Source organism: Deltaproteobacteria bacterium IMCC39524, from assembly GCA_029667085.1.
Classification (GTDB): Bacteria; Desulfobacterota; Desulfuromonadia; order Desulfuromonadales; family BM103; genus M0040.
Genome location: JARUHJ010000004.1, coordinates 228161 through 285831, shown reverse-complemented (window position 1 = coordinate 285831; position 57671 = coordinate 228161). Strand labels below are relative to the sequence as shown.

The 57671-nt window shown below is 52.4% G+C and carries 36 protein-coding genes (1 of these 36 cut by a window edge); 21 read left to right on the top strand and 15 right to left on the bottom strand.

Features of this window, described 5'->3' with window-relative positions:
• Positions 1-49 precede the first annotated feature (49 nt).
• Positions 50-736 (top strand): YkgJ family cysteine cluster protein, encoded by a 687-nt coding sequence (locus P9J64_11715; GenBank protein ID MDG5468987.1) that lies wholly within the window; start codon positions 50-52, stop codon positions 734-736.
• Here the strand turns inward: P9J64_11715 and P9J64_11710 are convergent.
• On the bottom strand, positions 733-2697 hold the full coding sequence (locus P9J64_11710) for an EAL domain-containing protein (protein ID MDG5468986.1): 1965 nt from the start codon (positions 2695-2697) through the stop codon (positions 733-735). The genes P9J64_11715 and P9J64_11710 overlap by 4 nt on opposite strands.
• 262 nt (positions 2698-2959) lie before the next feature.
• Here P9J64_11710 and P9J64_11705 point away from each other — a divergent pair, with 262 nt between their 5' ends.
• From P9J64_11705 to aat, 3 genes are all read left to right on the top strand, one after another.
• On the top strand, positions 2960-3274 hold the full coding sequence (locus P9J64_11705) for an ATP-dependent Clp protease adaptor ClpS (protein ID MDG5468985.1): 315 nt from the start codon (positions 2960-2962) through the stop codon (positions 3272-3274).
• 77 nt (positions 3275-3351) lie between these two features.
• A complete protein-coding gene (gene clpA / locus P9J64_11700; GenBank protein MDG5468984.1) occupies positions 3352-5598 on the top strand; it encodes an ATP-dependent Clp protease ATP-binding subunit ClpA in 2247 nt (748 codons plus the stop codon).
• Between the two features lie 102 nt (positions 5599-5700).
• Entirely contained in the window at positions 5701-6396 is a 696-nt protein-coding gene (gene aat, locus P9J64_11695) for a leucyl/phenylalanyl-tRNA--protein transferase (GenBank protein ID MDG5468983.1), read from the top strand.
• A 362-nt stretch (positions 6397-6758) separates the two neighbouring features.
• On the opposite strand, the gene rpsU is transcribed toward aat, so the two are convergent.
• Together rpsU and P9J64_11685 are read right to left on the bottom strand one after the other, a co-directional pair.
• A complete protein-coding gene (gene rpsU, locus P9J64_11690) occupies positions 6759-6953 on the bottom strand; it encodes a 30S ribosomal protein S21 (GenBank protein MDG5468982.1) in 195 nt (64 codons plus the stop codon).
• Between the two features lie 113 nt (positions 6954-7066).
• Positions 7067-8188: a class I SAM-dependent RNA methyltransferase gene (locus P9J64_11685; protein ID MDG5468981.1), complete on the bottom strand. Its 1122-nt coding sequence runs from the start codon at positions 8186-8188 to the stop codon at positions 7067-7069.
• A 239-nt stretch (positions 8189-8427) separates the two neighbouring features.
• Here P9J64_11685 and P9J64_11680 point away from each other — a divergent pair, with 239 nt between their 5' ends.
• Positions 8428-11283, top strand: coding sequence for a cytochrome c3 family protein (locus P9J64_11680; protein ID MDG5468980.1), 2856 nt, complete (start codon positions 8428-8430; stop codon positions 11281-11283).
• 667 nt (positions 11284-11950) lie between these two features.
• Here the strand turns inward: P9J64_11680 and nikR are convergent.
• Complete coding sequence (nikR, locus tag P9J64_11675) at positions 11951-12364, bottom strand: nickel-responsive transcriptional regulator NikR (protein MDG5468979.1); 414 nt, start codon at positions 12362-12364, stop codon at positions 11951-11953.
• Between the two features lie 288 nt (positions 12365-12652).
• Here nikR and P9J64_11670 point away from each other — a divergent pair, with 288 nt between their 5' ends.
• From P9J64_11670 to P9J64_11660, 3 genes are all read left to right on the top strand, one after another.
• A complete protein-coding gene (locus P9J64_11670) occupies positions 12653-14641 on the top strand; it encodes a ribonucleoside triphosphate reductase (protein ID MDG5468978.1) in 1989 nt (662 codons plus the stop codon).
• 251 nt (positions 14642-14892) lie between these two features.
• Complete coding sequence (nrdD, locus tag P9J64_11665; GenBank protein MDG5468977.1) at positions 14893-15033, top strand: anaerobic ribonucleoside-triphosphate reductase; 141 nt, start codon at positions 14893-14895, stop codon at positions 15031-15033.
• A 97-nt stretch (positions 15034-15130) separates the two neighbouring features.
• Entirely contained in the window at positions 15131-15826 is a 696-nt protein-coding gene (locus P9J64_11660; protein MDG5468976.1) for an anaerobic ribonucleoside-triphosphate reductase activating protein, read from the top strand.
• Positions 15827-16321: 495 nt separating this feature from the next.
• Here P9J64_11660 and P9J64_11655 read toward each other — a convergent pair whose 3' ends face one another.
• The 3 genes from P9J64_11655 to P9J64_11645 all read right to left on the bottom strand — a co-directional run bounded on the left by P9J64_11655 (position 16322) and on the right by P9J64_11645 (position 17567).
• Positions 16322-16450 (bottom strand): hypothetical protein, encoded by a 129-nt coding sequence (locus P9J64_11655; GenBank protein ID MDG5468975.1) that lies wholly within the window; start codon positions 16448-16450, stop codon positions 16322-16324.
• 292 nt (positions 16451-16742) lie between these two features.
• Positions 16743-17012 carry a cytochrome c gene (locus P9J64_11650; GenBank protein MDG5468974.1) on the bottom strand — a complete coding sequence of 90 codons (270 nt, stop codon included), beginning with the start codon at positions 17010-17012 and terminating at the stop codon, positions 16743-16745.
• 219 nt (positions 17013-17231) lie between these two features.
• On the bottom strand, positions 17232-17567 hold the full coding sequence (locus P9J64_11645; protein ID MDG5468973.1) for a hypothetical protein: 336 nt from the start codon (positions 17565-17567) through the stop codon (positions 17232-17234).
• A 153-nt stretch (positions 17568-17720) separates the two neighbouring features.
• Between P9J64_11645 and murI the strand changes: the two genes are divergently transcribed.
• From murI to P9J64_11595, 10 genes are all read left to right on the top strand, one after another.
• Positions 17721-18536, top strand: a complete 816-nt coding sequence (gene murI / locus P9J64_11640; protein MDG5468972.1) for a glutamate racemase — start codon at positions 17721-17723, stop codon at positions 18534-18536.
• A gap of 43 nt (positions 18537-18579) precedes the next feature.
• Complete coding sequence (locus P9J64_11635; GenBank protein ID MDG5468971.1) at positions 18580-19227, top strand: GerMN domain-containing protein; 648 nt, start codon at positions 18580-18582, stop codon at positions 19225-19227.
• Positions 19224-21629, top strand: coding sequence for a homocysteine S-methyltransferase family protein (locus P9J64_11630; protein MDG5468970.1), 2406 nt, complete (start codon positions 19224-19226; stop codon positions 21627-21629). Before P9J64_11635 ends, P9J64_11630 begins: the two co-directional genes overlap by 4 nt.
• A 244-nt stretch (positions 21630-21873) precedes the next feature.
• Positions 21874-22422: a hypothetical protein gene (locus P9J64_11625; GenBank protein ID MDG5468969.1), complete on the top strand. Its 549-nt coding sequence runs from the start codon at positions 21874-21876 to the stop codon at positions 22420-22422.
• Between the two features lie 53 nt (positions 22423-22475).
• Positions 22476-23021, top strand: a complete 546-nt coding sequence (locus tag P9J64_11620; GenBank protein MDG5468968.1) for a type II secretion system protein — start codon at positions 22476-22478, stop codon at positions 23019-23021.
• 25 nt (positions 23022-23046) lie between these two features.
• Entirely contained in the window at positions 23047-24537 is a 1491-nt protein-coding gene (locus tag P9J64_11615) for an ATP-binding protein (GenBank protein ID MDG5468967.1), read from the top strand.
• A gap of 2 nt (positions 24538-24539) precedes the next feature.
• Entirely contained in the window at positions 24540-25913 is a 1374-nt protein-coding gene (locus P9J64_11610; GenBank protein ID MDG5468966.1) for a sigma-54 dependent transcriptional regulator, read from the top strand.
• 246 nt (positions 25914-26159) lie between these two features.
• Positions 26160-29045, top strand: a complete 2886-nt coding sequence (locus P9J64_11605) for an FG-GAP-like repeat-containing protein (protein MDG5468965.1) — start codon at positions 26160-26162, stop codon at positions 29043-29045.
• 31 nt (positions 29046-29076) lie between these two features.
• Positions 29077-29853, top strand: a complete 777-nt coding sequence (locus tag P9J64_11600) for a cytochrome c3 family protein (protein MDG5468964.1) — start codon at positions 29077-29079, stop codon at positions 29851-29853.
• 882 nt (positions 29854-30735) lie between these two features.
• Positions 30736-42447, top strand: coding sequence for a cytochrome c3 family protein (locus tag P9J64_11595; GenBank protein MDG5468963.1), 11712 nt, complete (start codon positions 30736-30738; stop codon positions 42445-42447).
• 654 nt (positions 42448-43101) lie between these two features.
• Here the strand turns inward: P9J64_11595 and P9J64_11590 are convergent.
• From P9J64_11590 to P9J64_11560, 7 genes are all read right to left on the bottom strand, one after another.
• The gene (locus tag P9J64_11590; GenBank protein ID MDG5468962.1) at positions 43102-44487 is read right to left on the bottom strand and encodes a tetratricopeptide repeat protein; all 1386 of its coding nucleotides are present in this window, start codon (positions 44485-44487) and stop codon (positions 43102-43104) included.
• Between the two features lie 75 nt (positions 44488-44562).
• Positions 44563-46089, bottom strand: coding sequence for a hypothetical protein (locus P9J64_11585; GenBank protein MDG5468961.1), 1527 nt, complete (start codon positions 46087-46089; stop codon positions 44563-44565).
• On the bottom strand, positions 46086-47663 hold the full coding sequence (locus P9J64_11580) for an amino acid adenylation domain-containing protein (protein MDG5468960.1): 1578 nt from the start codon (positions 47661-47663) through the stop codon (positions 46086-46088). The genes P9J64_11585 and P9J64_11580 overlap by 4 nt, the downstream gene beginning before the upstream one ends.
• Positions 47660-49264, bottom strand: coding sequence for an AMP-binding protein (locus tag P9J64_11575; protein ID MDG5468959.1), 1605 nt, complete (start codon positions 49262-49264; stop codon positions 47660-47662). The genes P9J64_11580 and P9J64_11575 overlap by 4 nt, the downstream gene beginning before the upstream one ends.
• Complete coding sequence (locus P9J64_11570) at positions 49255-50484, bottom strand: DNA methyltransferase (protein MDG5468958.1); 1230 nt, start codon at positions 50482-50484, stop codon at positions 49255-49257. The genes P9J64_11575 and P9J64_11570 overlap by 10 nt, the downstream gene beginning before the upstream one ends.
• A gap of 4 nt (positions 50485-50488) precedes the next feature.
• Positions 50489-50737 (bottom strand): acyl carrier protein, encoded by a 249-nt coding sequence (locus P9J64_11565; protein ID MDG5468957.1) that lies wholly within the window; start codon positions 50735-50737, stop codon positions 50489-50491.
• A 211-nt stretch (positions 50738-50948) separates the two neighbouring features.
• Positions 50949-51560 carry a hypothetical protein gene (locus P9J64_11560; protein ID MDG5468956.1) on the bottom strand — a complete coding sequence of 204 codons (612 nt, stop codon included), beginning with the start codon at positions 51558-51560 and terminating at the stop codon, positions 50949-50951.
• 423 nt (positions 51561-51983) lie between these two features.
• On the opposite strand from P9J64_11560, the gene P9J64_11555 reads away from it, so the two are divergent.
• Positions 51984-52289 (top strand): hypothetical protein, encoded by a 306-nt coding sequence (locus P9J64_11555; GenBank protein MDG5468955.1) that lies wholly within the window; start codon positions 51984-51986, stop codon positions 52287-52289.
• Between the two features lie 194 nt (positions 52290-52483).
• Here the strand turns inward: P9J64_11555 and P9J64_11550 are convergent, their stop codons facing one another.
• On the bottom strand, positions 52484-55045 hold the full coding sequence (locus tag P9J64_11550) for a fused MFS/spermidine synthase (protein ID MDG5468954.1): 2562 nt from the start codon (positions 55043-55045) through the stop codon (positions 52484-52486).
• Between the two features lie 494 nt (positions 55046-55539).
• Here P9J64_11550 and P9J64_11545 point away from each other — a divergent pair, with 494 nt between their 5' ends.
• Both P9J64_11545 and P9J64_11540 read left to right on the top strand, forming a co-directional pair.
• Entirely contained in the window at positions 55540-55800 is a 261-nt protein-coding gene (locus tag P9J64_11545) for a hypothetical protein (protein MDG5468953.1), read from the top strand.
• Positions 55790-57671 carry the 5' portion of a CxxxxCH/CxxCH domain-containing protein gene (locus P9J64_11540; GenBank protein MDG5468952.1) on the top strand. 9668 nt of this gene lie beyond the right edge of the window, so 1882 of the gene's 11550 nt are visible here — the first part of the coding sequence; it begins with the start codon at positions 55790-55792; its stop codon lies off the right edge, out of view. Before P9J64_11545 ends, P9J64_11540 begins: the two co-directional genes overlap by 11 nt.

Here is a 57671-nt window from a genome sequence, read left to right as displayed (position 1 = left end):
CAACTCTTCACTGCAATGATGTGCTCTTTCGTTGTCCCAGGGAGACGGCATGCAGGAATCGTTTGATTTTTCTGGTTACGCAATGCAGGTCCGCAAGGTTTCCAAAGCGTTGCTGTGCTCCGGTGGCGGGTCTGCAGAAATCTCCGGGCGGATGCATTTGCTGGCCGTGGCTACGGAGAGAGACCTGACCCGCTTCGGTGACTCAGCAGAAAGGGCACAGGTCGCCTGCGGCCCTGGGTGTGGGGCCTGCTGTGTGTTGAATGTTACTGTTCTCTTCCCTGAAGCAATCACGATCGCTTGGTTTTTAAGGCGGCGTTTCTCAGACCAACAGCTCGACAGCCTGCGTGCCCGGTTAAAGGACCTCCTCACTCGAACGCGCTGGCTGGATGATGAAGAACGTCTTTTTGTACGTGTCCCCTGTGCCTTCCTGGATGCGAAAGGGGGTTGTATGATTCACTCCGTGCGGCCACTCTTGTGCCGTTCAATCACCTCTACAGACCCTGAAGTTTGTCATGATGCCGTCGCCATGGCACCCCTGGATGGTGCGCCGTGCGTGGAAATGAATCTCTTCCAGAAACAATTGATCGATACGGTTTATACGGAATTGGGCGGTGCACTGGAGGAGCTGGGGCTCGATCATCGGCCCAGGCGATTAAGCGCTGCCGTTCTGGCTCTGCTTGCCGAGCCGGGTCTGGTGGAAACCTTTCGTTCGGGCGGGATGGTTCCGATCGACTAGTGGATTCTCTTGGAGCCCTCTGTTTTTATCTTGTCGAATCCTGTCTTCCTGCCGAAGGTTTTGGGTAAAAGGTTTGCCTCTTTCAGGAAGGCAGTCATCTCTTCCGCATTCATGGCAGAACCGAACAGCTTGCCTTGAACCTCATCACAGCTTCTTTCACGCAAGAACTCCAACTGTTTGGGGTCTTCAACTCCGACGGCCGTCACCGATATGTTCAGGCTGTTCGCCATCAGTAAAATGGCCTCAGCAATCGCCGCGTAATCAGGGTTGTGAATAATGTCGCGAACAAATTCCTGGGCAATTTTGATACGGTGAATCGGGAAGTGTTTGAGATACAGGAGTGACGAGTAACCTGTACCAAAGTCGTCAATCGCAAGGCTGATGCCTCGAATTTTAAGGTCTGTCAGGGCCATGATGCTGTCGTTGACATGGCCCATAACCGAGTTCTCGGTCATCTCTATCTCGAGAGCGTTGAATGCGATGCCGGTGTCCTTCAGAATCTCTTCGATGTGATCAATGAAGTTTGCTTGACGGATGTGATATCCTGAGAGGTTCACAGCCATGCGCAGTGGTGGCAGGCCGGCCTCCTGCCAGGTCCTGGACTGAGCACAGGCCGTGCGCAATACCCATTCTCCCAGGGGGAAAATCAGCCCGCTTTCTTCTGCAACACTGATGATCTTTCCGGGGGGGATCAGGTTGCCTTCCAGATCGTACCAGCGCAGGAGGGCCTCGACGCCGCTCACCTTGCCTGTGGCTAGATCAATCTGAGGTTGGTAGTGCTGCTGTAATTCACCGCTGCTCAGCGCCTGACGCAGGCGACTCTCAAGATTGGTTTTGGCGACCGCGGCTGCGTTCATGTCATCTGAAAAAAACTGGATGTTGTTACGGCCACGACTTTTGGCCACATACATGGCGGTGTCAGCGCTTTTCAGCAGCGTTTGCGGATCATCGCCGTCAACCGGGTAGATTGCGACACCGATGCTGGCCGTCGTGAAAAACTCCCGGCTGTCGATTTGGAAGGGCAGTCCCAGAGTTTCCAGAATACGTCGCCCCATGGTGGTGAAGTTGGGGTCATGATTCGGGTCGGCTTGAATGATAACGAATTCATCTCCGCCGAGTCGGGCAAAGGTGTCACCTTCGCGAATAAATTTTTTCAGGCGCTGTGCGACAGACCGCAACACCATGTCACCGACGGCGTGACCCTGGGTGTCGTTGATCAGTTTGAAACGGTCAAGATCGAAGAAGAAGACGCCGACCTGGCGATTGTCACGTCGTGCCAGGGCCACTGATTGCAGAATGCGATCGTTCATAAGGGCACGGTTGGGCAGGCCGGTCAGGGTGTCATAGTAGGCCAGTTTTTCAATGCGTTCCTCAGCAGCGCGATGATTGGTCAGATCATTGAGGACCGCCAGGCTTTCAGTCAGTTGACCGTCGGCATCCCGTTGAGCCACCTCGGAGATGGCGACTGCAATGCTTGATCCGTCTTTCTGGCGCAAGAGGTAGTTTCTGTCCCGGATCTCGCCAAGGGTCTTCAGCCGGTTAAAATGTTCTGTGCGAAGTTTGTCAATAGTGTCATCGACGACAAGTTCGAAGAAATCTTTACCGATGACGTCTTCGCGTTCGTAGCCGAGAGCGTCAAGCCATGATTGGCTGACGTAGAGGAGACGGCCTTCTCTGTCCATGGAATGAAGCATGGCCGGAGTCTTCTGGTAGAATTGAAAAAAGCGCTTTTCGCTGTTTTCGAGGCGATGGCTCATGACACGCATGCGGATGTCAGAACGACCGAAGAGGACGCCGATGAGCCCTCCGAAGATAATCGGCAACCATAGCTGGCCAAGCTCTATCGGTAGATCGTGAAAGCTGCGTTCCAGGGCTGTGACCGAAGCAACGATGAGCGCTCCGGCGAAGAAACAGCAATACAAAAACAAGAGTGGTTTTTTTCTCAGTTCAGGTTTGGGCATAAAGGGCCCTCAATAATGACTTGAATTGCCTGCAAGCAACATGGTATCGGGCTGAAGAGTGGGATCAGTCCGCAAAGTATTTACCATCTCATTTTATATATGTTTCCGTTTAAGTCAAGTCGGCTTGCGGGTGGCGATGACAGCCCCCGATTGCTTGTGCTACTATAGAATTCTTTTAATGGGTCTGGTCTTGTGGAGTTGTTGCCAGGGCCAGTCGACAGCTTTTCGATTTGTAGTGTGTTGAATGGATGCAGGTGAAAAGATGGCAAAGCCGACTGCTGAAAATCAGACCCGATCAGAGGATAAAAGTCGTGCCAGTATCAAACGGCCGCCGTTGTTTACTGTTCTGATGCACAACGATGATTACACGACCATGGAGTTCGTGGTCGAGGCCTTGATTGCTGTGTTTCACAAATCGCCAACCGAGGCGAATAGGATCATGTTGCATATCCATTTTAAGGGGGCGGGTATGTGCGGAGTTTACCCTTTCGAAGTTGCTGAAACCAAGGTGAGCAAGGTGCATGATATGGCTCGCAGGGAAGGTTTTCCTTTGCGGTGTTCTCTGGAGCAAGCTTAATTTCTGCTAGAATGTAATAAAGGAAACGTTAACCGCAAACCAGGGTTGTCTTTACCTGGGTGGAGTTACTGAAATAGATGTTTAATCAAGATGTTCAAATAACCTTTTCCCTTGCAGTTCGCGAGGCTCAGCGTCGTCGCCATGAGTTCTTGACGACTGAGCATGTTCTCTATGCCATGCTTTTTGACGAGCATGGCCAGGAAATCCTGCAGGCCTGTGGTGGCGATGTTGATCTGCTGCGCACGGACCTGGAGCTTTATTTCGAACAGCATCTTGAATCGCTGGAGCACCTTGACGAAGAGATGCCCGAGCAAACGATCGGCTTACAGAATGTTTTGCAGCGGACAGTGTCCCATATGCAGGCGTCCGGCGGCGATGAGATCGGTGTTGGTGATATCCTGGCGGCGCTCTTGGAGCAGGAAGATTGTTTGGCTGCACAGATTCTCAAGGCTGAAGGCTTATCCCGGCTCGATATCCTGAATTACGTTTCTCATGGCATCAGCAAGGTTCCACTGCAAGACGTCGAGCCTGAGCAACGCGAGTCTGAAGAACAACCACGCAAATCACAAGAGGGCAAACCGGCCAAAAAGGTTGACCCGCTGGAAGCTTTTACGGTCAACCTGCTTGAACGGGCCGCCAAGGGTAAGATAGACCCCCTGGTTGGCAGGGCCGCGGAGTTGGAGCGTACGGTGCAGATCCTTTGCCGTCGTCGCAAGAACAACCCGGTTCTGGTCGGTGAACCCGGAGTTGGAAAGACCGCCATCGCCGAGGGTCTGGCACTGCGGATTCTCGAGCAGGATGTCCCGGAGCTCTTGCATGATGCTGAACTCTTTGCGCTCGATATGGGTGCTCTGCTGGCGGGAACCAAGTACCGTGGAGATTTTGAAGAGCGACTCAAAGCGGTGGTGAAAGCCTTGTCTAAAAGGCCGCGGGCGATTCTGGTGGTTGATGAGATTCATACGATCGTCGGCGCCGGTGCGACCAGCGGTGGTTCGCTGGATGCTGCCAATATCCTCAAGCCGGGGCTGGGCTCAGGCGAACTCCGCTGCATCGGGTCCACCACTTACGAGGAATACAAGAACCTCTTTGAGAAAGATCGGGCTTTGTCTCGGCGTTTCCAGAAGATCGACGTGCTGGAGCCGACTGTCGAAGAAACCGTTGAGATTCTGCAAGGCCTCAAAAATGCCTACGAAGAACACCACGGAGTGAAATATACAACGGCGGCCCTTGAAGCGGCAGCCAATCTTTCTGCAAGACACGTTAACTTCCGTCGCCTGCCGGATAAGGCGATCGATGTGATTGACGAGGCCGGGGCCCGGTTGCGGATCTATCCTCGCAAGCGGGCAAGGATCGGCGTTCCCGATATCGAGGCCGTGATCGCCGGAATGGCTCGTATCCCGGCACGCAAACTGGCCCAGACGGATCGACGTAAACTGAAGGATCTCGACCGCTCTGTCAAACGCCAGGTGTTTGGCCAGGATGCGGCCATTACCCAGATCTGCCAGGCGATTCGTCGTGCCCGTGCCGGTCTCGGCCAACCCGAGAAGCCGACCGGCTCATTCCTCTTTACCGGGCCGACCGGTGTCGGGAAAACCGAAGTGGCCAGACAACTCGCGGCGCAGATGGGCATAGAGTTTCTGCGCTTCGATATGAGCGAGTACATGGAGAAGCATGCCGTGTCTCGTCTGATCGGTTCACCTCCGGGTTATGTCGGCTTTGAACAGGGCGGTTTGCTGACCGATGCCGTGATTCGCAATCCGCATGCCGTGTTGCTGCTCGATGAGATCGAAAAGGCCCATGAGGACATCTACAATATCCTCTTGCAGGTAATGGATCATGGCGCGTTGACGGACAACAACGGTCGCCAGGCCAATTTCCATAACGTGATCCTGATTATGACCAGCAACGTCGGTGCCCGGGAGATGAGCAGTGCGCCGATCGGTTTTGGTGATCGTCTCCCTGGTGAGGCGCGTCAGGCGGTAGAGAAAACCTTCTCGCCAGAGTTCCGTAACCGTCTGGATGCGATTATCTCCTTCCGTTCCCTCGACGAAGACGTGATGGCCCGCGTTGTCGATAAGTTTATTCGTCAATTGCAGGCTTCGCTGCAGGAGCGCAAAGTGACCCTGCGTCTGACCGACGGTGCACGGCGAGATCTGGCGCAGCGTGGCTACGACCCGGTCTTCGGGGCGCGACCGCTCGGACGTCTGATCGAGAGTGAAATCGGTAATGTGTTGGCGGATGAAATCCTCTTCGGTCGCTTGGCCGGTGGAGGTAAGGTCCGTATCTCCTGTAAAGCGGGTAAACTTAATTTCAGCTATAGCTGACATTCGGGACGCGGAAGGTGGTACGGGGAACGCGAACACCATGAAATCCTATGCTTTTGATTCTCTCGTCCCTCGTTCCGCGTCCCGCGTCCCTCTCTTCTGATGCCTGTCTACCGACTCTCCAATGAATTGATTTTCCCCGATCCGAAGAGGGCGACCCGGGAAGGTCTCCTGGCTGTTGGTGGTGATCTCACCCCGGAAAGGCTGGTTCTCTCTTACCAGCTCGGCATCTTTCCCTGGTACGGTGAAAATGAACCGGTTTTGTGGTGGTCGCCTGACCCGCGTTGCGTACTGATACCTCGCCATGTCTACATCTCCCGTCGACTCGAGAGGGTCATCAGGCAAGGTCATTTTCAGCTGACCTGCAATCGTGCTTTCTCACGTGTGATCGCCGCCTGCGCAGACGTGCGGCTCGAGGTTGGTGAGGAGACCTGGTTGATTAAGGATATGCAGGCTGCTTACCAACGCTTGCACGAGTTCGGCTTTGCCCATTCCATAGAGGCATGGTGTGCTGATGAACTGGTCGGCGGCCTGTACGGAGTGGCTCTCGGCAAGTTTTTCTTTGGCGAGTCGATGTTTCACACCCAGAACAATGCTTCCAAGGTGGTTCTGGCACAGTTGGCACGTTACCTGGCGCAAGAAGGCTTTGTTCTGCTCGATTGCCAGGTTCCAAATCCCCATCTTTTCAGCATGGGTGCCTGCCAGATCTCTCGGGCTGATTTTCTTGAGTGCTTAGAGGAAGGTGGGTTGGGTCCGGAGGGTGTTGCTGAGAAGGTTGTGTTTCCCGAGGTCCTTTAGCTTTTGACCTTTCCTCTCCTGTTATGGGGACTGTCCCGGTTCATAATGGGGCTTTAGATTGTTATGTTAAGAAATAAGTCTGAACCGGCGGTTCGCGTACCGCCAAACGCCATACTTTTGCCCGGCAGCAAAAGTATGCAAAAGTGCCTTCTCCTGGCGGAGGGCATATTCTTTCGCCTGGTTTCAGTGGCTTCTATGGTCTGAAGAGGATGGAATCCGGCCCGTTTTAGGGGGCCTCTCGGAATTGCTTTTAAGCAGCAAAAAGACAAACACCTCCCCCTAAATAATGCTCAAGCCAGAACAAAAAAAAGCCGAACCCTTTATGGGGTTCGGCCTTTTCTATAATCAACGAAACGCGATGATTAGTCTTTGCGCATCATGCGCATTTTCTTACGCAGGCGTCGTTGGGCTTCTTTCTCTTTGCGCTTACGCTTAACGCTAGGCTTTTCGTAGAACTTGCGCTGCTTCATTTCACGGAAAAGGCCTTCTTGTTGCAATTTGCGCTTGAGAACCCGTATGGCTTTCTCGACATTGTTGTCGACGACATGGATCTCCACCTGCAATCACCTCGCTTTCTTAGACAATTATTCTCCCCGGAGGAAGAAGAATGCGGACTATAACTGACTTTTTAATCGAGTGCAAGCAAGAACATGCAAACTTTTGCGAGTCGTTATTGGCCTGGTTCGGTTGCAAAGAGTCCGACCTTAAGCCCGCCGTTGTCCAGGCTGGCAATTTGTTTGAGAGGTAGCCCGGTTGCTTTGATGAGCGCCTGGCTTGGACAGACCATTGCAATCTGTCGGCCTGGGTAAGCCCTTTGCAACTGCTGACCGAGCTCGCTGTAGTAGCCCTCGGGGTTTTCTCCAAGGTCGAGGCGTTTGCCGTAGGGAGGATTGCAGATGACCAGGCCCGGTCCTTCAAGGACTGCTTGCTCGGCAAGGGCACACTGCTCAATCTTGATCTGCTCGGCAAAGCCGTTTCTTTGGCAATTATCTTTTGCTGCGGTGACAGCCCTGATGCTTTCATCTCTGCCACTGATGGTCAGGGGCACTTTCTTGGTGGCTCGTTTCGCCTCACCAGAAAGGAGGGTCCATAAGCCTTCGCGGAAGCCGGGCCAATTCATAAAGGCAAAAGAGCGATTCAGCCCCGGCGCATGATTCTGTGCGAGGAGGGCCCCTTCCAAAAGAAAACTGCCGGAACCGCACATCGGGTCTGTCAATGGCGAAGTCCCTTGCCAGCCCAGCAACATCAGAATCCCGGCCGCCAAAGTTTCTCGCAATGGCGCGGCTGTTACGGATTGACGATAACCCCGACGATGCAAAAGCTCACCGGAGCTGTCGATCGAGATTGTGACCTTGTCATCGACAACCCTGACCATCACCATTTGCGGGTCTTTGCCGACAGGGTTTGTCGAGCGTCCCAACGCCTGGTTGGCTGCTGATTCAAGTGTCTCAGCAATTCGCACGGTGTGGTTAAGTCGCGAGGTATGACAGGTGACGCGAAAGGCAATGGACGTCTCCGGTTTAATGAAGCGACCCCATGGAAGGCGATGCGCCCGATGATAAAGATCAGGAAAATCGCGACTTTTAAACTCGGCGAAGCGAACCAGAATTCGGCTGGCGGTTCTGAGCCAAAGGTTGGCCAGGTAGACATCGCGTAATTTTCCGGAAAAAACGACTCCGCCAGCAATGACTTCTTGAGGAGGCAGGCCAAGGGCGGTCATTTCGTCTGCACAAACGGCTTCGAGTCCGGGTGAAACGACTGCAAAAAGGTTCTCTGTACTGCGATGGTCCATTTTTTCTCTCTTTAAAATCAGAAAGTTGGGATTTGTCCTCTGCAGCTTTCTGCGAAATCATTCGTTTCTTTAACTTTAAGTGTGAAACTCTGCAATAGGCCTCTTCTGTGGCATGAAAGTTGCTTTTTAAACCACGACGTTATGCAGACGTTTGCCGTTTGGTGATGTTAAATTAAAAGGTTGGTCGGACAGGTAAAATCAGTATAATGTTGCCCAAACTTGCTGATGGAGGAAGATTTATGACACGGCGTTGGATGATACTCGCAGTTCTTATGATGGTGGCTCTCCCTTCCGTTTTGTACGGTCGTTGGATCAAAGATAAAGTCTACCTGCAAACTGACTCTGTAGGCAAGGTAGAGTTTAGCCACTTTGCCCATATGGAGATGGAGTCTATCGGCAAGAATTGCCCGACCTGTCACAATGAAGCCTTTCACATTGTCACCAAGAAGAATCCTGCTTTCACCATGGCGGAGATGGAAAGCGGTAAATCCTGCGGTTTTTGTCATAATGACACCAAAGCTTTCGGCGTTGGTGAAGACTGTACCACCTGCCACGCCGGTGATGTGGAAATTAACTACGGTATTGCCGAGAAAGTCATGTTCAGTCACGACGTTCACGCCGACATGTTTGGCTGCGATGAATGTCACTCCGACCTGTTTGTGCCAGAACGCAACAGTAACCGGGTTGGTATGAAAAAAATGGAAGAGGGCGAGTCGTGTGGCGCCTGCCATGACGGAGACAGTGCCTTTAGCGTCAAAAGTGACTGCAGTAATTGTCATACGAGTGCCGGGGCGATCGCCATGCAGAGCCCGGTCGGCGAAATCCTCTTCAGTCATGATGTGCACACCGATGCCTTCGGCTGCGATGAGTGCCATTCGGATATCTTCAAAGCCAAGGCTAACAGTAACCAGGTCGGCATGAAGAAGATGGAAGACGGAGAGTCCTGCGGGGCCTGCCATGACGGCGATAGCGCCTTCAGCGTCAGCGGCGACTGTGTGACCTGTCACAGCAATGCTGCTGATATGGCCATACAGGCCAAAGATGTCAACGCTGTTCCCTTCAGCCATACAATTCACACCGAAATGTTAGGTTGTGCAGAATGTCACCCGGATATTTTTGTCGCCAAAGCCAATAGCAACCAGGTGGGTATGCAGCGTATGGAAGCCGGTGAGTCGTGTGGTGCCTGTCACGATGGTGACACCGCTTTTGGTGTTGGCGAAGATTGCACCACCTGCCATCTTGGTGAATTTACCTACACGAAAGATATCCCGATACAGAGTACGGTGGGTGGGATAGTCTTCAGCCATGTCGTCCACACCGAAATGTTCGGTTGCGACGAATGTCATCCGGAGACCTTCAGGGCCAAGGCTAACAGCACCCAGGTCGGCATGAAAAAGATGGAAAGCGGAGAGTCCTGCGGTGCCTGCCATGATGGCGATAATGCCTTCAGTGTCAAAGCCGATTGCATAAGTTGTCATCAGGGCGCAGAGGATATCCCCATCCAGAGTACGGTGGGAGCAATTGTTTTCAGCCACGATGCACATATCGAGATGTTCGGTTGTGACGAATGTCATCCGGACACCTTTAAAGCCAAAGCCAACAGCAACCCGGTCGGTATGAAAAAGATGGAAACCGGAGAATCCTGCGGCACCTGCCATGATGGCGATACCGCGTTTGGTGTCGCAGGTGACTGTGTGACCTGTCACAGCAACGCCGCTGACGTGGCGATTCAGGCCCAAGATGTCGGCGCTGTTCCTTTCAGTCATGACGTCCACACGGAGATGTTCGGCTGTGGAGAATGTCATCCGGATCTTTTTGTCGCCCAGGCCAACAGCAACCAGGTCGGCATGACCAGGATGGAGGATGGCGAATCCTGCGGTGCCTGCCATGATGGCGACTCGGCTTTCGGTGTCGGTGAGGCTTGCACCACCTGTCATACCGGCGCGCTGACCTACACGAAGAATGTCGCTATCAAGAGTGGCGTCTGGTCCATTCTTTTCAGCCATAAAAATCACACCGAAAACTTCTCTTGTGGCGAATGCCACCCCGATGTGTTCAGGGCCAAAGCCAACAGCAACCAGGTCGGGATGAAAAAAATGGAAGACGGCGCGTCCTGCGGGGCCTGTCACAACGGAGAAGACGCTTTCAGCGTCACTGGCGATTGTGCCGAATGCCATGCCAGTTCCGTAGATGTGGCAATTCAGACAAAAAATGTCGGGACCATCCCCTTCAGTCACGCGGAGCACGGCAGAATGTTCGCCTGCGACGAATGTCATCCGGACATCTTTAAGGCCCAGGCCAACAGTAACCAGGTCGGCATGAAGAAGATGGAGGACGGTGCGTCCTGCGGGGCCTGTCATGATGGAAGGACAGCGTTTGGTGTCAAGGGCGATTGCAGCAGTTGTCATAGCGGGGCGGTGGATGTTGCCATGCAAAGTACGGTGGGCGAGATTGTCTTTAGCCACGGTGTGCATACCGAAGACTTCGGCTGTGATGAATGCCACCCGGATATTTTCGAGGCCAAAGCCAACAGCACCCAGGTTGGCATGAAGAAGATGGAGAGTGGAGAGTCTTGCGGCTCATGTCATGATGGCAGTACGGCTTTCGGTGTTGCAGGGGATTGCATCACTTGCCACCAAAAGGCAGTTGACGTGGCGATACAAACGAAGAATGTTGGCGTCGCTCCTTTCAGCCATAGTATTCACACGGAGATGTTCGGCTGCAGTGAATGTCATCCCGATCTGTTCAGGGCTAAAGCGAATAGCAACCAGGTGGGGATGCAGGCGATGGAATCCGGTGCCTCGTGCGGGGCCTGCCATAACGGGGGGGATGCATTCAGCGTCAAGGAAGATTGCACCAGTTGCCATTCCGGCGATGTTGCTTACCAAGCCTTTGGCAAGACGATCTTTTCGCACGCGATCCATCTTGACAATTTCGGCTGTGACGATTGTCACCCTCGCCTGTTCCAGGCACGCCGCGGCGCAAACAAGGTGGCCACCATGGATGACATGGAAATTGGACAATCCTGTGGCGCCTGCCACAACGGAGGGAAGGCCTTCGGGGTTGAAAATTGCGATCCCTGTCATATTAAGTGATTCTTTGTCGAGGGTGCAGACGAAACAGGGCGACAGGTTTATGACCTGTCGCCCTTCAGTTTGCTGGCAAGGTTTAGTCTTGTTTTTGTAGTTGGAAATGAAGATAGGGTAACAGATCGTTAATCTGTTGCTCTCCTTGTTGAACTTTTGGCTTCAGAGACAAAAGCAAGATCGTCGGGGTTGCCCGACAGCAACGTCATTTTCTTTGTAGCGGCAAAGAAAACGAAGCACAAGAAAGCTTGGCGCTGCGCTGGGCAAGTTTTACTCGATTCATTCTGGTGGCAAATATTATTAGAATAAATCTTTGGCAGTCTACGCATCCCCCGCTAGCTCCGAGGCCCTTTAGAACCTCTATGACTCTGGTTCATGTTACTCAAAGGGGTGTTTTTGTCTTTTGCTGCAAAAGAACACGAGCTGGAAGGCCCTCGCCCAGGGCCGGATTCTTTATTTGTGCCGCATCTTAAAGGCTATGAAATCAGGCAAAGGAGTTGCCCTCCGCAAGGAGTAAGGCCTTTTTTGCATCCTTTTTGTGGCCGCTTGGACAAAAAGGATGGCGTCTGGCGGCACGCGAGCCGCCGGTTATGCTTTGATCTTAAAAGTAAAGAGCAACAGATTAACGCTTTTTTGCCCTGAGACTACCGAAAAAAACGGTTCTATAACCCTTGCTTCACCCTCCAGCAGTCGTCAAAACCAACTTCCCGTGTTTCACACCCTTGGTACCGATCAGCTCATCAGCCAATCTTTTGACCTGGGCGGCTGTACCGCGCACCACGATGACTTCCAGGCAATGGTGGGTGTCGAGGTGAACATGCAGCGCTGAGATGATGGCATCGTGGTGTGAATGCTGATGCTCGGTCAACTTGTCGGACAGGTCACGGGTATGATGATCGTAAACCAGGGTAACCGTGCCGACCGTTGCTGTGGTGTCGGCATTTTCGATCTGGTCTTCAACCAGTGCACTACGAATCATGTCGCGGATTGCCTCGGAGCGATTGACGTAACCCTTGGAGGTGATCAGCTGGTCGAAGCTGTCGAGCAGGCTTGGGTTTATTGATATTCCGAAACGGGCAAGTTCTGTCATCTCGTCCTCACGTATGTGTCTTTAGAATACAAAGGGTAATTTAATGTCTTTGCTTCTGCACAGGTTGATATTTTCTGCGAATCTTTACATGGGAGTTTTGCAAGGGTCAAGAATCTTGCCTGCTTAGCGATTCTTATGAACTTCTCATCCACAGGCTGTCCACGGGTTTTTGCACAATATATAGTGCGGTGCGGAGATTTTTTTAACTATATCTAGTGTTTTACTCTTGCCATTTTCAAGCGGTGTGTTACTTTTCAAGAGGGTTTATTTTGCTTGGGGGAGGATGCTGTGTTGGAATTTATTCGTAAGAGAGACGGTCGGCTTGTAGCCTTTGAAGAACAAAATATTATCTCTGCCATTCAGAAGACGGTTAAGGCCGTCGGTGGTTCGGATATGCAACAGGTCTCCGACATCGGCCGCCAGGTTGTCGGCATCCTTGAAGTCATCTACAAGGATGGGCGGATTCCGACTGTTGAGAATGTTCAGGATCTGGTCGAAAAGATCCTCATCGAAAATGGTCATGCAAAGACCGCCAAGGCCTACATCCTCTATCGCCAACAACACGCTTCCCTGCGTGAAACCAAGGCCATTATCAAGGAATCGATCGAATCGATGGATTCCTATCTTACCCAGGAGGACTGGCGGGTTAATGAGAACGCCAATATGGGTTACTCTCTGCAGGGCCTGAACAACCATATCGCTTCCAACGTTACCAGCAACTACTGGCTGAACAAGATTTACCCCCACTATGTTGCCGACGCTCATCGCGCCGGCGACTTCCATATCCACGATCTTGGCATGCTCTCGGTCTATTGCTGCGGTTGGGATCTTAAAGACCTCCTCCTCAAGGGCTTCAGCGGCGCTTACGGCAAGGTCCAGAGCGCACCTCCCAAGCACTTCCGTACCGCTCTCGGTCAGGTCGTCAACTTCTTTTATACCTTGCAGGGCGAAGCTGCCGGTGCCCAGGCCTTTGCCAATTTTGACACGCTGCTCGCACCCTTCATCCGTTACGACGGACTTTCGTATAAGGAAGTCCGCCAGTCGATGCAGGAATTCATCTTTAATATGAATGTGCCGACCCGGGTCGGTTTCCAGACACCTTTTACCAATATCACCCTGGATCTTGCTCCCCCGCGTGATGTCGGCAAGGAAGCCATTGTTATTGGCGGCCAGTTGATGGATGCGACTTACGGAGACTTCCAGGAAGAGATGGATCTTTTCAATCGGGCTTTCTGCGAGGTGATGATGGAAGGCGATGCTTCCGGTCGCATCTTCTCCTTCCCGATTCCGACGGTTAATATTACCAGTGAACTCGATTGGGACAGCCCTCGCTTCAAGCCCGTCTGGGAGATGACGGCCAAGTACGGTATTCCTTATTTCAGCAACTTCATCAATTCCGACATGGACCCCGAAGATGCCCGCTCCATGTGCTGTCGATTGCGACTCGATAACCGCGAGCTGCGGAGACGGGGCGGCGGTCTGTTTGGATCCAACCCTCTGACCGGGTCGATCGGAGTGGTGACTCTTAACCTGCCCCGGGCGGCATACCAGGCTGAGGACATCGAAGGCTTCTTCGCCAGGATCTCCGACCTGATGCGCATCGCTTACGAATCTTTCGAGATCAAGCGCAAGCAGTTGGAGCGTTTGACAGAAGAAGGGCTCTACCCCTACAGCCGTTTCTACCTGCAGGGGATTCGCGAGCGCAGTGGTCGTTTTTGGGACAACCACTTTTCCACCATTGGCCTGCTGGGTATGAATGAGGCTATGCTCAACCTGGTCGGCAAGGGCATTGATACGACAGAAGGTAAGAGTCTCTCCGTGCGTACCTTGCAGTTCATGCGCAGCCAGTTGGAAAACTATCAGGAAGAAACCGGTCATCTCTACAACCTTGAGGCAACTCCGGCAGAAGGAACCAGCTTCCGCCTGGCTCGTGCGGATAAGACCCGTTACCCTGATATTATTACTGCCGGAGATGCCGAGCCTTACTACACAAACTCGACACAGCTCCCCGTCGGTACCACGGATGATATTTTCCAGGCGCTCACTCACCAGGATTCACTGCAGACTCTCTATACTGGCGGCACTGTGTTCCATGGTTTTTTGGGCGAAAGGCTGGAAGACTGGCAGAGTGCCCGGCTCATGGTGAGGCGGATTGCCGAGAATTTTCATCTACCCTATTTTACGCTCAGTCCGACTTTTACCATCTGCCCGGAGCATGGTTACATCTCCGGTGAACACTTCGCCTGTCCGCATGTGCATGAAGGGCAGGCTGCTTAGAGTCTGATTCCGAAGGTGGCCGACCTCAGGTTTGTTCTTCACGGAATCGACGAGGGAAAGACCACTAGAATCAAAGACTTATTAACTGGGATGTGCAGGATAGGCAGGATGGTAGGCAGACAAACCAAAGCTTTTGAGATTTTTGCTTTTGAGGCTTTATCCTGTTCATCCTGCTTATCCCTGTAAATTAAAGATTGTGTTGTTCTGATTATCAGTCTGGCGTAGAAAGTAAAAAGTCAAAGGAGAAAGATATGTCAACCAAGTGCGCAGCTAAAACTGAAGTCTACTCCCGTGTTTGCGGTTTTTTTCGCCCCGTTCAGCAGTGGAACAAGGGTAAGAAAGCCGAGTTTGAGGATCGCCAGGAGTATGTTGTTGAAGAAGATCGTCGCTAAAACAATATAATGAACAGAGTCCTTCTCTGTGCAGGGAGAGGGTTCCTAGCAGCCAGTTCATGGTTAGTCTGACAGGCTGCGAGTAGAGTAACAACTTATGGCTATCAAAGGTTTTCAAGGAACAAGTCTTCTCGATTTTCCAGGAAGAATTGCTTCTTTGGTCTTCTGGGGTGGGTGCAATTTGACCTGCCCTTTTTGTCATAATCCAGCCCTGGTGCTTGACCCGGATACTTACCCGAGTCTGTGTCCTGACGATCTCCTGGCCGACTTGGCGGAGCGAAAGTCCTTTATCGATGGTGTTGTTGTCTCCGGTGGTGAGCCTACGCTGGGACAGGACCTTGTCCCCTTTCTTGAGGCGGTCAAGGCGTTGAGCTTGTCTGTCAAGCTTGATAGTAACGGCCTCGCACCCAAGGTAATCACGGAATTGCTGCGCAAAGGGTTGGTTGACTACCTGGCCATAGACCTGAAGACTTTGCCACAGCGTTATCCGGAGTTGCACAGCGGGCCCGTTGCCTACGAGACGCTAATTGAGACAGTTTCTCTCTGTCGCGAGGCTTCAGTAGAACTGGAATATCGAACCACTTGTGTACCGGGCTGGGTTGACGAGGATGTGATCGCCGGGTTGGGTAAATTGATCGATGGCGCCCCGCTCTGGGCCATACAGCAGTATCACCCTGAGCATGCTCTTTGTGGAGACGCCCGGGAAGTTGAAGCCTTCTCGCCGGAAAAGATACAGTCTTTTGCTGATATCGCCAGTCGTTATGCGCAGCGGGTGATTGTGCGGGGCGTGTGAGCAGGAAGGTGTTTTGTGTAATACGTCTTTACACCGAAACAGTAAGAGCTGAAACCAAAAGCCTAACGCAAAGACGCTAAGAAAAACCAGGAAAGACGCTAAGGGTGACTACTGTCACTTTTGCGTTATCGGGTTATCTTCTTTGCTCTACCAGTAACCATAGGGTCTTAAACTTTTTTTGAACAGGGATATACAGGATGTACAGGATAAAACCATAGGAACCAAATATTAGTGATTTATCCAAGCCTCGAAGATTTTGACTTTATCCTGCCTATCCCTGTTATTAATATTTCTTTTGACCTTAAAGCCTCTTGATTTGTGTGGATAAAATAGTTTTCTGCTAATCTCGATAAGTTAGTTGAGTGAAGTGGGTAACCACATTACGTTAACTCCTTACAGCCCTTGTTTGGCTTACAAGTCCCACTAAATAGGCAGAAAATAAAAAACCCGGCCAATCAGCCGGGTTTTGATTTTTGATATGAAAGTGTAGTGTCATTAAAAGCGCAGCCAAAGCAGGAAGGAGATGCTGATTATCAGCATGGCGCTGCCGGCCAACAGGTATAGAAATAGATCCATCAGGTTGATCTGTGACCAGAATTTTTTGCTGTCCATCATTTTAGGCATAATCAGCTCCGTCCATTTGTCTTTATCAAGCCTCTTTGTCTTTATGCTGAGGACTGAAAGCTAATGCAATGCATGCGCCAAGAAGGGTTAGTTGCTGGTTTTTTATGGGTAAGCTACTGAAATAACTGGAGAGAGGCCATGGCTTTGATACTCTGGCGCGGTGTCTCCTGGTCGCAGGGATTGCGTAAAAAAACTAAATGACGGCGTTCTCTACCGAAATTTGACCATATGACCTGTTGCACTTATCAGCGTTACCTTAAATGAGGCAACAGCTGACTTGGATGTGGCGGTACTAGGGATTTCCCATCTTGTGACAGAAAAGACACCGGGCCTTGGGAGGGTGCCCTTCAGGAAAAGCGATATCCTCATCGTTGTGGCAGTCTTCACAAAACTTTTCAGCGGCTTTTTTGCCTTCAGCTTTGACCAGGTCATGAAACTGGCGGTGGTCGTCGTCGTAGGGGACGCGACTGGTCGACTCGGGTGGTGCTTGCCAGAGAAAGGCGAGGATGACGATAGCGACGCCGATCAGGAGGAAATCACGTTTTTTAAGGGAAAGAGCCATTGAGGACCTCGGTTTGTTTATTACGGTATCAGTTTATTGCAGTATTGTTCCGCTTCAGAAATAGCTGGCAAGAATCTTTAGACCTGCACAGCCGGGTCAGGATAACATCACTTCACGATCACTGCAACCGGATGCGGTTGTACTCAACGCACCATGATCGCCGAGACCGGCGTTGCCTTATGGCTTGGGTGCGGAGTTTTTTCGGGTGAGTCGCTGTGGCTAATCGTTGCGAATGAATAATAGATAGATTGAAAGAAAGACAATGAAAGCCCCTCCGCCAATCAGGACCACGAGAGATTCCGTCGGCATGCCGCCTTTCAGCGAAGTATCTTGGGCGAGGGTGTATCCGAGCAGGTAAATGAATCCGGTGATAGACATAACCGTGACCAGCAGCAGACGCCAGCGCATGAAGTAGGCGATAACTGCCAGAAGCCCAATGCCGGCCAAGAAGTAGGGGTGCTCCATGACCGTTTTCACGTCCATGGTTTGCAGAAAATCCATGACCTTCTTGGTTTCAAAGTGTTTCAGGAATTCGATAACTGCGGTAAAATCCATTTAAAGCCCCCCGGCATTTGTTGCTGTTTGATCAAAGTGACATAAAAGCATACTAACATTTTTTGAAAAGTGGGCAAAGGCTAAAAACCCTCCATAAATCTTGACTTTTAAGGGTGCGCTCACTAGAGTAGCGGCCTGCTTTAAACCTAAGAAATGAGGGTTGAAACGGTGCCGGAAAGAGCGATTGGTGTCTTTGATTCAGGAGTGGGCGGGCTAACTGTTCTCAAGGAACTGCGCCGCCAGGTTCCAGGTGAAAAACTCATTTACCTGGGAGATACGGCCCGTGTCCCTTACGGTACGAAGAGCGCGACCACTGTTTTGCGCTACGCCCACGAGGCGGCACGTTTCCTCCTGGAGCAGAAAGTCAAACTTCTGGTCGTAGCATGTAATACGGCTTCGGCGGTCGCTCTTGAAGGCCTGGCGGAAGCCTACCAGGTTCCGGTGGTCGGAGTTATCGAGCCGGGCGCACGGCGTGCGATTGAAGTCAGCGTTAATGGCCGGATAGGTGTGGTCGGCACGGAAGGGACGATTCGCAGCGGCGCCTACGAACGGGCTCTGCGTCGCGAACGGGCTGATGTTGTGGTGCACACTGCCGCTTGTCCTCTCTTTGTCCCCCTGGCTGAAGAAGGCTGGGCCGGACACGAGGTTGCCCGCTTGACTGCGCGCGAATATCTTGCCCCGCTGCTCGCTGAGGGGATTGACACCCTGGTTCTGGGTTGTACACACTACCCTCTTATCAAGCCGATGTTGCAGGAGGTTGTTGGCCCACAGGTGCGACTCGTCGACTCGGCGCAGGAAACGGCCAAGGCCGTTGCGGCACAACTCAACACACATCGATTGCAAGGGCAGGGACAGCCAGCTTCAACCCCACGTTATTTTGTTACCGATATTCCGGACCGTTTTGAGCGGGTGGGCGGGGCCTTCCTGGGAGAGCCTCTACAAGGTGTGACAACGGTCAGCCTCGATTAAATCCAGTTGCTAATCAGTTTCTCTATAACCTTCAGGTTAAACGATGCCGAAATCTAATTACGAACCAAACAATTCGAAAAAGCGATCATACCGTAAGCACCTCATCCTATGGGGAGCCCTTGCTGTACTGGTCTTTGTCGTCGGACTGGTTGTGGGTTATCTCAAAACAGCTGAGGCTCCGCAAGCCCCGCCGTCGGAGTTGGAGACCTCGTTGGTGACGACCAGGGAAGTGATCCTTTATTTCGCTTCTGTTGATGGCCAGGCCCTGGTCGCCGAAACACGAGATATTGCTGAATGCCAGCAAGATGAAGATTGTCTGAGAAGCACGGTCAGGGCCCTGATCGCGGGTTCTCAAGGCGAGTTCGCCGCAATTTTGCCGGCTCAGGTTGTGCTCAATGATGTCTCGGTCGAGGGTAGCCTGGTGAACGTCGATTTCAGCCAGGAGCTGATCTCTGCGCATCCCGGTGGAACCCAGAGCGAACTGCTGACGATCTACGGTTTGGCCGATACACTCGCCGTTAATTTCCCCCACCTCCGACAGGTGAGGGTTCTGGTCGACGGCGCGCCGATAGCAACACTGAAGGGCCATGTTGATTTACGTCAACCAATCAATCCTGATTTCAGCCTGGTGGAAGAGGGGATGGCCCCTGTCGGAGGAATCCTCAGCTTGCCTGCCGGAGGGAACGAATGAGAGATTTTAGAAAAGCACTCGCTGATCGGGTTCTGGTCCTCGATGGAGCCATGGGCACCCTCTTGCAGGAGCGCGGCCTGCCGCCGGGAGGTTGTCCGGAAGAGATGAACCGGATCGCACCAGAGGCCGTAGTCGGAGTCCATGCCGAGTATGCTGCGGCCGGTGCCGATATCCTGGTGGCCAACAGTTTTGGCGGCAATCGCGCCAAGCTGGGTCACTATGGTCTGGAATCGGCCGTTGACGAGTTGAATCGCAGGGCTGTCGAGTTGGCTCGCAAGGCGGGAGGTGACAAGATCTTTGTCGGCGGTTCCGTCGGTCCGACCGGACGCTTTGTTGAACCGGTCGGTGACGCCGGCTTTGATGAGATGGTTGATATCTTTGCCGAACAGATCTCTGCTCTGGCCGGGGCCGGAGCCGATCTGATTTCTTTCGAAACTTTTCTCGATATCCGCGAACTGCGGGCCGGGGTTATCGCCTGCCGCGACGTTTGTGATCTGCCGATTATCGCTCAAATGACCTTTGATGATGCTGGGCGAACCGTGCTCGGCACACCACCGGAGGCCGCCGCGGTCACCCTTGACGGTCTGCAGGTTGATGTCATCGGTTCCAACTGCGGGCTTGGTATTGATGGTATTTATGATGTTCTCGCCCGCATGCGGCAGGTCACCAACAGGCCTTTGATTGCCCAGGCTAACGCCGGGCTGCCGATTCTCAAAGACGGCCAGACCATCTTTCCCGGGACACCGGAGGAAATGACCGCCTACCATGAGGGTCTGATCGCTCTTGGTGTCAGGGTTGTCGGTGGCTGTTGTGGTACCACGCCAAACCATATTCGGGTGATGCGGTCCGCTCTGGGAGACTACGCACAAGATTGGACGCCACCACCCCGGCGAGGATTCCTGTCCAGCCGGAGCGCCGTTGCGGAGTTTGGTGGAGACACTGCCTGCGCCCTGATCGGCGAACGCATCAATCCCACCGGCAAGAAAGCTTTTACCGCAGAGCTGCTTGCCGGCAAGACGGCTTATATCCGTCGCGAAGCGACCGGCCAGCTTGCTGCCGGAGCTCATCTCCTCGATGTTAACTGCGGTGCTCCCGGTGTTGATGAGGCGGCCTCCCTGGAGAGAGCCGTCTATGCCGTCACCGGGGTTTGTCCCGCTCCGCTGGTCATTGATACCTCAGATCTGGAGGCGCTGGAGCGGGGGCTCAAGGCCGCCGATGGCAAAGTCCTGATCAACTCGGTCAATGGTGAAGCGAAAAGTCTGGAAAAAGTTCTGCCTCTTGCGCGTCGCTATGGCGCCGCTGTGATTGGCCTTACCCTCGATGAAACGGGAATCCCTGAAACGGCTGAGGGTCGCGTTGAAATCGCCCGCCGCATTCTTGACTCCGCTTTGATCCTTGGTCTGCCAAAACAGGACCTGGTGATCGATTGTCTGACCCTGACCGTTTCTGCGGAGCAGAAGCGCGCCCTTGAAACCCTGCGTGCCTTACGGCAGGTTCGTGATGAACTGGGCCTGGCCACAGCCCTTGGGGTGAGCAATATTTCCTTTGGTCTGCCCTCACGTCCGGTTCTCTCGTCCGTCTTTTTTGCCATGGCGCTCGAGGCGGGGCTGAAGGTGGCGATCATCAATCCCAGGGATGAACGGATGATGGATGCCTACCGTTCAGCGCTGGTCCTGCTTTGCCAGGATGTGCGAGCCGAAGTTTATATCGGTCACTATGCTGAACAGGCTTCAGCAGCCCCTGCTGTAGCGCAGGGTGATACTCCTCTGGATGTTCGTCAACGTCTTGCCGCAGCGATCGTTAGCGGCGACAGTGAAGGAGTCGTTTCCCTGGTCAAGGATGCCATGCAGGAAGGGCTGGATGTTATGGCGGTCAGTAACGAGGGGTTGCTGCCCGGGCTCGAAGAGGTGGGGCGCCGTTTTGCTGATAATCGAGTCTTTCTCCCCCAGGTTATGCGGTCCGCCGAGACGATGCAGACAGCCTTTGCTTATATCAAGGAAAACTTTGCTGGTGAGAGTGGCCCTTCTCTGGGCCGCATCCTGATGGCTACAGTTGAGGGTGATATCCATGATATCGGTAAGAATATCGTTTGCACCTTGCTGGAAAACCACGGCTTCGAAGTGATCGACCTGGGCAAGAACGTGTCTGCCGCGAGAATTCTCGAGGTCGCGCAGAAGGAGGAGATCGATGCCGTAGGCCTCTCAGCATTGATGACAACAACATTGCAGCAGATGGATGTGACCTTAGGTAAGTTAAGGGACGCCGGGATTAAAGTTTTTACCATGGTCGGTGGAGCAGTGGTCACTCAAGAGTACGCTGATAGCATCGGTGCCGACATCTACGCCAAGGATGCACTCGAAGCTGTTGACAAGGTCAAGCGGTTGCTGGGGGCCGGGGACTAGGGGCTGGAGGCTAGGCTTGCACTGGCTTTTTGCTTGTGTCACAATATCTCGGTTAAAGGTTAAAAACCTAAAGGCATTCAACGCGGAGACGCAGAGACGCGGAGAAAATCAAAAAGCATCAGAGCTAAATACAAGAATCTATGGATTCCTCAGCGTCTCGAGTGGGCGCAGCGAGTGGGCGTTGATATGTTTTGAGAGCCAACACCGTAGCAGACTATAAAAGAATTGCGGAGAACTTCAGCAGATGGTCGTCGGTTTTAATCATAATTTTCGCTACAAGGGCGAGGTCTACCACATACAGACCGAAGATAGTGGGGTGAAGAGTCCCAATATCGTGACCCTTTTGTACCAGGGCGGAACGATCCTCGGATCGAAGAAAACCTCCTACGCTGATATCGCCAAAGTCGACAACCTGGAACAGGTCGTCGAAGAGTTGATGAAGGAACAGCATAAGGGTATGCTGCGCAGTCTCAAGACCGGTGAGTATGATGAGGTCATTGATCGTTTCCAGGCCGGCAAAAAGGTCGTTCCAAAAGAGGTGAAAGTCACAGCCCCAGAGGTTGTTGCTCCGCCGGCTTCGAGGCCTCTCGAGCCTGTTCGGCCAGCAGCCTCTGCAGCGCCCTCGCCACTAAAACCAGCGCCTGTTGTACCAGAACCTGCCCCCGTAACACCTGTGGTAGTACCTGCTGTGCCTGCGGCGACACCTGTCGCTGTTGACAAGAAACATGCGTCTCCAGCGGTTGAAACCAGTCTGGATGAGGTTATCCTCTCTTACTTGATGGGGGATGATTGAACGCAAACTGTGAGCCGAAGGCTGGGTGCTGGAGGCTGGGGCTTCGGGGATAGATGATCTTTAAATCTTCACAGGGAGGGCAGCGCGGCGCGATTCTGATCATGCTCCTGGTCATGGTTGTAATCCTCGGCCTTACCGCCGGTATGGCTGGCCAATCCTGGCGCAGCACCGTCCAGCGAGCCCGTGAGGCCGAACTACTCTGGCGCGGCCAGCAGTACCAGCAGGCGATCGCCAGCTACTCTTCTGTCAAGCATGGTTCGCAACAGATGTTGCCGGCCACGCTTGAACATTTACTGCGTGACCCGCGTTTTCCGGGTGTGGTCAGGCATCTGCGTAAACTATACGACGATCCGATGACCGGGGAAGAGTGGCAGTTGGTCACCGACCCGGCCGAGCGGATTATAGGGGTGCGGAGCAGCAGCGATCTGGAGCCCTTTCAGAAAGAGGGTTTTCCCAAGGCGTTGGATAAATTGACAGGCAAGAACTCTTACAGCGAATGGGAGTTCGTCTATACGCCGTCCACGAAAAACAGTAAAGCGACCAGCACGACCAAAACAACCGGGGCCGCTGGTAAACCTTCCGCAGAAGCCGCGCAATAAGGCGCAGAACAGGAAACGGATCACGATGTTTTTCAAGAGCCTGATCGGCCGGATCGTCATACTTTCCTTTCTGCTCTTTATGTTTGCGATCGGCAGTGTCACCCTGTTCCACATCCGTCGAGAACATACCCACATTACCACCTCCAGCCTGCGGACCGCAGACCTGATGATGTCTGTTATCGAAAGAGCCATTTTTAGTTCGATGAGTACCGGCAATAACCGCGATGTTCAGACTATCCTGGAAATGGTTGGGAGTGACGAGCGTCTGGATGGCGTGCGCATTTTTCATCCCGATGGCCGTGTCCTTAAATCCTCGGAACCGAATGAAATTGGCCGCAGGGTCAACCCGCATGACCTCGCGACCTTCCTGCAGGGCCAGAGTCACAATACGTTCCGCGGGGCGAGTGGCAAGGATGTCATAGGGGTCGTCAAGCCGATTTATACCGAGCAGGGCTGCGTTCCTTGTCACGGCTCCGGTCGTCGCGTGATCGGTGTTTTGAATCTTGACCTGTCGCTCGAAGAGATGGAAGCCCAGTTGCTGCAGACGTCACAACTTTTTGGCCTCACCATGCTGACGATTGTGCTTTTGCTGACCTGGGGTATCTCGCTGATTTTTAATCGCTTTGTGCGGCAGCCCCTGCAGACGATGTCGGCCAAAATGGCCCAGGTTGAAGAGGGGGATCTGACGGTCAGGCTGGAGCCGCAGAGTAATGACGAAGTCAGTGCTCTGATGGTCAACTTTAATTCCATGGTCGATCGTCTGAGCCTGGCCAACGATGAATTGCAGGACTACCATTACCAGCAGATGGAGCGGGCCGATCGTCTGGCCTCGGTCGGTGAAATGTCGGCGGGTATTGCGCACGAGATCAAGAACCCTCTGGCTGGCATCAAGGGCGCCATTACCGTTCTTGCTGACGATTTCTCCGCAGAGGACCCTCGGCGCGAGGTCATTGACAAAGTTCTTGAGCAAATTTCCAGGCTCGATAAGGCGGCGACAGATCTGCTTTTCTTTGGCCGCCCCGGCAAGCCGACTCTGGATTATGTTGACACCAACGATCTCCTCAAAAAGACGATGTTTTTCGTCAGTCAGCACCCGGAAGCCAAAAATGTGCACCAAACCAAGGAATTTACCCGTAATTTACCGCCGGTTTGGGTTGACGGCAAGCAGCTTCAGCAGGTATTTTTTAATATCATCATAAATGCGATCCAGGCGATGAAAGAAGGTGGCACTCTTTTGCTGCAGACCGACCTGGTCGGTGAGCAGGGCAAGCAGTCCGTACGGGTGTTGATCGGTGACTCAGGTCCCGGTATCAAGCCAGAAGATATGGAGAGGATTTTTACCCCGTTTTTTACAACCAAAACCCAGGGCACAGGGCTCGGTCTGGCGATCTGCAGGCAACTTGTTGAGCAGCAGGGTGGAACGATTGAGGTCCGTAGCCGAGTCGGCGAAGGGACCAGGGTTGTTATAGACTTACCGGTCAGCAAAGAAGCTGTCTTGGAGATGAACGAGGAATAATTGTGCGTAATACGAGAATATTAGTTGTTGATGATGAGCACCTGATCCGCTGGTCCCTGGAGCAGTCCCTGAAAAAGCAGGGTTACGACGTCATTACCGCTGCCAGCGGCGAGGAAGCGATCAGGCAGGTCCAGGAAGAAGCTCCCGCGTTGATGCTGCTTGATATCCAACTCCCTGGCATGGATGGCTTGCAGGTGCTGGAGAAGGTCAAGGAGCTTGATGACGAAATTATCGTTGTTATGGTCACGGCTCTTGGTGTGCTTGAAACTGCCGTCAAGGCGATGCGGCTTGGAGCGCATGACTATATCAACAAGCCGTTCAACCTCGATGAGTTGTCCATCATTGTCAAGAAGGCTCTTGAGACCCGGCAGTTGCGTAAGGAAGTTGCTCACCTCCGTTCCGCCCAGGAAAGCAAGTTCGGCATCGATAACATCATCGGTGAAAGCCGTCACATGAAGCAGGTCCTCGACATGGTTCGCAAGGTCGCCAAAAGCGATGCCAGCACCGTGTTGATTCAGGGCGAGAGCGGCACCGGCAAGGAGTTGATCGCCCGCGCTATTCATATGGAGAGCGCGCGTAAAGACAAGCCTTTTATGGCGATCAATTGTGCCGCGGTTCCAGAGACTTTGCTTGAAAGCGAATTGATGGGGCATGAAAAAGGGGCTTTCACTGACGCCAAGAGCCAGAAGCAAGGTCTCTTTGAGATGACTGACGGCGGCACCCTCTTTCTCGATGAGATCGGAGATATGGAAGTGGGCATGCAGGCCAAGTTGCTGCGCGTCCTCGAAGAACGGACCGTTCGCCGGGTCGGAGGCAACAAAGAGATTCCGGTTGATGTCCGTATCGTCTCCGCGACCAATCAGGAGCTGCTCAAGAAGATCGAGGATAAAACCTTTCGCAACGACCTCTACTATCGTTTGCAGGTCATTCCCATCTACCTGCCGCCGTTGCGCGAACGACGCGACGACATTATGACCCTTGTTGATTTCTTTATTCGCCACTACAACCGGGAGTTCGGCAAAACCGTCGCCGGCGTCTCCAAGATGGCCCGCAAATTCCTTGAAGAGTATGAGTGGCCTGGTAACGTGCGTGAGTTGAGGAATATTATTGAGCGTGCGATTATTCTCGAAAACGAAGAGACGCTGATGCTGGAACATCTCCCCCAGGAATTGATCTCGAAAGCCGGTGGCGATGCCTCCGGGCCGATGAGCCTGCGTATCCCCCCGGAAGGGATAGATATCGAGGATGTCGAGCGGGAGCTGATCCGCCAGTCGCTTGAAATCGCTGAGGGGAATCAGTCGAAGGCGGCGAAAAAACTGAATCTTGGTATTGATGCTTTTCGTTACCGGATGAAGAAATTCGGTTTTTTGAGTTAGCTTATCCCGTCTCTACTCTGAGTAATATTTAAAGCTTGTCGGACGATCTCTACTGGAGGTCGTCCGATTTTTGTGTTGGGGTTGTTTTGTCCTCCTGGAGAGGTCTTTTGTAGTTGGTATTAAGGTTGCAGGAAGGAATAGAAAGAAACCTTTGCCGACAGGCAAGCTTATCTCTGTATAGAAGTAATAAGTGTTTGTAATAATAAGTATTATTAAGACCTCGATATGCCCGCAGGAGGCTCTACAATGAAACAATCTTACTCGACATTCAGCCTTGTCACGGTGATATCACTGTTCCTTGGTGTTATTTGGCTCAGCCCGGCACGCGCAGCAGTCGCGCCGGTTTTTGAACCCCTGGGCCAGATCAGGGCGGATGGAATGTTGCTCGTTGGCGCGATGGACATGGACGAGGCGGGTACCCTGTATGTGGCTGATTCTCGAGCTGGTTTGGTGCATACCTTTGACCAGTATGGCGATTTTCTGCAAAGCTTTGATTTGCAGGTGACGGGAAGGGGTCTGGCTGTAACGCCAGACGGTTCAAAGCTTTATGTTGCGCGCACGCAGTCGGTGGTTATTTATAATCTTATCGAAGGGGAGATTGCGGGTGAACTGGAAGGTGCCGTGGTTGATGCCCCTGAGTTTGCTTCTGTTGGTGAGATTGACCTGGATGCTGCGGGTAACATCTACGTGGTTGATGGTATGTCGATTAAGGTCTATTCTGCTTATGGGCAATTTCAGAACAGCTTTGGCGGTATCGGCACCGCTGCCGGCCAGTTTATGCAGGTAGGCGGGATGACGATCAGCCCCCCTCGTGAAGGCTTTCCTCTCGGCCAGGTTGTTGTTGCTGATTCCTCGGCCATGAACTCCAAGGTGCATGTTTTTACTCTTAACTCCGATTTGAGTGTCGCCAATGTCGTCGCTTATCCGAATTCCAACTTTGGCTTTCCCGCGATGCAGGCTCCTCGCGGTATCACCTACGACGCACAAGGTCGGGTTTACTTCCTTGAATTTATGAAGTCGCAGGTTCGTGTCGCTAATGAGGCTTTTGGATACCTGGGCGTCTATTCGCAGGCTGCCTCCGGTGTTGGCTATTTCGGTAACGTGAATGATGCAGTTTTTGACAATGTTAACAGCCGATTGTTCGTCGGTTGCAGTTCGGGCCGGATTGCGGTGCTCGGCGTTGATGGTGGTCAGAGCCCTGAAAATTCCAATAACCCGCCAACGATCCCGACGCCACAAAGCCCGGTCGGAAACAGCGAAGTTCGTTCTGCTTCTCCTGTTTTGACTTTTGTGAATGCTGAGGATCCGGATGGCGACGATCTGACCTATCTGGTCACCATTACGTTGAATGGCGAAGTTGTCTATCAGAAAGAGTCTGCCGAGGATGTTGGTGAAACCACCAGCGTGGTCGCTGACGGAATTGAGCTGGCCGAGAATACCGCTTATTCCTGGACCGTCCAGGCCTTTGATGCGGCTGTCTCCTCGGCTCCTAGCGTCGTTGCAAATTTTGTTGTCAATGCCGTTGATGAGTCCCCTGGCAGCCCTGAATTGCTGGCTCCTGCTGATAACGCCAGCATTGCCGGGGTGGATCTTCTCTCATGGGCCGAATCGGACGATCCCGACCCGAATGATTATGTTTCTGCTTACCAGGTTGAGATTGCCGCTGATGAGGCCTTTGTCGAAGTGCTTATGGCCCAATCCGTGGACGCCACTGACTTGGAGTTGAGCGCTCTTCAGGACTACTCCTTATTTGAAGATGGCGCTGTTTACTTTTGGCGGGTCACAGCCCAGGATAGTGACCAGCTTTCTTCCCCTGCCGGGGCCGCCAGACGATTTGTTTATGATACGACATCTCTCAGTGTGACCGCTAATATGCCCGATGCTGTCGTGTCTTTCTCGGGAAATCATGCTTATGCCGGCGCGGTGGCCGGGGTTGCGCCTCTTGAGCTCCGTGATTTTACACCAGGAACCCTCTCGGTCGTCGTGACTCGCGACGGTTTTGAGCCATTTGTTGCCAATGTCACCTTAACAGAAGATGCCAATGTGGCTCTTTACGCAAAGCTGGTGCCAAGTATGGAGGTTAAAAACTTGTCCACGAGCCGCAATGGCATCAACGGCCGATCTGGTCTCTCTGTGAGTGGTGCTGCGATGCCTTTCCTGGTTGATTTCGACAACGATGACGATCTCGACCTGTTGGTCGGAGATGGTTCCGGGCAGGTTTCACTCTTTTCAAATATGCAGATAGCCGGTCGAAATCGGTTGTACTTTGATCAAGGGGTTTCGCTTGAGCTGCCCGTCATGCCCGGCGCTGTGCCTTTCGTCGCAGATTGGGATAATGATGGTAAAAAGGATCTGATTATTGGCCAGGCCGATGGCTCGGTGAAGTTGTTTGTTAATATCGGTGAAGAAGTTGCTCCTGCTTTTGGGCAGGGCGAAGATCTTTCGGTGGGTGGCGAAGCTCTTTCAGTTGGAGTGCACGCTGCTCCTGTCGTTGTTGACTATAACAGTGATGGTTTGAAGGACTTGCTGGTTGGCAATGGTGCTGGTGAGGTCGTTGTCTTTTATAATGCACCGAATAACCAGAATGGTCCCGATGCAGGCTCCTCTCCGAATCTCAGTGCTCCTGAGCTTGTTTATCAGGCAAGTGGTGCCGCGGTGCCTTTCCTGGTGGATTGGGATGCGGATGGCCAGCAGGAGCTGCTCGTAACGGCGGGTGGTGTCATGACGGTTTATGCTCAGGTTGAGGACCAGTATCAGCTTATGGCTCAATTTAGTGAGCCGAAGACAACTTTCGTCGCCGCCTTCCCCATTGATCTGGATGGCTCGGGCAAGCAATTGTTGGCTGGACTGGCCGATGGTCAAGTGGTATACCTGAGTGGCTTCAGTGAAAAACCGGTCGCAAGTTTTATCGCTGCATTACACGATAAGATCGCTGAGCTGAGTGCTTTGATAACGGCTCTTGAGTCTCCAGACTTACTGCTTGATCTTGCTCCTGTGAGTGCCATGGTCAGCGCTGGTGATTATGCTGCAGCCTCGCTGCTGATCAGTGATTTGGCTCTACGCCTGCCTGATGGTGCGGCTCAAGTGTCGGCGTTTGAGTTGGTTGACCTTTTAAACAGCCTTAACCTTTAAAAGTTTTATCGATAATTTTAGGATCTACTTTATGAAACGTTTAGTTGTTGTTTTTTGCCTGATATTCTTTACTTCCAGCGTGGCTTGGGGGGTAAGAGGGCCGGCTGGTGTAAGGTGGGGATCGCATAACCTTTCCCTCAGCAGTCCTGATACTGGTCAATACAACCATGACGAAGATGCGATCTGTGTGTTTTGTCATACCCCTCATGGCGGAACTCTGGATGCTCCTTTGTGGAACCGGGGTAACCCCACCTCCGCGACTTGGAAACACTACAACAGCGCTTCTCTGTCGTCGAATCTTAGAGGCTTGCCCGCAGGTCGTCCGCCAAATACTGAGTCGATGCTTTGCCTGTCCTGTCATGATGGCAGTCTCTCTGTCAACCATGTGCTCAATGAGCCGAATGATCGTACAGCTCCAATTTTGGGCCCAGGGGGTGTAATTAACAACGAAATTACTGATTTTTTCGGTGTTCCAGGGGCCCGTATTGGTGGTTCTCCTGGTATCGCTACCTCCGGAAATACAGGTGACTTTACAGATGATCACCCGTTCTCTTTTAGTTATACCGATGTCATGGCCTCTCCAGAATATTCGTCAGGTCAACCGAAGTTTAATACGCTTCGGGATCCGGGGTTAGCGGTAGGTCAGGGGGTTCGGTTCTTTACCGGAGCTCTTAATGTGGAGTGCTCTTCCTGTCACGATCCGCACGTTAATTTCGATCCGCTCAATGGTGGTAACGAGGACTATTCACCCTTTCTGATAACTCCTAACACCGGCAGTGCTCTTTGTCTGGCTTGCCATATTAAATAGTTATAACTTCATGGTTCCATTTCGTTGAATAGCTATAGGGCGATCTCTTTCCGGGGTCGTCCGAAACTTTTCAGAGCTATGCTGCGCTGAAGATTTTAACGATTTTTGATTTTACAGACAGACCCTTCAGGTTGAGCGGTGAGCAATAATTAACAGCTAGCTGAAATTAGGATAAGCGCTCAGTAAACATTCCTGTCGGCCCCAGTCATCAACGGTTGGGGCCTTTTTGGGTTTTACATTTTTGTCCCCCTCCATCTCAAGCTCCGGTTCTATGACTCAAAAAATTAATCTGGTTGTCCACTTCGCTCAAGTGAAGGTCGTCTAAAGAAAACCTCTCAACAGAGAGACACAGAGTTCACAGAGAAATTCAAAAAACAATCAGGTGAACTCCGCGTTTCTAGGTTAATCCATAGCCAGATTTTACTTTATTGACCCTCTAAATTAAAATTATTTATTTAGCTCTAATTAATTAGTTACGTTAATTACGAGATTATAATTTATGTAAAGTTGATTAAACGACTGTTTTTAGCGAAAGCGGTATCTTCGTTGCAATTAAGTGAAATGACAAAAACCTCTTTTGGGTTACGTGGGTACACATATAAACATCTAAACCCCTTGGATTCCTAGCTTTTTTAATCCTTCGTGGAAGGCTCCAATGGGAACAGTTCAGTAAGGTTTTTTACGTGTTTAAAGTGGTTTCACAGTTACCTGTTGTTATTTGGCCTAGCATGACTCTCATGCTTGCCCCTTTGGTTTTTGTGTCCTGGCCCAGATTGTCTCCCATGAGACCAGGTGCGGTTGGCAATCTGCTTGAGGTTGATACTCGTGGCAGAGGGATATTCGAAATAAATAAGTGCAAATGTTTTACTTTAGGAGTAGACCATGAAAGTTAAATTGTCCGTTGTGCTGACCTTGGCAATCATTATGTTCCTTCCGTCTTTGTCGATGGGTGGAGAAAATGCACACTTTTTTAATTGTAATGAATGCCATCTGTCTGGCGGGACGCTCAACGAATTGGCGGGCCAGAACGTCTGCTTCAGGTGCCATGACGAAAATAATAAACTTGACACACCCATGAATGCCGGAAGTCGCTACAATTCGACGGGTCCGGCTAATGTCCCTGCCACTGCAACGTCACACTTTGATGCAGGTGACGCTAGTAATGCCCATGGCAACAACGTGGGTGCTGGAGCTCAAACGTCACATCACTGGGCGATTTCGACCACTTACAACTCCGCTGCGGGATCTAGGGAGCCAAATCGCACTCTGTACCCTAATATGTACAGCAAGTATAATGTCTCAACTGGCAAGGTGACCTGCACTCGTTGTCATGACCCTCATGGTGATATTACCACCAATCCTAAGCTGCTGCGCTTGTCTGCTGACAACTTAAACCCCATGACTGAGAACGAATTGTGTGAGGCCTGCCATAGTGATTTCACCCAAACTCTTGGTGCTGTTCCTGGCTATAATGCTCTGATGACTCACCCTGTCATGAATTCGACAGAACTTACCTCACTCACTTCTGCTAATCCCGCCTACAATATTGCGGGGATTCAAAATTACAATTCAGCTGCTCCCTACACCAACAGTGTCGTGTTGATCGAAGGTGGTGTCAGTTGTTCGAGCTGCCACAGTCCACACTTTGTCGATTCTGACGCATCGACATCTGATGGTCCTGGTCTGGTCCCAAGCCCCGAAAGTGATGGCACGTTGTTGCGCAGCGACGGGCCGAGCAGCTTAGGTGTCGACCGCAACGAGACCGCTCAGAAGCGTTCCAACCTCTGTCAGTCTTGCCATACCTACAAGATGCACGGCGATCCTGGCTCTAGTAATAACATCGGCTGCCTGGATTGCCATGGCGGCCATTCCTACAACAACGGTACCCCGAGTGCCTATGTTCTCGCTGACGTGAGCCCTTCCTCCGTACCGACTTACAATGTCGTCGTCTCAACAGCTCTTTCACGGATTTACGATATCGTGACACCTGTTGATTTTCCGGTTTTTCTCGATACAACACCAACCCGAGATAGTTGGTCTGATGATGCACTTGGCTCGGCTAATGGTTTCTGCGAAACGTGCCACGGCGACATCCAGGATGATGGGCCAGTCGGTGGAGTAGGAAAACTCCATTCTCAGCACAAATTTGACGGCAACCAGGCTTGTACGGATTGCCACAAGCATAATGATGCCGTCTTTAGTTTTAACCTAGATGCGAGTGCCGCCACGTGCGGAGATTGTCACGGTTTCCCGCCCTACAAGTCCTCCCGCGGTGACCGTGCTGCAGAATATGATTCCAGGGACGGTGGTTATGCCTACTATAATGCCAGTGTCACTAACTTCCCAACTGGGTATAATTACCTAGATAACTCGGGTCATTATAAGGATGAAGCTACGACTGCCCACAAGACCCACGCTGGTCGCGATCTGAAATCGGATGCCGTTACGCCAGTGCCAGGTTCCGAAAATTGGTATTACTATGGTAACAGCGGGCTTGAAAACTGTAAGCTTTGCCACGGCGTCGACGCCAGCACCCCGAGCGGCGGTCACAAGATTGACCCAATCTCCAATTCCGCAACCTTCCGCGATGTTCCCTTCTCTGGCATAGCAACCGGCCTGGACGCGCTCGAAGTGAGCCATTTGACCCCGACTTATAATGATGGCTCTGCAGTGTGCAACAGTGTCTATTGTCACTCTGCCGGTGCTCCGCGCCTCAGCGATGATGGCTCCACTGTGGTTCGCGACTGGAACCAGGGTGCCGGTGCTGCCAACACTCCGGCCTGGGCCGGTACCGGTGGTACAGCTGGCTACAATTCGATTCTCATCGGTGGCACAGGGGTCCCTCGTTGTCAGGTTTGTCATGGCAATGATGTCGGGAGTATGGCCTCGAAGAACAACACGGCCGCTCACGCCGCCCACATCAACCCTGCGACTTTTAATTATGACTGCGGTGTCTGCCATGAAAACACTGCCATTGATAAAGATACCCTCTCCGCCAACGCAACAGATCACCGTGCTGCCTCCGGTGGTTTGCATGTTAACGGCGAGCAGAATGTCGTCTTCAATTCCACAGTTCTATACAACGCGCTAGCCGTTGACAAGAATAGCTACAATTCAGTGACCGGCACCTGCTCGGTTTACTGCCACAATCCGGACGACACCATTTACTCAGCCGACTGGGATGTGACAGGCGCTATGACCTGTAACTCTTGTCACGCTGACCAGACCACGGTCTTCACCGGTTCGCATGAACGGCATAGCTCCGACGCCAATGGCCCACGTTTGACTTGTGCTGAGTGCCACGATACCAATTCGGATCTCGGTACCCACGCTGGCCATGTTGATGGTGTTGTGACCTATAACACCCTGTCAGTAGGAGATGAAACGTCATGGGGCAGCGTTTATCCACAGAATATCTGTGATAGATGCCACGGCTGGGATACTGAAGATCAAGCCGCTGGCGCACTCCAACCGACGTGGGGAAATCCGGCTTCAGGCAAAGATTGCGCAACCTGTCATGCCGGTCTTGATTGTGGTGCCATTTTTAACAATTCGTCAGGTAGTCATGAACCTGATCACTTAACCAATGCAAGAACGAGCGGGCACAATCGTCCGACAAGCGCTGGAGTTTATAATGCCGCTACAGGTAACCCCGCTGCCAACGCGGACTGTACGACCTGTCACCTTGCAGATAGTCCCTATCACTGGGATGGCAAAAATTATACTGCTTCCGATTTAGAAGAGGACTTGTTATTACGCACTGATAACTTCTTCACAAGTCCATATCTTACAAACGAAGATCTGTACTGTCTGAACTGCCATGGCACATCGCCAGCCGGAACCCGTAATCATCCGACCCATGCCGCAGCTCAGGCCAACAATCAGGATATCGTTACACACAAGGGCAAGAAGTGTGTCGCCTGTCATAATGTCCACGGGGATCAAAACCTACAGATGATCTGGCGTAGTCCGAGCGATCAAAACTTGCATGATCCCTCTACCGGCAGCTTTGCAGGGTCTCTTGTTTACTTTACCAACTTGTCGGATTTTACCACCGATTCCTTTGATGAGGATGACGGCGGCAACGGTGTTGACGGCACTGGCACTCTGGAAGACAACGCCGATGACCTTTGTGCGGTTTGTCACAGCTCATCTCGAGGGGTTGCACACAATAACATCGAGAATACCGGCGGCAGCCACGGCGGCAGTGCCGATCAACTCAATACCAACTGCCTGTCAAGCTGTCACACGGTGCACAACGACGCAACCGAGGCCTTCCTGGTTGCCGCAGGGACCGCCTGTGATCAATGTCACGGTTATCCGCCGACCACGGCGGCCCATCTCGTGCACACCGAGAATACAAGAACTGCCGTTGATACAGATGACCAGACTGATTGTGAGAATTGTCACACAGGTGCTGGCAGCTACACCTACAGCACGGTTGACGATCAGCTCAACACACTGAATCATAGCAACGCGGCAGGACGTCGTTCTATTCTGAACAATACCGTCGGCTTCGCTAAAGGGACCGGTAACAAGTGGACCTGTGCGACCGCCTGTCACAATACCGATACCAGCGATGGCTTCTGGTACACCTGGGACGATGTCGCGAACCCGACCGATGGGGTTACCTTGCGTGTACCTATCGACAACGACGGCCTGAATTGCGATAAGTGTCACTATTATTCGGGCAGCCCGACCGGCACGGACAACAATAATCATGGCAGCGTTCTCGATGGTCGCGCCGAATCCATCAGCGCCAGCCATAACGAGCATTTTGACAAGAACAAGGGTTGTGGCGAGTGTCATGACATCACAGGTGGCGAGTACAATAGCGGCAACTCCATCGCCGGTCCGCTGGCCCATATCAATGATAAGACCGGCGGCAACAGAGGAGCAATCTACAACGGTGCGGCCCTTGCCTCGCAGGACGAGGCCGGCTTCGACGAAGGTAGTGGTGTCCGCGACGTAGTCCGCTCCGGCATGACCTACAATGACGCCAACACCTGCTCAGGTGGTATTGATACCGGCGGCTGCCACGCCACCGGTTCTCCGGACTGGGATGTTGCCATCCCGGCGACCAGTGCCGGCTGTATCCAGTGCCACACAAATACTACGAACACTTCCGTCAACCCGACCTCGGGTCTACATGACAACACGACAACGTTGACGGTAACCAATAACGCCCATGACGATAATTTCGATGGTGGCAACTTCGGTCCCGTTGCCGGCTGTGTCGACTGTCACACCACATCGCCGACAGTGACGCCTGCTGATCATATGAACGGCACCCTGCAATACAATGCCGCAATTACCTACAACGCATCGCTTCTGACTTACACCTCGGCGACCAACGATTGTACAACCAGCTGTCACAGCGTCGGCACGACCTGGACCTATAAGTGGGATACAAGTGTCTATGCCTCGGATGGCAGCGAGTGCGCCAACTGTCACGGTGACTTTGCCAGTGGCTGGAATGCCGGCGTAACCCCACACCTTGAAACCCCAAGTAAAGGGGATGTCCACAGTAAAATAGGCACGCTGTCCTACCCCTGTACTGATTGCCATGCGATCGGTTCGGCTTCTGGTTACGCTTACGCAGTTACAACTGACGACTGGAATGCCAACGCAGGTGAAACCAGCAATCATGGTGACGGCTCTCTCACCATGAATCAGCCGGCTAATACCACCATCACTTTTGATACTGGACGGGTCGGTTGTACAAACAGTGCGGCCGGGTGTCACAACGCTGGCGGCATCAACGGTGACACCAATCACACCTTCCCCGAAACCACAACGGGAGTGGCCACTGCAACCGTAATTGGTGATACCCCGGTCGTTGAATGCTCCAGCTGTCATGGCGGCTATAACGGCGGCGGTGGCACAAATAAAAGCGGTTTTTGGCCTAACGGCGCCGTAGATAACAGCGATGAAAAACTTGCTGGAAAGCATTTGGTTCATATGACTGCCCTGGCGCAGGCTGTTTACTCAGAGGATCTCACTGGCCTGCTGACCGATAACGGCAACGGTTTTTCTCAGGTCAAGCAAGAACATCTTTGCTCTTTCTGTCACGACACCCCTGGCGGTGCAAACCATAAAAATGGCCTGCCTGCTGAAGTCAACAGTATGTACAAGTTGTGGGACACAACAAAAACCAATACGCTAAATGGTGTCCCGGACGATGGTGTCTACTCCAGCCTTGAAGCAGCCGGCAACGACACCTGCTCCACGGTCGATTGCCATTTCAATAAGACCACCCAGGACGATGTGTACGGCTGGTACGATACCCCTGCCAGCAGTGCCTGTATCATGTGCCATCTCGATGTCCCGACTGATCCCGCACACACCGCGCACACCGACTCCCAGGTTAACGGATTAGGCCGTGACATTGGTTGTGCCGACTGTCATGACACTGCAACCGAGTGGGATATCACTCCCACTCCACCTTCTGTAGGCCATCTCGACGGCACCTATGAAGTTGCCGGCGGCAGCGTCATGGATGGCACTCTGAATACCTACGACATGGGCGTAACCAACTCCTGCGGCACCAACGATTGCCACAACGCCGGTAACGGCGATCTCGGCACGACTCCGGCCATAGCGCCTTATGCATGGGGTACGGATTATCCGGATAGCTGTATTATGTGCCACGCTGCGACTCCTACGGTAACTACCGCACATACCGCGCACATCAACAACACCACCTACGTGCCGGGCAGCTGTAATGAGTGTCATACGGCGGCAAACGTTGGCACTCATATCGACAGCAATGCCGATTTCAGCGGTGCAATCACTGCTCCCGCCAGCAACAGCGGTTGGGACCAGTCCTGTACCAACGACTGTCATGCGTCTTCAAGCCCGAGCGGTACGCTTTGGAATAGCGGAACCGTTGTAGACTGCACCGAATGCCATTCAGGTTCTTACGTTGGTGGTAACAACTGGCGCGCCTCGGGCAACAACTACCTGGCGCAAACCGGTCTGCACGATGAAGTACCGGTGGTTTCAGGAGTGACTCACGACGACAACTTCCTCTACAACGGTGGCGGTTCCACGGGCGACTGTGAAACCTGTCACAGCGCTGTTCCAACCAGTCCGGCCACCGCGCACGCAGATGGTAATTGGGGCATGACCTACAACTCGGCGACCAACGCCGTGATCAATTTTGCAGCGGAGGTTAATTACGCCGATGCGGCCAAGCCGACCTGTTCACCAAACGGTACCCTGTCAAGCTGTCACTTTGACGGCGGTGACTGGTCTCGTACCTGGCACGAAAATAGCGATACCACAGCTGGTAACCTGCAGTGTGCCGGTTGTCACGGCTATTGGGCGACTGGTAGTGACGGCAGCGGCTGGCGCGCAGGGACAAGTCATGAGGAAAATCAAACCCGTGGTTCTTCCGGCACTCACAATCCGGGACCGATCAACCTCGGCTTCGACTGTTACGCCTGTCACGTTCTTGGTGGCACCACCGTTTCTGAGTACCCCTGGACCAGCGGCAGCAACGACTGGAAAGCAATTGAAGCCGGAAGCACGCTTCACGGTGACGGCTTTATCACCATGAATAATAGTGGCGTCTTGGCAAATGAGCACGATATCGGTGGGCGTTCAGGCTGTACCGATTGTCACAACGGCGCCACGACCGCTGATGGGACTCATGACTTCCCGGCTTCGACTTTTAACCTGGCGACTGTAGCAGGTACTGATGTTGTGGCAGCAGGTGGCGGCAGTTGCGACAGCTGTCACGGTGCTAGCGGAAACTACTGGCCTCAAGGTCTAAAGGCCGACCCAGACAATGATGCGGGCATGCACACCAGGCATATGGATGTATTGATGAACGCTGCAGGTCTCGGTCTCGGCCAGACGGACGCCTGCAATTTCTGTCATCCCTACAATGCCGGCAAGTCGTCCTACGAGGTTGGTGATCACAACGGCAACGGGGTCAACCTGCCCAACAACACGACGACCTTCTACAACTCGATCGGTCGATCTCTCGCCGGTCTCGCTGTAGACACTGACGGCGTCTTTAACGGCAACAGCACCTGTTCGAATATCAACTGCCATTTCGACAATGGCTACACCCCGCACTGGTATACAAGCAGCAACATAGCTCCCGATGCAGCGTCGAGTCCTCTGACACTTGTTGCAGGGCCTAACCCTAATTCGCTCAAGGTGACCTTCAATGCGCCTGGGATGGATGCTGGCCTAGCTAACTCCACTGCTTACGTTTACGACATGCGCATCAGTGATTCTGCAATCAATGCCGGCAACTTCGATGCGGCAACCTATGTCGGTGGTTTGCCGGCAACGCATGTCTATGGTGAGCCGACGGAAGTCAATATTGAAAACCTGGATCCTGGCAAAACTTACTATGTCGCACTTCGCACGCAGGACACAGAAGGCCTCTGGTCTGCAACACCGGCAACAGCAGGACCAGTTGCACCGAATGATGACACAGAAGCACCCATGTTCCATGGTGCCGACAAGGCGACCCCGGGTGACGAGGGTGCATCAATCAACCTCTGGTGGACGGCTGCAGAAGACCACTCGATGTACATCATGGATGATGCTGTGCAGGCAAATAGATTGCAACAGCCGATCAGCTACAATATCTATTTAAAGTCCGAGTTGGATGGCGACCTGGATATGGCCGATGGCACAGGCCTTAATGCTCCTATCATCACCGGGTTTACCGGGACCGAGATAGAGCTCGAGGGAACCTACGGTTCTACGACTGTTACCAACGATATCACTTATCAGTTGGGTGTGCGTGCCTGTGATATGCACGGTACTTGCGATACAAACACGGCGATCGTCAAAGTGACGCCTAAAAAAGTTCCCGAAGTGCCACAAGAGTTCTTTACCTATGTCAGTAATGCGGCCTCCGTTCCTGGGGGGGGAGGCGAAGTTGTCACCATGTTCAATAGTGGCACGCCGGGAACGGCACAGACCGGCACGTTCTCCACTGCTGCACCACTTTACTTTATTACCGAAGTAGAAACTTTTCCGAGGATTTACTACACCGGTTCCTTCACCGTTTATATTGATCCGGGCAATGCTCCTGTCCCGGTCACGGGTGAGCTTGGGACCTGGAACGGTACCACTTTTAACGGTTCCGCTAAATTAGTCACCTTTACCCCGGGTAAGCGTTCTGCACGAGCCTATACCTTTAAGTTTTCCGATGCCAGCGGCGTCAGCGTAGCTTCTGGCGAGAGTCTCGCCATTAAGTTGACGGCGTCCTCCGCTGTCAACTGCGGATGGGGTAGTGCGGCAAATCGTGGCGACGCTGATGTCGGTGAGCGCAAGGTCAACATTGCCCCCGATAATATAACTCCGGTTGTAAGCCTTGACGGCGCCATTGTGAATATGAGCTGGACGCACGACGGAGTCGACACTGACGGTATTCCCGCAACCGATGCAAATCCGGACGCGACGACAGACCCGGTGCATTTCGATATTTACGGTTCGAACAATGGCCCAACCGGTCCCTGGGATTACGTGATTGCCGAAAATTATGTCGCCACGGGCCCCAACTATAGCTACTCGTGGGACACTCAGGCCGATGGCATCACCAGCGGTGATATCGCGGTCAAAATAAGACCTGGTGACGGCTTTGGGCATAGCGTCTATATCTCCGGCATACTTGGTACGGCAACCGCGATTGACAAGGTTGCCCCAAGCCAGATTACCGATCTGTCTGTCCTGGCTCGGCCCAAGAGCGGATCGGTCCTGCTGCGCTGGACCTGCCCGGGCGACGACTACATGAACAACGGTCGTGCCACAAAATTTGAAATTCGCTATTCGCCGACGGGAGCACCCGGAATCAGCGATGGTGCAACTTTCAACAGTGCGACCTTGGTACCCAACCCGCCTTACCCGGACTTTGGTTATCACGTTATGGATTTTGAAGTCACTGGTCTGACACCAGAGGTCAGTTACGATTTCGCGATCAAGGCGGTTGACGAGCAGGATCTTAAATCGCCGTTGTCAAATATCGCAACCAACACAACCGGCCCGCGCTGCGGCATGTGCCACACCACGGGACCGAGCGTTGTTGAATCGGCCGGCAACCACAAGCTGCACGGGCGCACCATGACCGATTGCAATAAATGTCACAACGACGGGACCACTCCTGTGACTTCCTATGATCTATGGCATCAGGACGGTAAACTCGTCATGGGCTATGGGCCAGGGGGTGCTCACGAAGCGGCGTATCTGGACGAGCCGACTGGAACGATTTACTACACTGATGACGGGACCTTGAATACTGCTATCCTGTACCAGGACACCAATGGCTTCGGTGGTTTCGGCAGCGGGGACTATGCGAATGTCGCCCCTGACTCGACAGACAACGGCAGCTGTAGTAATTTCGGCGCTTTGGGTGTTGGCGGCTGTCACGGCCCGGTAGGCACAGATCCCGATGGCGGCGGCGCAAACAAGTTTCCGCTGTTCGATACGCCGACCTGGGATGCCGCTGCCAACCTTGATTGCGGCCGCTGTCACGGTAATCCCAATCGTGATGAGACCGCGGGTGTCAATCAGCAATTCGACCCCTATGGTCGCGATTTTGACGGTACCCTCTATAATAGTCCTACAAAACCAGCCGGGGTGGTCCCTGACCAGATCCTCGGCGCGCCGGGTGCTGATAACCGCGGCGGATGGGACGATGATCCGCTCACTGCTAACACCGTGGATGAGCGCAAATATATCGGTCAACACGAAAAACACCTGAATTATAGCTTCCGTTTCAGTAAGGGTGATAGCTGTAATCTCTGTCACAAAGGTCATTATTCGGATATTGACGACCTGGACGGCAAGCATGGTGACGGTAACGTTGATGTCCAGTTGGATACGACCGCAGCCGGAGCTGGTGCGCATTACAATTCGGCCGGTTCAGGTACGGCCGGGACATGCTTCAATATGGATCCGTTTAACTGTCATCCTAATAATGAAGCCCCAGTTTGGGATACGAATGCTGAGTTTCCTTGTATCGGTTGCCACACCATGGGCAATGATATTGCCAATATTGGCCATTTCACCGACCCGAATGGAGGTGTTACCTTAGATAAGGACAATACTGCCAATATGGATGGCTTCACCGAAGGTCTTCTGGGCAACTGCACCTGGTGTCATTTTGCCGGGCACCCGACCGATGATGTGGGTGGTGCCGCGATTATCCTGCCCAACAACCCGCAGGTTGGTATCAATTACAAATCGGGTGGCATCCACCTGCGTCGGGATCCGGGCAACCTCGGTCGAACTGGTGCACCTTATACGACTCAGGCTCAACTTTGCTGGGGCTGCCACGATGCCAATAACATTTCCGAATGGAATGCTGACGACGGCAATCAGAATGCCGCCACCAACCCGATCGTCAATCCGACCGTTGATTACAATTATGGCAGTTTGTCAAACGGTACCGCGCCGTTCCAAACCAGTGACTGGACTACGGCTCAGTGGACCAGTGGTACGGCTGCTTTTGGCTACAAGTCCGGCAAAATCCAGTCGACGCACTCGACTAATCTGGCAAGCGGCCAGAGTAACCTCACCTGGAATGCTACGGATAGTCAATGGGAAGAAAATCCTGACGCTGTCGCTAATATCCTGTGCCACAACTGCCACGACGTTCACAACATGAATTTTGCTGACGGTGACACCATGAGCGGTAATCCGTACCTGCGCGGGAGCTGGGTACGTAACCCTTATCCCGAAGATGGCGCACCGCTCTCCAGCTCTACTTATGCCCCCGAGAACGAGTATATGGCGGTTCCGCGTGGTGGCACGATGTACAACAATCCCGGGGGCTATCAGATCGATCAGAACAATTATACCAGTGGCTTGCCACCCACCAAGGGGTTGTCTGTCGGGAACTCGGCCGGAATCTGTATGCTGTGCCACGGCGCGAATGGTGTCGATGGCATGGATATGACTGCAGATAATGGCGTCACTGGACTTTGGATCGGTGGCCAAAATCGCAATGGTCACTCCAACGCAGCGCTCGGCGGTACTGCTGACGATGCCGTTACTACCAACATCCTGAGCTACGCCATCCGCAATCCGAGCGGTGTACCGCCCTCGCCTTTCACTCAATACAATGATGGAGCAGATCCGAGTATGGGATATGCGAACGTCGGCGAGGATGGGTCCACGACTACCCGGGTCAGCGGTTTCCGTTCAGCATACGGCGGCAAAGGTTATGGCGTGCTGCCGCAAGTAGATGGAACCTACTATGCTTATGTTGATTTCGACTGGGGAGTGACTCAGGCCACCGGCGGAATAGACAAGGGCTACCATGCCTTTACCTGCTCCAAGTGTCACAATCCGCACGCTTCGCGCTTGCCGAAGCTGATGATCACTAACTGCCTCGACACCAAGCACAACACCTGGGATGACAACAGGCCCTCAGGTGGTCTGTCTGGGGGCGACGGCGGTGGTAGCAATAGCGTAACAGGTGGGGATAATGACGGTGTTGTTATTTCCCAGGCAGGTTCGGCACAGAACTGCCACCGTCTCGGAAGTGGTGAGGCAACAGGCGGGCCCGGTGACGGCTGGAACAACGTCACCCCTTGGAGCGCAAAACCTCCGGGATCACTATAATAGTGTGGGCCGGGAATCAAAGGCTTTGCAAGATGGATGCTTGCAGGTAAAAACTGTATGAAATGAGAATCAGGATCAAAGGCCGGGCATTGTGTCCCGGCCTTTTTTTCGACGAATTGGGTCTGTAAAATAATTGTCAGGGGCAACTCAACGATGTCAGCCAGGAATTGCTACTAGAAAACGTGCCTATCCGCTGAAAGCCGGCAACGGGTTGAGATTGAGCGACTGTCATAAAGCGTGTTGAACGGACCTCGCTGCTGAAGCTGTAGAGATATTGTAAAGAAGAGAAGACTTTTTCTTCTGGTGTCAAAAGCCGGGCAATATGCTGCGAGTCTGTTTGGCATTGATCAGAACGGCCAGCTTCAGCCCCAGGGCGCTCTGCTGACAGGGGCCCGACAGGCTCTCTTTTTACGACTAAATCAGGGTGACACAATTGGATTGTGTCACCCTGATTTATTAAGGACCTATAGCCCAAACAAAGGCCAGCCCAATCATTGTCGCAGAGACGCTGGGAAGAATGACCAAGGCGTAAGTCTTTTTACCCTGAAAACGTTTTTTACTCTGCGAACTTTGCGTCTCCGCGTTAAAACTTCTTTTAAGGTTATCGAACCGATTTATTACAGAATTAAAGAAGAGGATTAGCCGCACGGGCCACTAGCCACCGGACTCGGTTAGCAGTTGCTCCAGGTAGGCTGGCATATCCGGGTAAAAAATCTTTGACCATTCGCGGTTGCGCAGCTGCTGCAGCAGCGGTGCTGCGTTTTCCCCTTGTCCTGCTTTAATTAGCGCCTGGGCCCGTTCCAGGGCGATAAACGGGTTTTCGGGGCTGGCCTCGTTGGCCAGACGGAGCATGCGCAGCGCCTCGTCAGGTTGCCCCATCTCGCGGGCCACTGGGGCCAGCTGCAGGTACTCGAGGGCGTAAACCGGGTCACGACGTACCGCTTCCGCAAGATGGTCCAAAGCTGAATTGCGGGCTGCACGGACCTGACGGTTGATGCTGTAGAGGGCGTAGTGGACCGAGGGGTCGTCCGGTTCTGTTGCCAAAAGCTCCAGTAAAGTTTTGCGAGCGTCACTGTTGTTGAATAGTTCAGGTAGATACAGGGCCTTGGCACGCTGCTGCCAGGATTGAGGCAGATTCTCATCGAGCAGTTGCGGTTTAGTGAACAGTTGCGCAAAAACATCACCGATGAAACGTGAGCCGAGTGGTATTTCACCGGAGAGTTGCGAGTAGGAGAAACTGGCGGAGATGGTTTCGACCCGTTGGTCTCGCAGGTATTTGAGCGTCTGATAGATCAGTGGGTAGACCTGGGATTTGATCTCTCCTTGATAGAGCGGTGCCAGATAGCTTAGGTCAAAGTGGAACACTGTCGGTCCGTTGATAGCGAATTTGGCCTTTGGATGCAGGGCGTGGAAAGGTACACCACGTACGGTGCCGGAAAAAACCCCGTCGTGCAGAGTCAACTGGCGGGCTTCATCATCGTCCATGGCGCCGAGTTGGATCATTTGTGTGCGAAAGACTTCGATGGAGAGCTCCGCCATCTCAACGGTTACTGGCATCACCCAGTAAATAGCCGAGAAGAAACCCGCCTGCAAGGCTGCCTCGAGTGTCATCTTTGGCAAGATCGCAATGTCAGGGCTGGTTAAATCCAGGGCTGAATCATTGCCCTTTGCAAGCTGTTCCATCAAATTATTCTGCATGGAAGGTGAGATCGTTTGCAGCAATGGGTCGTTTGCATATATGAGCAACGCGGGGCGCGCTTCGCGCAAAGCGTACCATGAAAGGAGAGCTTGAGAAGGCACTTCGTAACGTTTCAGGGCGGTTGCTTTCTGCAAAAGGAGTGTCGTTTCCTGGGGTGCAGAAATATCGGGCGCAGGTTCCGCAAGGTGAGGGGGCGGGGTGGGTGCTGTTGTTGCGCTAACTGTTGACGTTTGGCCGGAACCGGTTGGTAGTCTGTTGGCGGAAGCAGTCTCCTGTTCTTCGCAGCCGCACAACAGCAGCAGAGCTAGCGTAAGGCAGGCAAATGTCTTAATTCTAGTCATGGTAACTCCGATCAGCGGGGCACAATCCCTTGGCAATGATTACCAGGCAAACATGGTTGATAATTGTATCGAGGCCTAAAAAGGGAACAGGGACATCAGGAAGGCTATATTATCAGAGATGCTCTCACGACGGAAGTCGACAAAGATCGTTAGCAAACAGTAAAAGCCGAGGACGCGCACAGGCGCGAAAAAACGTGAGACTGGACCGGCCACTTGTTGACTCGTCTTTTCCAGGCGCGCTTGAGAGAGAAAGATGACATTGCCCAGCACAAAGCTGTAGATAAAATAGGTGTGGAAGGCTGCCACAGCTTCAAAAAAACCAAGTTCAACAACAAACCAGATGTCACGCATGAAGTGAAACAGGAAGTTTCCGAAAAAGGCTGCGGCCATGGTGGCTGCGTACATCCGAAGCTTGGGGTTCTTCTTGAAATAACGGAAGAACACAGGGTAGAAAAAAAATTCAACCAGCAGTTCTTTGAAATAATAGTAATAGCGGTTCCAGAATTCTGCGATGGATTTCGAGGCTAACGGGCGATAGGTATTACGCAGGGCATTGAAGCCGCACATACGAATGGTTGCGATAATAATGTGGGTGGTAAAAGCAACATAAAGCAGATCGTAGAGGAAATGGGCAATTGTGAGAAAACTGTTCAGGTACCAGGGTAGCGGGTTGCCAAGTGCTGCCTGGCGAAAGGCCACCTCATAGCGTGGCAAGGATGTTTCGAAGGGAAGGGTGAATAACGTTTTTAGATAATTACCGTCAAAAAACAATTGAATACTGCCGAGCTCGCTTTTGAACTGCAGTCGACCGAACAGGAATTCACCGTAACCGTAGAATATCACGTTGATAGCCAGTGCGAAAATGCTCAGCCACAGCGCCCAGATCAGCAGTTTAAGTCCTTTAAGTCGACAAATCGCGAACTGCTCGGTGGTTTTGGCTTCGATTTTTTTAAGATAGCTTGCCCCCTTGGGATAGGGGATCGACGCCGGCGACCAAAACGGCAGGTAGTGGCCGAATTGGAGGTAGAGTGGTTTGGGGGCCGGTGACCGAGTTTCTTTAAGGGAGTAGCAAAGATACCAGAAATAGGGGCTCAAGACTGTAATGAAGGCCCACATAAAAGCCAAAACAGATTGCGGGAGGGGTGCGTAGGAGGCGATCACCATCAAGCCAAGATAAAAGGTCGTTAAGGCTAGAACCGGTCGTTGGAGTTGCTTTGAGAACCTTCGTGCCAGCCAGATGCAGAAGGAAATAAACAGAATGGCGGCTCCTATAAAGGCACTCCCTTCAGGTGTATTAGTAATCTGCCAAGATATCCCGGCCTCGCTGAAAATATTCGTGATGCGATCCCAACGGATGTCGACAGGGCCGAACAGAAGAAAGCTCAATGTGGACAAGAGCAGAATCGGCCAGCGCTGCCCGGGCCACAGGCTGAAGGCGAGCAGGTACAAACTAATGAGCCACCACAACGAGACGCTGTGAAGGAAAAGTAAACAGGCGAAAAGGGCAACTATAACGAGTGTCCCGGGCAGGGTCTGGGCAAAGGAGACCCATCGCCGGGAGTGATCAAGCTGTGGAACAAGGGAAAAGCGTGGCGGCTTCATAATGACGACCCTTGGTACGCTGACAACTTGCGTTTTATGGCAACGCGGTCGATTTTACCATTCGCATTGCGTGGAAGCTCCTCCCATATAATGATCCTTTTCGGTACCATGTAGGCGGGTATGAGTTTTCCCAGCTGTGTCCGGATTTCTCGGCTATTAAGAGGGCTGCTGCTGATGACGCCGATTATCTCATGAGCCCAAAGTTCGAGTGGATCAAGAAAAATGACCACCGCATTGCTGCAACCACTGACAGTCCGCAGGTGGTATTCAACCGCATCCAGTTCCACGCGCTGGCCACGAAGCTGCACCTGGTTATCTATCCGCCCGAGAAAGTGGTAGGTCCCGTCATCATCCATGTAGGCCTGATCACCTGTAAGGTACCAACGGGAAGAACCGAGCTCGGGGTGTATGAGGTATGGGAAACGCTGTCGGGTTAACTCCTCGTTGTCGAGGTAACCTGTAGCGACCTGGGGCCCGCAAACGGCAAGTTCACCGTGATCTCCAGGAGGAAGAAAGTGCCCCTCCTGATCAACGATGCCTGTGGTCAGCCCATCAAATGGTCGCCCAATGGCAATAGTGCCGCGGTCGGGTGTGACTGCGTTCGGACAGCTACAATCCTGCTGCAGGCAGGCGACAGTGGCTTCGGTCGGGCCGTAGAGGTTTTCTACCCGGCTGTTAGGCGCGGCTTCCTGCCAGTCTCGTGCGCTCTCTTCCGGAAGCGCTTCGCCGCAGAAAAGCGAGAGCCGAAGAGACGGGAAGATGTTGCTGCGTAACAGCTTTACATGCTTGAGCATGCCGATCAACGAAGGGACCGAAAACCAGACGGTCAATTGGTGCTGCTGAATGAAATGTGCCGGTGTTGACATGTGTGTCTCAGGAATAACGTGCAGTGAGGCCCCGGCGCGCAGTGCCATGAAGATGTCGAATACTGACAGGTCGAAGGTCAACTCAAAGGCTTGGGAAAAACGGTCCTTCGGAATGAAGTGGTAGCGGCGTTGTAATGTGGTCAGTAAGTGCAGGATGTTCTCAATCGTGATGACAATCCCTTTCGGCTTGCCTGTGGTCCCCGAGGTGAACATCAGGTAGGCCTCGTCGTGAAGATTGCAGGCTGCTGGTTGGCTCAAAGGAGCCAGTGAATAAAGCACGTTTGGGCCGGAAATCTTGATATGTGAACTTACGGGTGGTAGATCACAGGGTGAGAGGACAAGGTCCGGCAGACCATCAGGGAGCAACCGCTCTAGGATTTCTGCCCCGGTCCGGTCCACGATCAAGATATCGAGTCGCGCTGATCGCAAGGTTTCGTTGAGATAGTTGAGCGGGGCCTTGATGTTGATTGGGACATAGGCGGCGCCGGCGTAGCTTGCTGCCAGAACGCCGGTGTAGGCTGTGATGCTGCGCGAAGAAAAAATGCCGACACGTGGGTTGCTTGACCCTGCATTTGCCTTTATCCAGCCTGCGATGCGACTGATCTTTTCAGATAGTTGTTGGTAAGATAGCTCCAGGCCAGAAACGGACAGGGCGAGGCTCTCTGGGGACGTGAGGGCGTGTTCGTGAAAGGGAGTGAGCAGGTTCACGCCGTTGCCCCCTTTTCTTTGAGCAACTGCAAGAGAGCCTTGCGGTCAATTTTATGATTCTGGTTGCGCGGTAATTGAGTGAGAACTTCGATCCTGTTGGGGACCATGACGGCAGGCAAAGTCTTTCTAAGCTGCCGTCGAATGTTGTCAAGATCCATTTTAGGTGTGCTGATGAAGGCTGTAAGGCCAGTGATCAAAAGATTCTCCGCCGGCCAGCCGATCACGGCAACTTCATCAGAGCCAGTAATTTTACGGAGATGGGACTCGATTTCTTCGGGTTCGATCCGCATGCCTTGCACCTGTAACTGATTGTCTCTACGACCCACGAAGTGAAATACACCCTGTGTGGTGCGGTACCCAAGATCACCGGTAAGATACCACTGATCTTTTGACCCCGGGAGCGAGACAAAACTGCCCGTCGTCAGCTCGGGCGCTTTCCAGTAGCCGGGAGTGACCATGGGACCACCAATGGCAATCTCCCCGATTTGCCCCTCGGCCAAAGTGCGTTGTTGCTCATCGAGGATTCTGATCTGAGCTCCTCGATACGGGGTTCCGATTGCGAGATAACCGCGCTCTGGGGTTATGCAGGCCGGGTCGTCACTGAACAATTGTCCAGTGCAGACCACAGTTGTTTCTGTGGGGCCGTAAACATTTTCGATCAGGCTGTTGCAGGCGGCCTTCTGCCAGCTTTCGGCGGCTTCTTTCAGGAGAGGCTCGCCGACAAAGAGTGATAGCCGCAGTGATGGGAAAACCCCTGTTTTTAACAGATGCATTTTATTTAAAAAATTAATCTGGACTGGTCCTGAATACCAAACAGTCAAGGCGTGCTCACGTATAAAGTGCAGAGGCGCAACAAGTTGTCTGTCTGGGACAACATAGGTTGCGGCACCGACTTTCCAGCTACTGAATAGGTCGAACACCGAAGGATCCCAGTACAAATCATTGGCCTGCGAAATGCGATCGTCCGGTTGGAGTTGATAACGCTCCTGGGTGGCCTCCAGAAACCAGGCGACATTAGCGACATTAGGAGCAATCCCTTTGGGAGCGCCTGTACTGCCAGAGGTGAAGATGATGTAGGCGGTCTGCTCTGCGGAGACGGCCACTGGCTCCGAAAGGGTGCGCACGGATTTAATTGTATCTGGGCTCACCAGGTTAAGTTCGACTGGTGCTTTGAGGAATTCTAATGGGGAGATCACCGTCAGCGCATGATTTTCTTTGAAGCATGGATCAGTGAGTGTGGGGAGCGTTTGTCTGTCCACAACCAGGTTCTCCACATCGGCTTGAAGCATCAGGCTTTTAAGGTAAGGTGCCGGTAATTTATTGTTGAGTGGCACGTAGGTGTTGCCGGACCACAGCACAGCAAGCAGGCCGATGTATGTTTCTGCGCTGCGGTTCGCCAGTATGCCGATGTTCTTGCCCCCACCAGGAAAGCGGGAGCGGAGCCATCCGGCGAGCCGAGAGACATGTACGGACAGCTCTTTGTAGCTCCAGAGTTGACCATTCACCCAGACCGCTGTGCGATCGGCAGAGCGGCACGCGTGACTGAAAAAGTCGTAGGCGAGATTATTCTTTTGGTCTGGTGCGGAGTTCTTCACTTCCATGCGTAAACGATTTTTTCAGTGTATTGCGAGCGACCTGCAACATAGTTTCCACAGTCCTGGATTTTACGAATGCTGTAACCGAAGTCGTCGAGGATTGATCCAAGCAGTTGCCCTGTGTTGATGAGTGTTCCACCCAGTTCTGCAGAGCCGACCATGTAGGCGACGCGAAAATTACGCTGCGCTAGCTTGTCGAGTTCAATGAGGTGGCGAGTGATCAGATTGAAATACTTAATAAGGTAATTGGCAGCTAGAGGATCTTCTTTCCGAAACTGGTCAGCGATAGGGCTGATATGTTTTGCAACGCTACTGTGCTCAACGGCGACCGGTTCGCGCATGAGTTTGTAGGTGGCATCGCCCCAGGTCCCTCCGAGAGCTTTTTCGTCAAGAGCCGAAGGCTCACGGGGGGAAGTGTGGTAACCGAAAAAATAGAGGTGTGGGAGCGTGTTCCAGACATAGCTAAAGCGTGCCGGATAAGGCGGGGCAGTGATAACGCAGTTGATTTCACTCTCAAGAGAGAGGTTGTCCAGGCAGGTTGCGTCCTGAAGGTAACTTTGAGTCGTTTTTTTGAAGGGAGTTTTTGCAAGCGCTGCAAGGTCGATGATCATCGTAGAAACTTTATTGGTAAAACTCTTCAGTACGTCCAGTGAATTATCCTGACGTTCGACTAAAAGAAGCAAATGCCCTTCAAGTCTGGTGTTGGAAAGTTCCGGAACCAGGATGCTTGCCAGGGCGAGCCGTAGAAAATGGCGAACGATTGGGTCTGTCGCTTGCTGATTGATGGCTTGGCTCAAAATCAGGAGATTGACAAGTATATCCTCTCGCCACCATGAAAAAGGCTTATGGATGGGTGGTATGGCAAGCCCAAGCTGCTCGAGTGTGGCAAGAGTGGCCCCCTTGGAGCGGCAGAGGAATTGGTTAATAACCAGGTCTTTTTGTCGATCCAGTTCGTCTAGATCAATATCCCAGGTGGTTATGGTTTTGCTGACAAAATGAAGAAAGGGATTGATTTCGAAGCCTACGGCATTCAAGCCGGCAATCTGGCTTTCGATGAGAGTGGATCCCTCGCCACAAAAAGGGTCGAGAACCGTGTCTCCGGGAGTGCACTCGAGTTCGTTCATCATCTCCCTGACGTGATGTGCTTTGCAGCCCTTTGGGATCAGTTGAAACCACTGATTGATGCGTTGACTGAGTTCAATGTCAAAAGAAATCTTTTGATTCATGGCTTTATGGTCTTCTGTTAATTTTCACGAAGTCTAAGATCTGATCGATCGTGTCGAAGCTGGCCTGGTCAAAGTAGACATCGGAAAAATCAATGCCGTATTGCTCTTCCAGAAAAACAACAATGTGGATCACGGCTAGTGAATCAAGCAGTCCGCTAAGAATAAGCGATGCTGACGTCGTCACTTCATCAACATAGTCGTGGTCTCTGAGAAGCTTGTGGATAAAATTACTGATAATTTCTTGGTCGCTCATATAAGGGTCCGTGGCAGGCGAAACGAATGTCCAATGTATATATCTGGAATTATATGGGTATATATGAAAACGTTCCAGAAAAAATAATCGAGTAAAGGCTTTTCAAAGTGAGTGATTTGGGTCTACAGATAAGGCGAATAAGCTGAGTTCTCTTCAAAGCGAGATGTTTTCTCTCGTCGCGTGTCACGTGCATGGCAAAGGTTTGGCAGGATTAGTCATTATACTGCATCACCCATTCGATATCGCAATATTCGATATACTCTTCACCAGGCCAGTTGATCGCATAGATTTTTATGTGCCTGCCAAAAACCTCTCCTGGATACTTTTCCTTGTTAGCCTTGTAGTTGTAAATAATGTCATCGGGGCCGGCGCTGGAATAACGTCGAATAAACTCTTTACATACCTCGATCTTTACGTCCTGTAAAAAAATAACATCGTCTGGTGCGCCGGTGCCATCCATATCGTCGTATCCGTTCGCGTAATTCAATTCAAGTTGGGTTGGGTCTGTAAATGCAAAAGGCGGAACCGTCGGCCACGACTTGAGATACCCCCCCTCCAGGAGCAGTTCCTTCACAGGTTTTTGAGGGGTGCTGATAGGTAGCGTGTCGTTGTTATCAAGTGCATATTTTTGGGCCGCTTCGCTGATGGTACGCATGCCTTCGTAAATCAGTAGGGCCGATTGAACGGATCTGTCTATAAACTCCTGTTTTGTGAGGAGATTGGGCTCAGATTCCTCATGGAGCAGTGTCGGTTTATTGCTGGGTGGCAGGCTGGCACAACCGTAAATAACCAGAGCGGTAAAGATAAGGAGCGGTTTTTTCAATTTTCTTGGTTCCCCTTGTGAGGGCCGAAGCTTTAGGTTTTAATGTCTTTCTTGCAGGTTTCAATTGTACAATAGCAAGGTCTTTGGGTCGTCTATTGCCTTCATTGTCCCTTATAAGTTTGCTTTATATTATCGCATCGAATTGCATATACTTCAATCTGAACAGCCAGCTAATAACCATTTTAATCGAAAGAGTGGGTCTAATTCCCCGCAGCTTGCTGCGCGCTTTTGCAAAGGTTGCAAGCTGTTGATACCTCGTAGCTTGCTGCGAGGTAGTTCATTTATCCTGATGCTCGTGGACACACAATTTGTGTGTTTGAATGTATAAGTAATTAAAAGCGGAAGCCTCCAAGTGGCGGACAGCTCATAATGAGCGGCAGGGTCGAATAAATCGCCCCAAGTCAGACCCACAAGGAGGCTCCCATGGAAAGTATTCACTACATCGGACTCGACGTCCACAAGAAAACCATTGCTTATTGCATCAAGACGGTGGCCGGGAAGACTGTTCAGCATGGAACCGTCCGCTCTGAACGCCAGACCCTACGGGAATGGCAAGCGGAGATCTCTGGCCCCTGGATCGGTGCAATGGAAGCGACCCTCTTCACCGGCTGGATCTACGACTTTCTCAAGCCGTATGCGGTTGAACTGAAGGTCGCCCATCCAGAGATGCTCAAAGCAATAACAGCGGCCAAGAAGAAGAATGATCGGAAATCGGTGACAGTATACTAATTAACCGAAGGAGAGCCTAAATAAGTATACTGTCACCGATTTCCTGTCACCGATTTCATGTTCAGGATTCTTTTCAAGATAGCTAGATCCCATCCAGGAACTCTGCATGGATACAGTGTAGATTTCTGATTTGGAAACCAGCTAGCAGCCTGCCGGACTGTCAGGGTTTCCAACCCTCTCAGGCCGACTTGATATTAGCCCCGGGGTGGTAACGAATTTATGGAGACGGATACCTTGGAATGCGTTTGTTTTGACTCAAGTTCTTCGGCTTTGAGCAAGAACTTTTCTGCTTCTGCGGTTCGGCCTACCTCGTAAAAATGCTCACTTAGCTCACGTAGCGAGTTGATGATGCTTGGCACATCCTGTCCAAGGTTGGTTATTGGCAGAACGGTCTGTTGATTCGATGCTGCCAGGGCCTTTACGTTTTCCATCTGCAGGTTTCCCAGTGTGATGTCACCGAGCAGGTCGCGAGCCGAATACTCGAGAATAGGCATGTCGTCGGTGTTGACCTGGGCGCCATGGGCAAAACTGCGCAAGCGCTGGTCACTATGCAGGTAATGCTTGGTAATCAGGCTGCCGGGAGAATCGACCCCTATGCGGGCCATGATCTCGCGGATACCAGGTGTGTTCATGCGTTTTCGCAGTCTCATGTAGTCAAATTGCAAGTCATGCTGGGCCCCGACGATAATCAGGTCGCTGCCATTTCTGAAAGCCAGGGCCTCGGGGAAGTTTTTCAGCAGTGTGTTGACGGCGATGCGTAGATTGTCGGGTGTGATGTCGTAGATGCCGATCCATTGAGTAAACAGGCCGCCGACTTTGAGACGGCTTGCGGCCAGCTGATAAAACTCATCTGTGAACAGGTTGGCGTTGCCGCTCTGCCAGGGATTGGATGGCTCTGATACGATGACGTCATAGAGCTTGTCCTCGGTCAGAAGCAGGTTGCGGCCGTCGTTGACCAGGAGGGTGGTTCTAGAGTCGTCTAAAGCATTGTCGTTGGCGTCATTAAAGTAACTCGAAGCTTCCACGACCTCGGAGGAAATCTCGACACAACTGATATTGTTGGTCGGATGGCAGCTCATGCCGTTGAGGGTGATGCCGGTCCCCAGCCCGACGACAAGGACGTCGCTGGGGGCTTCGTGGAGCAGCATTGGCAGGTGTCCGACCAGGACTTGGGTCGCCATGTCACGTCCGGTGCCGCCGTCTGTTTTACCGTTAACCGAAAAGAAGCGGACCTGACCATCGTTACTTTCGTGGATAGCAACAGTGGCCTCCATCCCTTCAATGACCTTAATGATCTTTTCCTCGGCCAGGACTTGTTTAATCCCCCCGGCTTCGATGTACTTCGATGCGTAGATGTAAACCCCACTGTTCATCAATCCCTGATCCCACTTCGGGTTGAGAAAAGCGAGGGTGACGGCGATAATGCAGACCGCACCGACCTGGGCGCTGCGCCGCGGGGCCGCCTCGATGAAGGTCATGCATAGTGTGGCACCAAGCAGGGCGTTAAGCGCGCCAAGGAGCAGGAAACTGTTCTGGGTGCCGATCAGGGTGACCAGGGCGAAACCGGCTGTCAGGCTGCCGAGGACCGCACCACAGGTGTTGTAGAGAACCACCAGCCCGACACCTTCACCGGTCCGCTGCCGGCCAGGGTCCAGGATGGCGATTGCCGCAGGAAGAAGGCAGCCTGAGATGATGACTGGGACAGAGATGACCGCGAAGACGATTGTGGCGGAAAGTAGTGAAAGCAACCACCATTGGCCATTGGTTATCTCGTGGGCCCACAGCATAACATGGGCCAGCTGGTCGTAGAAAGGGACGGTAACCATGATCGATAGCCCCATCATCACGGTCAGGCGAACGAACAGTTTCTTCTCGTTGGTCTCAGGAGTTATGATCCGTGAGTAGAGAGCTCCGCCCAGGGCAATGCATATCAGGAAGGAGCTCAGGATGAGTGCGAAGGCGTAGCTGGTGTTGCCGAGAAAAAGCATAAAGACTCGGGTCCAGAGAATTTCATAGGCCAGCGCGAGGAAACCAATCAGGGCACTGGCCAAGAGGACCGAACGCTGCCCTTTGGCCATTCTGATTGTGCTCTTGCGTACTGGCCTGACAGGTTCGACAGTCGTCAGTCTTCCGTGTGATCTGGACATGTGCCAGGCAATGGCAGCGATGACCAGGTTAATGGCGGCAGCGAGAGTATTGGTCTTGGATAGTCCGAGGCTTGGGATGAGGAGGTATCCACTCAGGAAGGCTCCCGAGGCTGCGCCAATGGTGTTAATAGCGTAGAGGCGCCCTATCTGCGCACCGGATTTGTTACGGGCGAAGTAGCGGCACATGAGTGGAAAGGTTCCGCCCATGAAGACTGCCGGTGGTATCAGTAGGACGCTAGACAACGACAGATGAAGAAAATGATCAAGAAGCGGCAGGTGACCGACGAGTCTCTCAAAGTAGATATGAAGGTGGTTGACAACCTTAAGGGCGGGCGGAAAACTCAGGGCAAAGAGCGCGATACCAATCTCCAGAAAGGCGTAAATACGTAACAGATTGGATTCCTGGTCGGCGTACTTGCCAAGGAGGTAGCTGCCGATGGCCAGGCCGGCCATAAAGGTTGCGGCGACAATGCTGACGGCAGCCATGGTCGTGCCAAAAGTAAGCGACAGGTACTTGGTCCACAGAACTTCGTAAACCAGGGCACTGAAGCCGGAAAAACAGAAAATCAGGAAGATGGTGAACCTGTGTCGCCCTTTGATCTTACTCATTTGCCCCCCTGTCGATAAGTGAAACCCGACAAATTATAAAAGTATTATTAGCCACTGCAAACCTTGTGCCGGTTGAGCTGTAGGGGCTTGAGGTTTTCTAGCCTTCTGTTATGAAAGAACCCTTCGCTATGGTGGCTTAAAAGCAAAGAGTTACGCGTTCATTCTTTAATGAGGGAATGGTCGTTAAAGTAGGTCAATAAAAAGGCGACACACAATTTGTGTGTCGCCTTTTTGTATGTCTATGACTCTCCTCCCTAAACAGTTGTTCTAACGTTTAACGCGTGATTTCAGTCTTTTTTTGGGGGCATATCAAGGGGAGTCGTTGGTCTTGGGATTTAATGAGCATTGTTCAATTAAAATAAATTGGTATTAAGGTTGCAATGAAATATGATTAATTAACATTTTAAAGTTAACGGATTTTATTAATGAGAAGATTAAGTTACTGTAATAATAGGCTTTATTTGAGCTGCTTCGTATGCTCAGGGGGTGCTGCATTGAAACAACTTTACGTTCTTTTCAGCCTTTTCACGGCGATGTTGCTGCCTCTCGGTGTGATATGGCTCAAGTCAGTTCTTGTGATCTGCTCACCAGTGCTTGAGTTCCTGGCCGCGAGTGGCTTGAGCGCTGTGCTGGTTGCCGGTTTGGCCTGGCTCGGTGGAGCGGATCATTGCGCTATCTTTGATTCTCGTAGCGGTTTGATGGACAAACTTATTCAATGTGAAAATAGTGTTCTAGGAGTAGCTCATGAAGGTTAAATTGATCGTAGCACTTGTGTTGGTGATAGTTGTGTCCATCCCGTCTTTGTCGATGGCTCACGAAAATGCACACTATTTTGATTGTTCTGAATGCCATCTGAGTGGCGGGACGCTCAATGAATTGGCGGGCCAGAACGTCTGCTTCAGGTGCCATGACGCTAATGCTCCAAAAGACTCACCCTTTAATGCAGGAAGTCGATACAATCCGACAGCTGCGGTTAATGTCCCTCCCACTACAACGTCACACTTTGATGCCGGTGACGCAAGTGATGTGTATAACAGTGGTGTTCTTCCTGGCGCTCAGACTTCCCATCACTGGGCGGTTGCGACTACGTACAATTCCTCTGCCGGGTCAAAGGAGCCAAATCGTACTCTCTACCCGAATATGTACAGCAAGTACAACGTCTCTACTGGCAAGGTGACCTGCACCCGTTGTCATGATCCTCATGGTGATTTTGAGACCAATCCCAAATTGCTGCGTTTGTCTTCTGACAACATAAACCCAATGGCTGAGGACGAATTGTGTGTGGCCTGCCATAGCACTTTTGTTTCTATAGGCGATCGGGATAATCATGGTTTGATGTCGCACCCGATAGTCAATTCTGCAGAAATTAGCACCTACGTCACAGGAAATCCCGCCTACAATATGGCGCAAGTTCAAAACTACAATTCGGCTGCTCCCTACACCAACAGTGCAATTTTGATCGAGGGCGGTGTCAGCTGTTCGAGCTGCCACGGTCCGCACTTTACCGATTCCAACTCATCGACATCTGATGGACCCGGGGCCTCAGGTGGTGATGGCATACTGCTGCGCAGTGATGGCCCAACCAGCCTAGGTGTAGACCGCAACGAGACTGCGCAACTGCGCTCCAACCTCTGTCAGTCTTGCCACACCTACAAGCTGCACGGCAAAACGGCCTCTACCAATAGAGTAGGCTGTCTCGATTGCCATGGCGGCCATTCTTATAATGATAACACGCCGAGCCTCTATGTCCTGAACGGTGGTTGGAGTCTCGATGCCGTGCCGACTCGTGCCAACCGGGTCTTCAACACGGTGAAGCTGGTCAATTTTCCTCCTTTTACAGTCACATATAACACCGGTATTACTTGGTCAGACAGGACTGACGGAGACGCTAACGGTTTCTGCGAAGCCTGCCACGGTGATGTTCAAGGTGGTAGCATAGTCGCTGTTTCAGCCCAACACCGTGATATCGCGACTTCTGAATGTACTGATTGTCATGACCATGCCGATGTCAACATGAGCTTTACGGCGCCAGAATCACAAACGGCCTGCGGCGAATGCCACGGTTTCCCGCCCTATAAAAATATCCGTGGTGATCGTGCCGCAGAATATGATGCCAGAGACGGTGGCTATGCCTACTACAATGCGCTCGGTTACGATTACCTCAACGACGGTGACTATAAGCCTGAAGCTTCGACTCCTCATAAGGCCCACGCCGGTCGCGATCTGAAATCCGATGCCGTGACACCGCTGCCTGGTTCAGACGGTTGGTATTTTTTCGACGGGGCTTTAGGCGGCGGTGATAGTCCCTGTGATCCCTGCCACGGCCCCAATTCCGGCGATGATATTTTAAGCAATCACAAGAAGAACAATGCCGGCACCTTTAATGATGTAATCTTCGATAAGATTGCCACCTACAATGGCGTCATCGCGACGAGTACATACAACCCAGGTGTTAATGGCAGCTGCACCGACATCTATTGTCACTCCGCCGGAGCCCCTCGTACCGGCGATTCAACGCGTAACACCGACGCCGGTCTGGTCACGACCCCGAACTGGAATGGTGGAAACAGCGCGATTCTTGGCAAGACTCCCACTGACCGTTGCCAGACTTGCCATGGTAATGATA

Bases quoted from the DNA above. Each gene is read 5' to 3' on its own strand.
- P9J64_11620 (MDG5468968.1), top strand. From the start codon at position 22,476: ATGATCTTTAAATCTTCACAGGGAGGGCAGCGCGGCGCGATTCTGATC.
- P9J64_11650 (MDG5468974.1), bottom strand. From the start codon at position 17,012: ATGGCTCTTTCCCTTAAAAAACGTGATTTCCTCCTGATCGGCGTCGCT.
- P9J64_11555 (MDG5468955.1), top strand. From the start codon at position 51,984: ATGGAAAGTATTCACTACATCGGACTCGACGTCCACAAGAAAACCATT.
- P9J64_11615 (MDG5468967.1), top strand. From the start codon at position 23,047: ATGTTTTTCAAGAGCCTGATCGGCCGGATCGTCATACTTTCCTTTCTG.
- P9J64_11645 (MDG5468973.1), bottom strand. From the start codon at position 17,567: ATGGATTTTACCGCAGTTATCGAATTCCTGAAACACTTTGAAACCAAG.
- P9J64_11660 (MDG5468976.1), top strand. From the start codon at position 15,131: ATGGCTATCAAAGGTTTTCAAGGAACAAGTCTTCTCGATTTTCCAGGA.
- P9J64_11710 (MDG5468986.1), bottom strand. From the start codon at position 2,697: ATGCCCAAACCTGAACTGAGAAAAAAACCACTCTTGTTTTTGTATTGC.
- P9J64_11685 (MDG5468981.1), bottom strand. From the start codon at position 8,188: ATGGACCATCGCAGTACAGAGAACCTTTTTGCAGTCGTTTCACCCGGA.
- P9J64_11715 (MDG5468987.1), top strand. From the start codon at position 50: ATGCAGGAATCGTTTGATTTTTCTGGTTACGCAATGCAGGTCCGCAAG.
- P9J64_11575 (MDG5468959.1), bottom strand. From the start codon at position 49,264: ATGGAAGTGAAGAACTCCGCACCAGACCAAAAGAATAATCTCGCCTAC.
- P9J64_11600 (MDG5468964.1), top strand. From the start codon at position 29,077: ATGAAACGTTTAGTTGTTGTTTTTTGCCTGATATTCTTTACTTCCAGC.
- aat (MDG5468983.1), top strand. From the start codon at position 5,701: ATGCCTGTCTACCGACTCTCCAATGAATTGATTTTCCCCGATCCGAAG.
- P9J64_11680 (MDG5468980.1), top strand. From the start codon at position 8,428: ATGACACGGCGTTGGATGATACTCGCAGTTCTTATGATGGTGGCTCTC.
- P9J64_11570 (MDG5468958.1), bottom strand. From the start codon at position 50,484: ATGAATCAAAAGATTTCTTTTGACATTGAACTCAGTCAACGCATCAAT.
- P9J64_11635 (MDG5468971.1), top strand. From the start codon at position 18,580: ATGCCGAAATCTAATTACGAACCAAACAATTCGAAAAAGCGATCATAC.
- P9J64_11550 (MDG5468954.1), bottom strand. From the start codon at position 55,045: ATGAGTAAGATCAAAGGGCGACACAGGTTCACCATCTTCCTGATTTTC.
- P9J64_11595 (MDG5468963.1), top strand. From the start codon at position 30,736: ATGAAAGTTAAATTGTCCGTTGTGCTGACCTTGGCAATCATTATGTTC.
- P9J64_11605 (MDG5468965.1), top strand. From the start codon at position 26,160: ATGAAACAATCTTACTCGACATTCAGCCTTGTCACGGTGATATCACTG.
- nrdD (MDG5468977.1), top strand. From the start codon at position 14,893: ATGTCAACCAAGTGCGCAGCTAAAACTGAAGTCTACTCCCGTGTTTGC.
- P9J64_11630 (MDG5468970.1), top strand. From the start codon at position 19,224: ATGAGAGATTTTAGAAAAGCACTCGCTGATCGGGTTCTGGTCCTCGAT.
- P9J64_11655 (MDG5468975.1), bottom strand. From the start codon at position 16,450: ATGCCTAAAATGATGGACAGCAAAAAATTCTGGTCACAGATCAACCTG.
- P9J64_11590 (MDG5468962.1), bottom strand. From the start codon at position 44,487: ATGACTAGAATTAAGACATTTGCCTGCCTTACGCTAGCTCTGCTGCTG.
- P9J64_11625 (MDG5468969.1), top strand. From the start codon at position 21,874: ATGGTCGTCGGTTTTAATCATAATTTTCGCTACAAGGGCGAGGTCTAC.
- P9J64_11705 (MDG5468985.1), top strand. From the start codon at position 2,960: ATGGCAAAGCCGACTGCTGAAAATCAGACCCGATCAGAGGATAAAAGT.
- nikR (MDG5468979.1), bottom strand. From the start codon at position 12,364: ATGACAGAACTTGCCCGTTTCGGAATATCAATAAACCCAAGCCTGCTC.
- P9J64_11565 (MDG5468957.1), bottom strand. From the start codon at position 50,737: ATGAGCGACCAAGAAATTATCAGTAATTTTATCCACAAGCTTCTCAGA.
- P9J64_11585 (MDG5468961.1), bottom strand. From the start codon at position 46,089: ATGAAGCCGCCACGCTTTTCCCTTGTTCCACAGCTTGATCACTCCCGG.
- murI (MDG5468972.1), top strand. From the start codon at position 17,721: ATGAGGGTTGAAACGGTGCCGGAAAGAGCGATTGGTGTCTTTGATTCA.
- clpA (MDG5468984.1), top strand. From the start codon at position 3,352: ATGTTTAATCAAGATGTTCAAATAACCTTTTCCCTTGCAGTTCGCGAG.